Raw genomic sequence first — 57671 nt, forward strand, 5'->3', positions numbered from 1 at the left:
CCAGGAGCACGGTCCTGGCCCAGGGGCGTCTCCCGGAGCCGGCTCCCAGGTTCGGTTTCGTCCTGGGTGCGGACGAACTCCCCCACCTCTGAATGGTCCTCTTGACCAAGGCCGGAAATCACCGGAACGGTCCATCCAGAGGGGTTCCTCCGTGTACGAGAACGCACCGCACAGCCGCGTCCAACGTTCCCGCCGGGGCGGCCGGCACCGGGCGGTGGCGGTCGTGACCGCCGTGGCCGCCGGTGTCATGGCGGCCGGGGCGCTGGCACCGACCGCGGCATTCGCGGGCGGCAGGCCGGACGGCGTCCAGCAGAGCCTGAACGCGCTGGTGAAGGACGACGGCCTGCCCGCCGCACTGGCCTCCGTGAAGGGCCGTGACGGCCGCACCCGCACGTACACCGCGGGCGTCGGCGACGTCGCCACCGGGGCCAAGCCCCCCGTCGACGGGCAGGTACGGATCGGCAGCAACACCAAGACCTTCACTGCCGTCGTCGTCCTCCAACTCGTCGCCGAAGGAAAGATCGGCCTCGACGAGCCCGTCGAGACCTACCTGCCGGGGCTGCTGCGCGGCGACGGCATCGACGGACGCCACATCACCGTCCACCAACTGCTCCAGCACACCAGCGGCCTGCCCGAGTACGTGGACAAGGACTCCATCCTCACCAGCCCGAACCGGTACTACGAACCGCGCGAGCTCCTCGACGCGGCTCTGGCCCGAAAAGCCCACTTCGCCCCGGGTACGCGCTGGGAGTACAGCAACACCAACTACCTGCTGGCCGGCCTGATCATCCAGAAGGTCACCGGGCGACCGCTCGGCGAGGAGGTCAACCGGCGCGTCGTCGACCGCATCGGTCTGCGCCACACCTACTTCCCCACCCCCGGCGACACCACCATCCACGAGGCCCACCCCAAGGGCTACAACCGGGAAGCCGACGGCTCGCTCCGCGACTACACGGAGCTGGACCCGTCCTGGGGTTGGGCGGCAGGCGCCGTCGTCTCCACCCCCGGCGACATCACCCGCTTCTACACAGCGCTGCTCGGCGGCCGGCTCCTACCCCCGGCGCAGCTCGCCCAGATGCGCACCACCGTCCCCGCCGACGAGGTGGCTCCCGGCGTCCGCTACGGGCTGGGCCTGGTGAGCCATCCGCTGTCGTGCGGCGGCGTGTACTGGGGCCACGGCGGGACCATCCCGGGCTACTACACCGCCGGAGGCGCCACCGACGACGGCCGCGCCGCCGGCATCGCGGTGACCGCGATCCCGGGCGACGAGGCCGAGCAGCACGTCAAGGCCACGGTGGACGCGGCCCTGTGCCGCTGACCCCGCGGACCCTCCCCAGTCCGGCCTGAGCATCCGCGATCCGCACCGGCACCACCAACGGGTTCCGCGCGCCCCGGCACGCCTCGGCGCGCGGAACCCGCCCAGCCCGGCAATTCCCCCTTCAGCAGAGGAGTTCCTCCGTGAACGAGCACACACCGCACAGCCGCGTCCAACGTTCCCGCCGGGGCGGCCGGCACCGGGCGGTGGCGGTCGTGACCGCCGTGGCCGCCGGTGTCATGGCGGCCGGGGCGCTGGCACCGACCGCGGCATTCGCCGGCGGCAAGCCGGACAGCGTCCAGCAGAGCCTGAACGCGCTGGTGAAGGACGACGGCCTGCCCGCCGCACTGGCCTCCGTCAAGGACCGCGACGGCCGCACCCGCACCTACACCGCCGGCGTCGGCGACACCGCCACCGGGGCCAAGCCCCCCGTCGACGGACAGGTACGCGCCGGCAGCAACACCAAGACCTTCACCGCCGTCGTCGTCCTCCAACTCGTCGCCGAAGGAAAGATCGGCCTCGACGAGCCCGTCGACACCTACCTCCCCGGCCTGCTGCGCGGCGACGGCATCGACGGACGCCACATCACCGTCCGCCAGCTGCTCCAGCACACCAGCGGCCTGCCCGACTACCTGGAAGCCCCGGCCCTCTCGGACGAAACCGCCCTGCAGTTCCGCTACTTCGAGCCCCGCGACCTCCTCGACGGCGCCCTCGCCCAGAAGGCCCGCTTCCCCTCGGGAACCGGCTGGGAGTACAGCAACACCAACTACCTGGTCGCCGGACTGATCATCCAGAAGGTCACCGGACGGCCCGTCGGCGAGGAGATCACCAAGCGCGTCATCGACCGCATCGGCCTGCGCCACACCTACTTCCCCACTCCCGGCGACACCACGATCCACGAGGCCCACCCCAAGGGCTACTTCCGCAGCTCGCCGGACGCGCCCCTGGTCGACTTCACCGACATGGACTCCTCGATCGCCTGGGCGGCCGGGGCGATCGTCTCCACCAACACCGACCTCAACTCGTTCTTCACCGCACTCCTCGGCGGCCGGCTCCTGCCCCCGGCGCAGCTCGCCCAGATGCGCACCACCGTCCCCGCCGAACTCCTGGGCCCGGGTGTCCGCTACGGTCTGGGCCTGCAGAGCAAGCCGCTCTCCTGCGGCGGCCTGGCCTGGGGCCACGGTGGCACCGCCCGCGGCTACCGCTCCCGCGGCGGCGTCACCGACGACGGCCGCGCCGCCAGCATCACGGTCACCACCGTCCCGGACGAGGCCGGCGCACAGCACATGGCGGCCGCCCTGGACGCAGCCCTCTGCCGCTGACCCACCCCTCGGGCCGGCTCCCGCGCGCGGGGTCCGGGCACCGGACGGCCTCGCGGCTTGGGGCGGCTCGGGGCAACCGGCCCCGCTCCCCCGTGTGCACCGTGCGCACGGCGGCCGAGAGCTCCTCGGAAAAGCAGTCCTTGGGCAGGAACCCGGACGCGCCGGCACGCAGGGCGGCCACCACGTACTCGCCCATGTCGAACGTGCTCAGCGCGAGGACCCGACACCAGGGCAGTTCCCGGGTCATCCGGGCCGCTCCTCACCGTCGACCGGCGCCACCGGCAGGCTGGCCACCACCCGGAAGCCACCACCGTCCACACCGCCTGCCACCAGGCAGCGCGACGCGTTCCGCATTCCGATCAGACCGTACCGGTGCGGCCCGCCCTCGGTCCGGCCGCACCGCCCGCCCCCGCCAGGGCGCCCACCGGCGTGTCGGCCGGCGTGGCGGTGCCGACCAGCGTCTACATCGAGACCAAGGGCGCCGGCCCGCTCTCCCCCGGCGCGCCGGACGGCCTCGCCCAAGGCCTCACCCGGGTCACCGGCGTCGGCCAGGTCGCCGAGCCGGTCCTGAGCAAGGACCGGCAGGCCGCCAGGATCGACCTGTTCCTCACCGCGGATTCGCAGTCCCAGCAGGCCCGTGACCTGGTCTCCGGACCGATCCGCGCCGCCGTCGACCGCGACCTGCGGTTCGTCTTCCCCGTGGCCGCCGCACTCATCGGGGTGTTCGTCCTCCTCCTGCTGCTGCACCTCGACTTCGCGGCCACCCCCGGCGCGGCAGCCCTGCTGTTCCAACACGCGATGGGCAAGCCGGGCGTCAACTTCACCCTGCCCCTGCCCCTGTTCCTGTTCCTACCCCTGGTCGCGCTCGGCACCGACTACAACATCCTGATCAGCGACCAGATCCGGGAGAAGACGGAACACCCCGGTCCGCCCCTGGCCGCCGTCGCACGCGCCCTCCGGCACACCGCCCCGGCCATCGCGACCGCGGGCCTCGTCCTGGCCGGCTCCTTCGCCGGCCTCACCATGACCCCGCAGCCCTCGACCCACCAGATCGGCTTCGCGACCGCGTTCGGCATCCTGCTCTCCGCGTTCCTGCTGTCCATCGTCCTGGTACCCGCCGTGGCCCCGCTCCTCGGCCGCAGCCTGTCGTGGCCCCGCGCCCCGGACGCCCCACCGACCGGCCGGCCACCCAGCCGCAGGCGGACACCTTCCCCCACCCGTACGCACCGCACGACGAAACGAGTGCGAACCCGTCCTCCGCCCCCCGGGGACACCACTGACCCCAACCGCCACGGCCCCCGCTGGAACCACCGCACGCGAAGACCCTACAACCGCCGCACCGGACCTGGAGGACGGTCGAACCGCCGGTGGCCCTGGCTGTCCTGCCCCGCCGAGGTCCGTGGCGGCGCCGGGCACCTCGTTCAGGGGACCGGCCACGCGAATCCGCCCCGGGCCGCTCCGGAGGCGGTTACGGTGCCGCCCATGCCCTCCCCCCATACTGACCCCGGGCCAGATCCTGCGCGCCGCCGCACTCGAAGCCGCTGGAACGGCGACGACGGCGCCGTGGCTCGGGACGCGCCCGGCGAACAGCCCCTACCGGCGCTGATCGCCCAGTACGGCGCCCTCATCCTGGACAACACCCTGCTGGCCGCCACCGGCATCCGCACCCTGCCAGCAACCGAACAGCAGGACACCAACGAGGAGTTCAACACAACCCTTGACGGCCACCCGACCGAACTGACCACCGCACCGCCCTGCCTGAAGGACCCGGGTCCACACACCCATCGGCAGCGCCGTGGCACTGTGGCGCGGTGCCCCGGAGAACGCGGCTGGCCGGCACCGGATCGAATGGGCCGTCAACGAGGACATCCTCCGGGACCGCAACACGCGGCTGGCCGAGCTCGCCGAACCGCGGATACGCGAGGAGGCCGACCGGGTCGTCCCGCGAGGACGACTCCAGCCCCGGGAGCTCCACCCAGTCGAACTGGATCTCCTCGCCAGCCGCAACCTCAAGGCCCTGCTCGCCGTGCACCTGAACATCGACGCCCTGATCGGACTGCCCAAGGTCCCCCGGGCTGGCAGGTCGACGCCCTCGTGCAGGCGCGAACGCGCGGCCGCCGCACCGGATTGCGGCGGCCCTCCGCCCGACGGCTGCGGTCCCTGGCTGGTCCCCAGCAAGATCACAAAACGGCGGCGCCGCAGCTGCCCACCACCTGCCACACCATCAACAAAAAGGCCGCTGACCTGGGATTTCTCCCGGCCAACGGCCTTCCGACATCACTGTCGGGACGACAGGATTTGAACCTGCGACCCCTTGACCCCCAGTCAAGGGGTTCAACTATTGTCGACAGCCGAGACCTCAAGGTCTCGGCTTCTTTGATGCTCAACTATCCTGAGGTGCACGTGAGTTGGAGACTCTCAGCGGAAGTGATGCCACGGGCCGCTGACGGTGGCCCAGTGTTTACTTTGCGCACAAGCGTCCGTTTTCGACCATCAGCGTTCATGAGCGCTCATCGGGTGTGGTCCCAAAATGGTCCCCAGGCTGTCCGCTCCGCCGCCGCTACTGCCGGTGACCGAGATCTGTCGGCCCTTCAGCAAGCACCACCGTGCGATCCCAACAGCCGCTGTATCTACGGCGCTGGCCGGCTCGCGGGGCCGGCTCCTGCGGGCGGATCACGGTCGCTTACCCACCAACTACGGATCGTGATCTTCCGGGCGGTGTGTCGTCTTGAGCGTGTCCTCGCCTTCCGGCTCTGAGTGCTTCGCGCACCGCCCAACGCGCTCTGCCGCCACACCCGACACAGCAGCCACTCTTGCCCCAGATTCACCAGGCAGTCCGGGAGAAGGGGAAGCTCATGGGACAGCGTGCGCAGCGGGGCAGGGTGTACCGGCGGTGCGGGTGCCGGGACGAGGGCGGGCGGCAGTTGGGTGCGTGGTGTGAGCGGTTGCTGGAGGAGGCGGAGCACGGGTCGTGGACGTACTGCGTCGATCTGGCACCGGAGGACGGCCGGCGTCGTACCCGGCGTCGTGGCGGGTTCGCGACCGAGGCTGGGGCGGCGCAGGAGTTGGCGGCGGTGCTGGAGGGTGAGCTGAGCGGGGCGTACGAGGAGCGTCGCACGACCGTGGCGGAGTACCTGCGGGAGTGGCTGGCGGCGCGGAAGGAGGAGCTCACGGTCAACACCTACGCCGGCTACAAGGCGTACGTGGAGCGGGACCTGATCCCTGCGTTCGGGCGGTGCCGGCTGCTGGACCTGCGGCCGAAGCAGATCGAGGACTGGATGGCCGCGCAGCGCAAGGCCGGTCGGGGCCGGGTCGCGCTGTACCGGGTGGTCTCGACGCTGCGCAACGCGCTGAACCACGCGGTGCGGTCGTGGCGGCTGAAGTTCAACCCGGCCGAGCACTGCGTGCCGCCCAAGCCCCGCGCCGAGGAGCGGACCTGCTGGACCCCGGCGCAGGCTGCGGCGTTCCTGCGGCACAACGCCGAGCAGTACGCCGACCAGCTGGCCGACCTGTTCGAGGTCCTGCTCGGTACCGGCATGCGCCGCGGTGAGGTTCTTGCCCTGCACTGGTCGGACGTCCACCTCATGGACCGCAAGCTGTTCGTCCGCTGGACCCTGTCCGCCGTGGACAACGGCGACCTCCACTTCAACCAGCCCAAGACCGAGGCCAGCCGCGCCTGGATCAGCCTCTCCCCCAGAGTCATGACCGCCCTCCACCGCCAGGCCGCCCTCCAAATGTCCGCCCACCCCAAGGGGCAGCTGGAGGGCCTCGTCTTCGCCCACGCGGACGGATCGCCCCTGCGGCCCCAGTGGGTCCTCGACCAGCTCCGCAACCGCACCGCCGAACTCGACCTCCCGAAGATCGGGCTGCACGACCTGCGGCACACCGCGGCCAGCATCATGATCGCCGAAGGCATCCCCATCGCCATCGTGTCCAAGACCCTGCGCCACGCCACCCTCGCGACCACGATCAACCTCTACGGCCACCTCTTCAAGGACTCCGCCGACCAAGCCGTCAACGCCCTCGCCCGAGCCCTCGACCAAGCCCAGGGGGGGCGGCTCCGAGCCGTCCCCCCTGGCGACGACGACCTGCCACTTGCCGCATAGCCGCCCGGTCGGTCGCCCGACCTGCCGTGCCGGGCCGAAAGTGCCCAGTCGGCCTTCCTACCCGGTTGTCGCGGACCGCGGGCGGAGGCACACAAGGTGCCTCCGCCCGCCGTCCGGCGCGGGCTCGGCCGTTCAGCGGCGGAAGCCGCGGTGGGGGTCACGGGCCTCGACGTTCCCGAACGGTTCGAACCAGGCCTGCGCGCGCAGGTCCCCCACACCGAGCTGCCGGTTGGCGTCGCCGTCGGGATCCTCAATGCCGTCGAAGCGGGAGCTGTAGAGCATGAGGACGTCGCCCGATGGCTGGAGGAGTTGCGATCCTCGGCCGCCCCGGAGGGCGACCGCCACTCCGGTGGGCGGGGATCTCGGTGACCAGCACGGTGTTGCGATCCTCGGCCGCCGCCCCGGAGGGCGACCGCCACGGCCAACCTCGGCAACGACCTGGGCGTGACGGCGGCTGTTGCGATCCTCGGCCGCCCCGGAGGGCGACCGCCACGACTGGTAGCCGGCGTACAGCGGCGGGTTGGTCAAGTTGCGATCCTCGGCCGCCCCGGAGGGCGACCGCCACGCTGGCCTACAAGGCCGTGACCTCCCTAATTAGGGAGTTGCGATCCTCGGCCGCCCCGGAGGGCGACCGCCACCCGAGCCTCCTCCGGCCACCACTTCGGAGCGTTAACCGTTGCGATCCTCGGCCGCCCCGGAGGGCGACCGCCACACGGGGCCTCAACGTCCCACTCGGTCACGGTGTCGAGGTTGCGATCCTCGGCCGCCCCGGAGGGCGACCGCCACACCGCAACCCCTCTGGAGGCGCGGAGGACGATCTGCGGTTGCGATCCTCGGCCGCCCCGGAGGGCGACCGCCACGGCTCCGGCTCGGTCATGTCCCACTCGCCGTCTGCGTTGCGATCCTCGGCCGCCCCGGAGGGCGACCGCCACCGGGCCGGACCGGCGCCGACACGTTGTGGCAGAACATGTTGCGATCCTCGGCCGCCCCGGAGGGCGACCGCCACCCGAGAAGGCGCGTCAGGCCGCCGACGCCGCCAAGTTCGATCCTCGGCCGCCCCGGAGGGCGACCGCCACGCCAGGATCAGCATGATCAGCTCAGACATGGGAGAGCTGTTGCGATCCTCGGCCGCCCCGGAGGGCGACCGCCACCCCACAGCGGCAGCACCATCATGTCCCCGGTCATGGCGTTGCGATCCTCGGCCGCCCCGGAGGGCGACCGCCACTCCTTGAAGTCGCCGCGCATGGCGATGGTGAGGAGGTTGCGATCCTCGGCCGCCCCGGAGGGCGACCGCCACCTGGTCCACCTCTGGTACGTCGGCGCCTGGCCCGGCGAGTTGCGATCCTCGGCCGCCCCGGAGGGCGACCGCCACGGCACTTGACCAGGTCAGGACCCTACCTGTGTGACGAGTATTTGCGCGCCGTTTGCCAGCAGATCCACTCAAACCAGACATCTGGCTTCGGTGCGGCCCGCGTGGCACGTGTGAACTCCGGGTTCCGAAGCCTTCCGTCACAGAACCAGGTCGTCACGATGGGGCTGTACCTGAGCGACTCCTAGAGTCTGTACGTCGTTGAAGCCGTTGTGTGGAAGCCGGTAGATCCGGATGCTGTCGGTGTCTGCGTCGATGGTCTTGTTGATGTCGTTCAGGAGGTGCAGGAGATCGATGTCGGTGGCGACGATTTCGAAGACCGACTTCTGGACGCGTAGGCCGTGTCCTTCGCAGAGTTTGGCGACTTTTCGGAGTCGGCGGCGTCCTTCTGGTGTCGTGGTGTCGACGTCGTAGGTGAGGAGGAGGTCCATCAGGCGGCCGTCCAGGGCAGGTACCCGGGCAGGTCGCCGCGGATGTGGCGGGCGAGGATGCGGCACTGAACGACCGGAAGGAGTGCGGCGGGAACTGCTCGTCCTGCGATCGGGTGTTCCCAGGTCTGGGTCTTCCAGTCCTGCCAGGCGGAGAGCACGGTCTTGCGGCCGTCCTCGGTGAGGTTGACGGCGCCGCCGGCGAGGTGGTCGAAGTGGTGGGCTTTGAGTTCGCGGCGGTTGAGAAGGGTGAGTGCGAAGCGGTCCGCCAGGACGGGCCGGAACTCCTCCATGAGGTCGAGCGCCAGGGCCGGCTTCGCGGGCCGCAGGCCGTGGAGGAAGCCGATGTACGGGTCGAGTCCTACCTGTTCGATCGCACCGTGGACGAGGTTGCGCAGCAGTCCGTAGGTGAAGGACAGCAGGGCATTGACCGGGTCGGTGGGTGGGCGCCGGTTGCGGTGTGTGAAGGCGGGGATGCCGTCGGCGGGTCGGTGCACGTCGCGCAGTGCGCTGAAGTAGGTGCGGGCGGCGTTGCCCTCGATGCCCATCAGGGTGTCCGGGGAGGCGGCGTTCTTGGTCTCGGGCAGTGCCTCGGCGAGTTTGGCGGCTGCTTCGCGGATGCGGGCCTGTGGGGTCTGCTGCGCGTCGCGGGCGGCGCGCAGCAGGATCCAGCGGCTGTTGCGGATCTTCCCGGCGACGGTGTTGCGGGCGATGTCGAGCCGCAGGTGCGGATCTGCGTGGGTGCAGTGCTGCTGGTGGCGTAGGAGGACGTTGCCGCGAACAGGCCCTTCGAGGCGTGCCTGGAACCGGCCGCCTCGGGTCATCCAGGTGACGGGCCGTCCGTCCTGTGCGCAGCGGGTGAGGAGTTCGGTGGAGAGGTTGATGTGGCCGTAGAGGACGATGGCGTCGAGTCGGCGTAGGGGGAGGGTCTTGCGGCCTGGTGTGTCGGGGAGGTGGATGCGTAGGGAGTCTTGGTCGAGGCGGAGGTCGGTGCCTTGTGTTTGGACGTAGAGGGTGTTGAGGAGTTCGGTGGTCATGGGTGTGTGGGTTCTTCGTCGGGGGTGGTGTAGAGGGTGGTGAGGGCGTGCTGGTAGCGGTGGGTGTTGGTGAGGACGGTGGGGATGCAGTTGGTGGCCATGGAGCAGCGTCGGCAGCGGTTGTCGGTTGCGGGGGTGGTAGTTGGCGGGTGGTGAGGAGGGTGCGGATGGCGTGGGTGGTGGTGATGACGCGTTGGTGGAGTTCGGGGGTGATGGTGATGGTGTGGCGTCGGCGGTCGGTGGCGGAGTAGATGGCGGCGTGGGGTACGGGTTGTTGGAACATGTGTTGGAGGCAGATGGCTTGGGCGGCGGCTTGGACGTCGGCGGGGCCGCCGGGGTGGTAGCGGCCTGATTTGTGTTCGATGGGCAGGATGGTGCCGTTGTTGTGGAGTTCGACGGTGTCGCAGGTTCCGGTGAGGCCGTGTTCGTCGTGCCAGACGGGTAGGGCGTGGAGGGTGCGGATGGTGTTGCGGCCGCGGTTGCCTGGGGTGTCGACGCGTTGGTGGAGGAGGGTTCCTCGGGTGGTGGCGGCGTCGTCGGTGAAGGCGTCTTCGAGGACGATGAGGGCGCACTGGCGGGGGCAGTAGGTGTAGTGCTCCAGCCAGGAGATGGCGACTTGGGGTTGGTCGCCGTCTCCTGGCTTTGGTTGGGGGTGGTTCATCCGATGAGGCGGGTGAGGGTGATGCCGGCGTCGGTGAGGCCGGTGTCGTCGATGTCGATGGGGCCGTAGTCGGTGATGTTGCGGGCTGTGGCGTCGTGGAGCTGCTTGATGCGGATGCGGTCGAAGAGGGTGTGGGAGGGCTGGCGACCGAAGGCGTCGTCGTGGGTGAAGACGTAGAGGCCGCGCAGGGCGAGGCCGCCGCGGGCGGCGGCGCGGTCGTGTTCGAACATGATCTGGAAGGCGCGCCAGAACATGTCGAGGTCGTTGGCGGTGACGCCGGTGCGGGCGGCGAGCGGGGCGCTGAAGTGGCCGCTTCCGCGGTAGAGGGCGTAGGGGACGATGTGCTTGGTGCCCATCTCGGTCTCCTTGCCCTTCTTGTCGTCGGTGGGGTTGTTGAAGGCGTCGACGTCTTCCTGCTTTGTGGGGGTGACGCGGGTGATGCCGATCTCCAGGGGGGTGATCGGGTCGATGGAGCGGGAGAAGGTGAGCTGCAGGGGGCCTTGGACGCGGCCGGCGGGCTTCTTGCCGGTGCTCATGACGGCGCCGAACATGCGGATGTCGTAGAAGGTTTGGCACATCCAGGTGCGGGCGTCGGCTTGCTGGGTTTCGGTTCCGAGGGCGGTGTAGGCGCGTTCGTGCTGGCTGTTGAGGGCGACGCCGGCTTCGACGTAGATGTCGTAGCCGGGCTTGGGGTCGTGCTGGTTGAGCATGGCGACGGTGTTGCGGATCTTGCGTTTGATGGCGACGTCGGTGATGAGGCCCTGGCCGGAGACGGGGTCGGTGCGGGGGCTTCCGCCGGCGTCGGGGTCGCCGTTGGGGTTGCTGTCGGTGGCCTCGATCAGGAACACGAAGTCGTGCTTGCGGGTGGGGTCGAGGTGGGCGTCGGTCATGGTGCGGGTTCTCCTGGTGGTGTCGGTTGGATGTGGACGTTCGGGTGGGGCTGTCAGGGCGTCTGGTCGGCACCGTCGTCGGTCGCCTGGGTGGCGGCTTTCGCGGCCTTGGCGGCTGCGCGGGCCTGGTTGTCGGCGGTGCGCTGCTGCTCGTAGCCGATGACGAAGCGGGCCTGTTCGCGGGGTGACAGGTGAGTGGGAAGGTCGTCGGTGAAGGCGGCGAAGGCCTGTGACAGTCGTGCGTCCAGGGCGAGGTAGGCGGGCTTCTTGTCGCGGCGAAGGCGCTTGAGGTGGGCGTTGGCGCCGCGGCGCAGGTTCGCCAGGACCGCGGCTGGGGCGGTCATCGCGGTGCCGAAGAACTTGTCGCCGATCGTGGCCTTCACGTCGGGCAGGGCTGCCTGCTGGACGGCTTCGAGGACGGCGAACGCGCGCCCGCACAGGTAGGCGGGGTCGGTGCTGGCGGTGTCGAGTCGCGGCATGGGTCGGTCCGTTCGATTGTGGGAGCGGGCGAGGGCCAGGCGCAGCAGGGCGGTGCGCGGGGTGTCGAGGTGGTGGTCGGCGCGGATGCGCTGGAGGAGGTGTGGGAGGAGGCGTGCGGGGGGTGGGGTGCGGCGTAGGGCGGTGTGGAGGAGTTCGCGTTCGATGCCGTGGGGTGCGGTGCCTTTGACGTACTGGGTGCCGTTGTGGCGGCCGGCGGCGAGTGCGAGGTGCCACAAGGGCAGGTAGCGGGTGGTGTCGCGCCATCCGTCGTAGACGCCGTGGTCTTCGAACCAGGCTCCGAGGTTGGCTTTGACGGCGTCCAGGGGGACGTCGAGCCATTCCCGGACGACGGTGCGGGCGTTGTTCAGGCCCAGGGTGAGGACGTAGAAGTCGTTGGTGGTGATGCGGGTGGCGGTGGCCGGGTCGGGGTTGTGGTGGAGGGTGTCGATGAGGTGGGCGATGGCGGCGGGGTCGGGGCTGCTGTCGTCGATGAGTTCGATGAGGGGTTGTTCCAGGGGTTCGCGTGTCCACCACAGGAGCACGCCGTCGGGGAGGGATCGGCGGTGGCTGTCGGTGGTCAGCAGGCGGTTGAGCGTGGCCATGGCGCGGCTTCCGCACCGGTCGCACACGGGGGTGTTGACGAGCTTGATGATGCCGCCGCGGCCCTGTGCCGGTGAGTTGATGCTGACCAGCTGGGCCTCGTTGGTGCCGCCGGTCGAGGGGACGGCGCCCTTCTTCACCGGTTCGGGGATCGTCGACAGCAGTTCACCCGGCTGCCCGCAGACCAGGCACAGTTCCTGCTCGGCGTCCCCGGATCCCTTGCGCTCGCGGACGATGCGCGCCCACAACTCTCGCGCCGAGGCCCGTTCGTGCAGCCACTGGCCGTCCACCACTACGGCGACCGTGTGCCGGGCGTCCAGTTCCGGCGGAATGTCGAGCGCGGCGACTCTGTGGGTGAGGATGTCGAGCAGTTGGCGTGCCGCGGCGTCGTCGGGTGCTTCGTCGGCCCAGCGGCGCAGCAGGCCGAGGTACTCGGTGTGCCGGCGCGCGGCCTCGGCCACGTCCTTGTCGCTGGGGCCGTCCGGTTCGGTGGTGCCCCGTGCGCGTGCGAGGACGAACTCCGCGGTGTCCACCAGGAGGAACGGCGGCACCTTCGTTCCGGAGCGCTGCACGTAGGGCACTGGCTCGATCACCGCGTGGCCGCGTGACTTGGCCGGTGGCCGCCGGTCGGACAGGAACGGGCCGGCGCCGTCCGAGGTAATCACCAGCGCCCAGTCGATCTGTCGGCGCCGGTAGAACTCGGGCGGCAGGTCCGCCATCCGTGCGGCTTGTTCGGTCAACCGCTGCAACAGCACTGGCTCACTCCTCGTTGTCGGCGCGCCAGGGCGCAGACGGCATCGCGACCGCCCCGGCGGACAGTGGCTTGTCCGGCACGTCCATAACTCCGCGTTCCAGCCTCGCCCGGAACCACTGGTAGCGCTCGCCCTTGGGCGTGTAGGTGATCGAGTGCAACATCACGCCGAGTTCCTCGCTCCGCTCGGCCAGTACCGGTGCCTGCGAGGCCGGGCCGAAGGACGCGCTGAACTCCCTGCACCCCAGGAACGGCTGGGAGAAGCAGGCACCGCGGTCCACTCGGCGGCGCAGCTGCTCCCGGAACTTCTGCTCCGGCGCGCCGGCGTGCCCAGCCACGACGATCTGCGCGCGGATCCGGTACGCCACATCCGTCAGCGCCATAGTGTTCCGCTGGTCCCGGTCCTCCTCGACGTCGTAGCGGGCCCCGGGGGTCGTCTGAAGTTCCTGCAGCTTCTTCGCGGTGACGATCGACTTCACCTCGTTGCGGCGCACCTGCATCCACTGGATCGGCTTCAACACCTCGATCGCCCGGACCACATAGCGAAACTCGGGCTTCCAGTAGATCGCTTCCAGGACACCCACCGCGGCCGACGGCGTCATCACCGGATAACTGACACGCTCCGACTTCAACTCCGGCCTGGTGAAACACGCAAGAGGCCCCCACACCTCCACGATCAGGTCCGGAAACACCCACCCCTCGTTCCCGCGACGCCGCGCAACACCGCGCCTCGCCTCCACCGCAGCCTCTCTTCCAGCCATCCCGACACCCCTTCAGACATCACATATGACGCAGCATCGGGTCTTGCCTCGTCGCGGTGACGCTAGACAGCACCACCGGACGATCGACGCCCGATCGCTCCGCCAATGGCTGTGCGATCCACTTGCATGACTCCGGCCGACGCTGGCCAACAGAATGGCGCGGCCCTCCGGCGCAGTCGGTCCGAATTCAAGAAGAGATCAATTTCGATCGCAGTCGACTGATATTGATCGCGTTGTAATCCCCCGGGCCTTCCGCCAGCCGCCAGAGGTAGCCAGAGCCACCGGGACTGCCGGCCCCGAACCACTGACCGCGGCCACCCTGAGGGCGAACCACCATGACCCCGCCCGCCGAACAGGGCGGACGGGCGGCTCCCGAAGGCTCACCGCGACGAGGCTCCCGCCGACTTAGGTCGGCCGATGTTGCTTCACGAATCACTCCACCTCACACGACCGGGCGACCTATCCTGTAGCCAATGCCCCTCCATCAAGGGGCCGGTGGCGCCATCAGCCTGGCCTGACTGGCGGGGATCGTAACAATGGCTTTCGCAGGACGAGTGCCTGCCTGTTTGATGCGGATCGAGGATCATCCTCGGTCCGCATTTTTCATAATCGGCCAATAGCGGTCTATGAGCCCTTCACTCTTCCGCTTCAGGCACCATGGACTCGCCAGTGTCCTGAGAAAACCATTGAAGGAGTGACAAGATGGAGATGTTCCGCGCAGTGGCCCGCGAGCCATGGTGGGCCTGGGTGTTCGCGACCCTCGCGCTCGCCCGGCATGGCCAGGTTCAGCTGCAAATCCGGATCGGAAGGTCGCGACGGGCGATGCCCCGTCAGCTTCGGCAGGCAGCCGATTAGCCTCAAATCACCGCACCGCCAGGCAACGGCCCCCGAAGAACGACCGCAACCTCGATGAAAGTGGCTGGGGTCCCACCCTCAGGAGGCACTGTGGCCCTCGGCCGCCTCAGAAGGGGACCGCCACGCTGCTGCGGGAACTGCACGTTCGAGCCGAAGTCGGTGTTGCGATGCTCGGTCGCCCGCAAGGGCGACCGCCACCACCCTGCGGCCCCACCGTAAGGCCGCCCAACGAGGGTTGCGATCCTCGGCCGCCCCGGAGGGCGACCGCCACGCCGGAACTCTGCGCGGTCGCGGCCGTCTTGACGATGTTGCGATCCTCGGCCGCCCAGGGGGCGACCGCCACGCTGCAGTCCCTCGGTCCTGGCCGCGGTGGCTACTGGTTGCGATCCTCGGCCGCCCCGGGGGGCGACCGCCACCTCGACGGCGTCACCAAGGCCAGCGGCTACCTCCGCGTTGCGATCCTCGGCCGCCCCGGGGGCGACCGCCACTGTTGGCGGGGCGCCGGCACCCAGGCGGGGAACGGGGGTTACGATCCTCGGCCGCCCCGGGGGCGACCGCCACCCCGGCGGCAAGGACGTCAAGGTCACCGTGCCGACGTTGCGATCCTCGGCCGCCCCGGGGGGCGACCGCCACCCGCGCTTGCGGGCCCGGTGCCGGCCCATCAGCCAGTTGCGATCCTCGGCCGCCCCGGAGGGCGACCGCCACTCCACGTACTCGGATTCCTCGGCACGGTGCTGAGGTTGCGATCCTCGGCCGCCCCGGAGGGCGACCGCCACTCCACGTACTCGGATTCCTCGGCACGGTGCTGAGGTTGCGATCCTCGGCCGCCCCCGGGGGGCGACCGCCACGTCGATGGCCCAGCACATGCGCCGCGAGGCGGAGGAGTTGCGATCCTCGGCCGCCCCGGAGGGCGACCGCCACTCGGGCGCGACCTCGTCCGTACGGATGGTCAGGTCGTTGCGATCCTCGGCCGCCACGGAGGGCGACCGCCACCTGGTCCACGGTCTACGACGGCGCGGTCAGCGGACGGTTGCGATCCTCGGCCGCCCCGGAGGGCGACCGCCACGTGGTCCGGGTCGATCACCGGACGCAGGACGTCGGCGTTGCGATCCTCGGCCGCCCCGGGGGGCGACCGCCACCGGGGTCGCCTGCGTTCCAGATCGAGCAGGGCTTCACGTTGCGATCCTCGGCCGCCCCGGGGGCGACCGCCACCGCGGGGCCAGCCTGCGCGAGGAGGCAGGGATCCGCGTTGCGATCCTCGGCCGCCCCGGGGGGCGACCGCCACCTGGCCGAGTACATCCGCCAGTACGCCGTCGCCAAGTTGCGATCCTCGGCCGCCCCGGGGGGCGACCGCCACCGGCCCGTCAGGAGCTGCGTGCCGAGCGGGAGCAGGTTGCGATCCTCGGCCGCCCCGGGGGGCGACCGCCACTGGTGTGCGGGGTGCGCACCTGCCCTGACCTGGAGGTTGCGATCCTCGGCCGCCCCGGGGGGCGACCGCCACCCACGTCTGGGCCCGCACGTGGGTGACCGGACGCAGGTTGCGATCCTCGGCCGCCCCGGGGGGCGACCGCCACGTGGACCCGAACCTCGGCGCCGTCGCGCCCTGGTGGCGTTGCGATCCTCGGCCGCCCCGGGGGGCGACCGCCACGCGCGAAGGTGCTGACGGACATGCGGGACATCTACGAGTTGCGATCCTCGGCCGCCCCGGGGGGCGACCGCCACCCCGCACCTTCCTCATGCTCCTCGCGACGATCAATGAGTTGCGATCCTCGGCCGCCCCGGGGGGCGACCGCCACGCCGGCTGACCAGCGACAACCAGCGATCCGGCACAGGACGACGAAGCATCCCAGAGGCCCAGACATATCCAAACAGGACATACTGCTTCGGCGTGAAGCGCGTGTCGCCTGCATGCTCCGGGTTCCGAACCACCCTCTGCCAGCCTGCCGACGACAGTAGGGTCCGGTCATGGGAAATCTGATCGGTATGGAGGACTCAAGCAGCGATGTGACGCCACTGTGGGCACACAGCCGGAACCTATCAGGCTGGCGCCACACTCTGGAGGATCACCTGCGCGGATCCGCAGCCCTGGCACGGCAGTTCGGCGCCGCCTTCGACGCGGGCGAGCTGGCCGAGTACCTGGCCCTGGTACATGACGTCGGCAAGGGATCCTGCTCCTGGCAGCACGGTCTGCAGGTTGCCGAAGCCGACAGCCGGCGAGTCGGTATTCCCCACAAAGAGGCCGGGGCATGGCTGGCGGCGTCGCATGCCGGGCGTCCGTTCGCCGCCGTCGTGCAGGGCCACCACGGCGGTCTTCCCGGATACCAGGACCTGCAGACGCTCATCGACTCCGTGAAGGCACGAACTCACAAGGAGCAGCCGCTGATCGAGGAGGCGATCGCCCGTGTCGCCCTGGTTGTTCCGGAGATCACGCCTACCGGTCGGGTGCCGCTGCCGCGGTGGCTCATGGGCCCTTCTTCCCCGGGCGCCCTGCTTGCGCGGGATCTGCTGCTGCGGATGCTGTTCAGCTGCGTGGTGGACGCCGACTTTCTCGACACCGGCGCGCACTTCGCCGATCTGCCTGTCGTGCTCCGTGAGGACGTCGATATGGCCGCTCTGGCCGGGGTGTTCGAGGAGCGCCGCCGGCGCGCGCTCGCGGCGCGCCGGCCGTCGCCGGTCGACGATGTTCGCCGCCGCGTCTATGAACTAGCAGTGGCCCGCGCCACCGGCGGGCCCGGTATGTACGTGCTGCACGTGCCGACCGGCGGCGGGAAGACCTTCGCCTCGGCCGGGTTCGCGCTGCATCACGCGGCCGCGCATGGCCTTCGGCGGGTCGTGGTCGCCGTGCCCTACGTGAGCATCACCCAGCAGAACGCCCAGATCTACCGGGACCTCCTCGACCCCGACGATGACGCTCTCCCCTTGACCGTGCTGGAGCATCACAGCTCCGTGGACCTGGACGCCCCGGACTCCCGCCGGGCGCGCACGGCCGCCGAGAACTGGGACGCCCCGTTCGTCGTGACCACCACCGTCCAGCTCTTCGAATCGCTCTTCTCCCACAAGCCCGCCGCCATGCGCAAGCTCCACCGCCTGGCGAAATCCGTGATCGTCCTGGACGAGGTCCAGGCCCTGCCGGACCATCTGCTGGTTCCGATCCTCAGTGCCCTGCGCGGGCTCGTCGAACGCTTCGGCGCCACCGTCGTCCTCGTCTCCGCGACCCAGCCCGACTTCTGGTCCCTCGCCCAGCTCCACGGCCTTCCCCGCCGCCGACTCATCGACGACCCCTCCGGCCTGTTCACCTCACTGCGCCGCGTGACCTACGACTGGCGCCAAGGCCCCCACGTCACCTGGGAATCGATGGCCGAGGAGATCGCCCGCCGCAGCGGCCGCCAAACGCTGACCGTGGTGAACACCACCACGGACGCCGCACGCCTGCACCGCCTTCTGGAACACCAGGCGCCCGGCCCGGTGCTCCACCTCTCGACGCGGATGACGGCCGAACACCGTCGCACGACCATCGCCCTGATCCGGGACATGCTCGACGCCGACCAGGACGTCCACGTGGTCTCGACCCAGCTCATCGAGGCCGGCGTCGACCTCGACTTCCCCCGGGTCCTCCGGGCCTGGGCCCCCGCGGAATCCCTCCAGCAGGCCGCCGGCCGCTGCAACCGCGACGGCCGGCTTGCGCAGGGCACCGTCGTCGTGTTCCACATCCACGACGCCGGCCAGCCCCGCGACAACCTCTACGAGGCCGCCCTCAAAGCCACCGCGGCCCACATCGGCCCCGGCCTCGCCCAACCCGACGACCTCGACGCCCTCAACCGCTACTACCAGCTGCGCTACACCCTCCACGGCAGCACCCCCGCCACCATGGGCGGCGACATCGACGACCTGCGCACCCGCTTGGAGTTCCCCGCCGTCGACCTAGCGTTCCGGATGATCAACGACGAGTACAGCCGGCCTGTCGTCGTCGTCCGCGACGAAGCCGACCGGGACGCCATCGAGGCCGACATCGCCGCGCTGCGCTCCCCCTTCCCGAGCGGCCCCGAACCCCTGCGCCGCCTGCAACCCCACACCGCCTCGCTCCCCCGCCACGAAGCCCAGGCCGCGCTCGCCGACGGGCTCGCCGAACCCGTGATCGGCGACCTCCTGCTGTGGAACGGCGCCTACCACCCCGACCGGGGACTCGACCCGGCCGAGAAGGAGGACCGCACAGCGTTCGTCGTGTAGCCGCCGACCACCGCCACAGGGCCATCCCCATGGCCGCCCGCCCCGACGGCCGGCTGAGGTCTCACCATCGCCTACGCGGACGGATCACCCCCGCCCCCTGCGGGTCCTCGACCCGCTCCGCAAAACGCACCACCGAACTCGGCCTGCCCCGGAAGACATGTCGGCTCCCTCCGAATCCGGAGGGAGCCGACATGCCACCACAGTTGGGCACTATGCGCCGAAGGTCTCAGGCTGCCACTCGATGCAGGTGGGACGCTGTCCACCCGAGGTCAGGAACTCCTTCACCGCCTGGCGGACGAGCGGTATCGGGATCTCCGAGTGGTCGGCGAACTGGGTCATGTTCCACACGAAGTGGTACGTGGGCCTGGTCCGGGTCTCCGGCGCTCCGACCGAAGTGAAGTTCCCCTTCTGGTCCATGTACGACACGAGCCCCAGGCCAAGACTCCTGTCCGCACCGACCACGAGCTGGTGATCCGGGAACCCCGACGAATGCAGTTCCCGGTCCTGTGAGTACACCTCCGCCAGGGTGCAGCAGTCCTCCTCCCCCTCCAGGAGGTCGTCGACGAACGCATCGACGCCCTCCAGGGTGGTGATGACGACCGGCGCCTTCCCGTGGCCCCTCCGGTACCTGGCTTCGACGCCCTTCGTCAGCATTCGTTCGCCCATTTTGCTTTGTTCCTTCCGAACGCCTTGCTCGGCCGGCCGTCGCGACAAACCGGATCCGGCCAGTGCACCACCAGATCCTTGCCGGTTGTTGTCCGGGTGGCTTGCTCGACGTCCGGCCCACCGTTCAGGTTCACCAGGGTCGGTTCGGCGTAATGCAGCAGGTCGTCGTCGGCCGCTCCCCTGGCTCTCCCCGAGGCACACGCACACAGTCACACGGCCGTCATGAGACTGGGCCCCAGCGGGCGGTGCGCTGGGGCCCAGTCTCATGCGTGACGGGTCAGGGATTGACGGGCTGGGGCGGGGTCCTGAGGGCGGGAAAGCTCCAGGTCTGGGCGGGTGTGCCGTTGCAGGTGAAGGCGGCGAGTCGGCTGCCGGGGGTGGTGTCGTTGTTGGGCAGGTCGACGCAGTGGTCGGACGCCGGGTTGTAGAGGCTTCCGTCGGCCCTAGGGAGCCAGACCTGGTTCGAGGCGCCGGGGGTGCAGGTCGACAGCCCGATGCCGGCTCCGTTGGCGGTGCTGCCTCCGGTGATGTCGACGCACATGCCGCGCAGGCTGATGGTGCCGTTGCTGGAGTCGACGGTCAGGCTCTGGGCGGCGGTGTTGTTGCAGGGGACGATCTCGAGTCCCTGGCTGGTGTCGTTGTAGGGGACGTCTAGGCAGTTGTTGCTCGCAGCGTGGCGAATCGCCATGGTTGCGCTCGGCGGGTTGACGGGGGTGGCATAGACAGCGAAGTTGGTGATGCTGCCGTTGAAGCTGGCGCTCGGCTGGCCCTGGTACTGAAAACGGCCGAGGACCAGGCCGCCGCTGGGGGCGGGGCTGGTGGCCGCGTTGTGGTAGCCGCTCCCGGCGAGGGTGCCGTTGACGTAGAGGTTCACCTGGCCGGTGTCGGCGTTGTAGCTGGCGGTCAGGCGGGTCCAGGCACCGTTCTGGACCAGGGCGGCGCTGTTGCTGATGTTGGTGGAATCGTAGGGCCAGGTGTTGTCGTCGCTGTGTGCGAGGGCGAAGCGCCAGGCGCCTCCGGTGCCTTCGCTCCAGAGGATGAAGCTACTGGCGTGGGTGGTGTTCTGGCTGGCGACGATCTGACCGTTGCCGTTGGACTTCGCCCAGGTGCTGATGGTGAAGCTCTTGCGGGTGTCGACGACCGGCTTGTCGGTGGTCATGGCCGAGGTCGAGCCGTTGAAGACCGCGGCCGTCGTGCCGCGGCCGTCGACAGTGTCCGCCGCGAAGGCGAGGTCGGCGGTGGTCGTGTTGTAGGTGATGGCCGGGTCGGCGCTGAGGGCGGTGGTGTCGCCCTGGAGCTTCCACTGGGCGGCCGGGGCCTGGGTGTTGCCGCGGTAGTGGTCGGTGCCGAAGCCGGTGACCGTCTTGCCGGTGAGCGAGCCGGGCCAGGCGTGGAGCTTGCCGGAGCTGTCCAGGGCCCACAGGTCGGGCACTCCGTCGCCGGTCACGTCTCCGTCGGAGCCGACGGTCGGGAAGTCGGTGGTGGTGATGCCCGTGCCGATCTTGGAGGCGGCAGCGGGGGTGACGGAGGTGACGGTGGTGTACTCGCCGAGGCCGTCGGTGCGGGTCTGGGTGGTCAGGGCGTACTGGAGGATATCTCCGGCGGTCCGGTTGCCCGTGGTGGTGCGGGCACGTGCCCACAGGGCCGGGGGGACCGGGGTGGTGCCGGCGGGATCAACGGCGAGGGTGTTGCCCGGGACCATCAGGTCGACGGTGTCCCAGCCGCCGGTGGAGACCAGGTTGGGCGGGAGGAGGGTGTGGTTGGTGTCGGCGGGATAGTACCAGAGGTTGCCGGCCTCAACGACGAGGATGCCGGTGGCGTCCTTGACCTCACGGCTGGGGGTGCGAGTGTCCTTGGCCGAGCCGATCGGGGTGATCTGGGTGGTGTAGCGCCATTGCTCGTCCTGGTGGTAGCCCGGGCAGGACGAATCGCCGCCGACGCAGTTCGGACGGTCCAGGGCCCTCTTCAGGTTGAGGGTAAACCGGCCGGGGTCGGACTCCTTGTTGGCGTAGTAGTAGAGGAAGTTGCCGCCGTCTCGGTGCACGAACAGGTCGTCGGTGTTCTTGCCCGGGTCCAGGGATCCTCGGTGGGTGACGTGGAAGTCCTTCCACGTCCTGCCCGCCTCAGGGGCCTGGTTGGCGGGGGCGGCGGTGCCGGTGGGCGGCACGTTCGGGTTGCCGGGGTCGGTGGCGCGGCCGTGGGTGATCAGGTTGCCGGCGCTGTCGGCAACGAGGATGTCGGGGTTCGCGTCGCCGGTGGTGTCGCCGAACGCGACCGGGCCGGGGGCCCAGGGGACGTAGAAGGAGTACGACATGGTCTGCGAGGCGTTCGCGGCGTCGTCGAAGACCTGGGCGTACAGGATGTTGGTGCCCCAGTGGGGGGGCTTGGTCTTGATCTCGGTGACGTTCAGGGTGCTGCCGGCCGCGGAGCAGTTCTGTGTGTAGTTGGCGAGCTGCGGGTCGTAGCCATAGCGGACGCAGACGACGCCCGAGGCCAGCGGGCCGGAGGGGTTGGGGTCGTAGGCCGTGAAGGGGATCGAGCCTTCCTGGCCCAAGCGCAGGTTGGTGGTCTGGCCGTTGCCGGACGGCGGGAACTGGGTGTTCGGGTCGGTGAAGGTGCCGAACGCTGCGACCGGCGGGGTGGTGTCGACGGCGAAGTGGCACGTGGCCGTCTCCGGCCCGCGCAGGATGCCGTCGTCGCCCTGCGCGGCCCAGCCGTAGATGTGGCCGTCCTTGAGCGTGAAGCGGGGGACGGTGTAGGAGGCGCGGCTGCCGTTGGGGACGAAGTCGGACCAGCCGTTGCTGACGATGGGCGACCCGGTGACTGCGTCGTCCCAGATCCTGACGTACTCGGTGAGCTGGCCCTGGTTGTGGCTGCTGACGACCGAGGTCAGGTTGACCGTGGTGTCGGTCACCCAACGGAACGAGGAGACCGTCCCGTCACCGCAGGCGTCACTCTCGCCTCGGGTGACGCTGCGCGGAGCCGGCAGGGCACGAGGGTCGCCCGGCTGGAGCGGCACGTGGTCGAACTCGGTCGACAGGACCGCGTCGTAGGCGAGGCGCTTGAACGCCGTCTTGTCGCCGGTTCCCTCCCGGCCGATGAGGGCGAATGCCAGGGGTGTACCGGTGTCGGCGAGGGCGTTGCGCATCGCGCTGGTGACGTTGAAATCGATGGGGATGCCGGCCATGCAGGCGTTGTCGCCTCCGTTGCCCGGGACGTCCTTGCCGTCGAGGAATTCGAAGATGTGGTGGGTGCCCCAGGAGATGCTGCTGTCGAAGGCCCCGGCCCGGTAGGCACTCACCGGGTACGCGTTGGTGCAGGAGTGATCGGCGGACACGTGCTGCCAGACGCGCAGGTTGGCGTAGTTGATGGCGGTGTCGGGCAGGTAGCCGTTCAGGTTGAATTCGTACAGGGCCCGTTCGATGCCGTTCTTGGCTTCCCAGCCCTGGTAGCCGACGCCGGGGTGATCGAGGCCGGCTGGGCCGGTGCGGTCGAAGTTGCCGGTCGGGTATGCGGACTGGACCCAGGCGTGGTGGCTCTTGCCCCGGGCGTCGTTCGACCACGTCGGGTCGACGTAGATCGGGTAGCTGGTGTTCGGGCCGTCCAGGAGGTCCGGGCTGGGTGACAGGACGATGCTCTTGCTGCCATTCGTGCCCGTTCCGGCTACCACGGGGATGTCGGCGACCGTGGCCCCGGCTCCGGGGCCGTCCGTCGTGCTCGGTGTGTCCGATGACTGGCTGGTGACCTCGCTGACGCTGTCGCCCTCAAGCATCGAGTTCGTCGGGCTGGGTGCCGTCGCCGAGGACGGGGTGGCGAACGATGCCTTCACTGCTGTGGAGGACTGCGTCGGCGCGGCGCCCCCGGGCACCGGTGCCGCGGCCGACCACATCTGCGGCTTCGGGGCGGTGAAGACTTCCTTGCCTTCGCTGACAGCCTTCAGGCTCCCGTCCTCATTAGTGGACAGCTCCACGCCCTTGGTGCTGGTGGGGAAGGTGAGCGAGCGCACCGCCGGGTTCGAGGCGGCGGTGGGCGTGTGCAGGATCAGCACGGTGCTGTAGCCGCCGAACCGGGTCGCGGTCACCTTCAGGTCGGTGTCCGGTGCTACCGATGCGTACAGGGCGCCGTTGCCGCTCACGGCCGGGACCGGCAGGGGCCCCGGGAACGGCGACGCCACGGCAAATTGCTTGCCGTCCTTGGTCGTCATGGTCGCCAGCGTGCTGCTGCCGCCACCCGAGATGACGAGGTCCTCACTCGCCGCCGCCGGCGCGAGGCTGCCGTCAGCACGCTTGAGCAGCGTGTCGTCCAGCGCCGCCCATGATCCGTCGGCGCGCTTCACGCGCTGGGCGTCCAGGTGCCGTTCCTGGCGGAGCCTGCCGGAGGGTGTGGCGACCGTGGTGCTGAACTCGTCCGTCAGCGACGGGACGGGGACGTCCTTGCCGGTCTTCTTCGCCTCGGCGAGCGCGAGCTCGGCGGGCCGGGGATCCAGCAACTCCCCTGCGTGTTTGGCGTCCCCGGCGGTGACGGCGTCCTGCGCGGCCTGCCACGGATCGGCGGCCGAGTCGGCTGCGGCAGGAGGCGCCGCTAGGCCGGGCAGCGTGACCGTGAGCGCCAGAAGGGCCGCCAGTGACGAGAAGCGGGGTCGAGCGGGTCGCGGTCTGGCGGCACGCTCGAGCGATGGTCGACGGTCAGTCATATCCCTACCTGCAGCACCCATGGCATTTTCCCTGATCTGAACCCTCGGCGCCGGACGCGCAGAGGCCAGGCGGACGGTCTCAGCGAATCGGACGGGTCGTCAATGCTTTTCTTTCCGAAATATCCGCATTGACTGGCATAGACACCCCCATCCATCGCGGGGTGATACATGTCACGCACTGTGTTCTTGATACGAAGAGATCAACTTTCCACCCCTCCCATAGAATCCACCCGCCCTTTGCCGAGTCTTAGTTAACCCACAGTCAGCTAAAGGACGGTCGATGCAAATTCGCAGAAGAAACGGGTCACCGCCGGTAAGCAGGCGCATAGCCTGCACCGTGGTGCTGGCCCTGACCTCGTCCCTGCTGGGACCTGTCGTCTCCCAGGCCATCGCCGCGGAGCCCGACTTCTCCCGGGTGTGGTCACCGCCCAACACCCCGCTGCCGCGGACCCCGTCGGTCAGAGCCGAGGCGGCACCGAAACCGTCCGAGACCGCGCCGCGCTACCCCGTACCCGCGGCCTCGAACACCGCGCCCGCCCGGACCCCCGTCGAGCAGAAGAGCGCGACCGCGGACCTGACGGCCACGCCCTCGCGCGCCGGGACGCTCCCGGTCTGGGTCAGCTCACCCGCACAGGGCCCTGCTGGGGACGCGGTCACGGTCGTGCAGGCCGATACGAAAACCGCGGACGCCGCCCAGGTGAACGGCCTCCTGCTCTCCCTCAGCGCCGCCACGCCTGCAGTCGGCACGCCCCCCTCCGGAGACGGCGACGCGCAGAAGGCGGTGAAGGTCGCCGTCGATGTCGCGGCACTGGATTCGGCGAGCGGAACGGCTGGCGACTTCGCCTCCCGCGGCCGCCTGGTCACCATGCCGGCCTGCGCGCTGACCACACCGCAGGAGCCGTCCTGCCTGGTCCGCACCTCGGTCGCCACCACCTACGACGCCGCGTCGAAGCGCCTGGTCGCCGACCTCTCACTTCCTGCGGACCATACCGGCACGCAGACATCCCCGGCGGACGGCAGAGCGGTCAAGGCCGCACTCTCCAGCACCTCGACGACAGCCGCCGGCACCGGAGCTGTCCTTCTCGGTGCGGAAACGGGCGCTTCCGGCGGCGGAGGGACCTACCAGGCCACCAGCCTGTCGAGCTCCTCAAACTGGGCGGCGGGAAACTCCTCCGGCTCGCTCACCTACAACTACAACATCGAGGTCCCGCCGGCACTCGGCGGCGCCGCACCACTGGTCTCTCTCGGGTACAACTCGTCGTCGGTGGATGGGAAGACGTCGGCCACCAACTCCCAGGCGTCCTGGATCGGTGACGGCTGGGACTTCAACCCGGGCTTCATCGAGCGCAGTTACACCCCGTGCGACAAGGACGGCATCACCAACTCCGGCGACCTGTGCTGGGGCGGCTTCAACGCCACCCTGTCCCTCGGATCGCACGCCGGGCCGCTGGTGCGCGTATCGAACACGGCCGCCAAGTCCGACGAGGCCACCGGCGTGTGGCGGCTGAAGAACGACGACGGTACCCGAATCGAGTTCGGTGCGGATCCTGGTAGCGGCAACAGCACCTACAACGGTGCATATGCCAAGGTCACCGACATCTCCGGAACGGTGTACTACTTTGGGCTCAACCACCTGCCTGGAGGCGACAGGAGCGACCCTGCCACCCAGTCCGCCTCCACCGTGCCGGTCTACGCCCCCAACAGCGGCGACCCGTGCTACGACGCCGCCAAGGGCAAGGCCTCCTGGTGCCAGATGTGGCAGCGCCTGTCCCTCGACTACGTCGTGGACGCCCACGGGAACCTGATCACCTACACCTGGGCACCGGAGAAGAACTACTACTCCCGCGGTGCAGGCCAGAGCAACGGCAACGGAACACTGACGCCGTACACCCGGGCGAACACGCTCGCGCGCATCGACTACGGCCAGCGCCTCGCCGACCAGGTCGCGGCGAAGGGCACACTCCAGCCCGCAGCCCGGATCACCTTCACCACCGCCGAGCGCTGCCTCGCCACCGGGTCCGTCTGCGACCCGGCGAACCGCACGGTAGCGAACAAGAACAACTGGCCGGACGTACCGGTGGACCAGGAGTGCAAGGACACCGGCACGTGCACGGTTCCGAGTCCGACGTACTTCACCACCAAGCGGCTGACCTCGATCGCAACCCAGGTGCGGGTCAACAACGCCTGGCAGGACGTCGACTCCTACGACCTGAAGCACTCCTTCCTCGATCCCATGGACGTCACCAGCGACCCTAAAGACGCCCTCAGCCAGCGCGTCCTGTGGCTCGACTCCGTTCAGCGCACCGGCAAGACCGCCACGCCGAACGTCAGCACGCCCGCGGTGTCGTTCACGGCGGTCATGCTGGCGAACCGGGTCGACGGATCGGACCTCGTACCGGCACCCCCGCGGATGAATCGGCCGCGCATCCAGCAGATCCGCAACGAGACCGGCGGCGTGCTCACCGTCGACTACAACGACCGCGACTGCTCCCGCGTCAACCACGTCATGCCGACGGCCGAGGACGACAACACCCGCGCCTGCTTCCCGGTGCGCTGGACCGTGCCCGGCTCCGTCGCGGGCGCCGATCCGGTCCTCGACTGGTTCAACCACTACACCGTCCGCACGCTCGCCGAGAACGACTTCGCCACCGGCTCACCCGCGAAATCCACCAGCTACGACTACGGTCCTGCGGCCTGGCACCGTGACGACAGCCAGTTCACCGACCCCAAGGCCCGTACCTGGAACGACTTCCGCGGGTTCGCCACGGTGACGGCGACGGTCGGCAGCGGCAACGACGGCCCCAAGACCCGGACCGTCACCACCTACCGGGCGGGCATGGACGGCGACATCCGCAAGAACGGCACCCAGCGCACCGTCCCCCCTCTCACCGACGCCCTCGGCCGCAGCGTCACCGACGTCGACTGGCTCTCCGGGCAGATTCTGCAGACCGAAACAGTTGATCTGACAACCGGCAAGACGATGGTTCAGACAGTCAATAGCCCGAGCCGGGAGTCGACTACGGCGACCCAGCCCCGCGGCAGCGGGCTTCCGGATCTCGTCGCCCGCTACCCGGCCACAGTCAGCAGCACGACCAGCCGTACTCGCAAGGCCGATGGCACCTGGCGGGCCATCACTAAAACAATCACCGGCGACGAAAACCACGGCAACCGACCGATCACCTCACTCGACCAGGCCGACGGCCTGCCCGACCTGTGCACCCGCACCGCCTACGCCACCGGACCAGACCCTCAGCGCATCGATCAGATCGCCGAAACCCTGACTGTCTCCGGAGACGCTGCCTGCACCACCACTGCCACGGGGAGCAACACCGTCTCCCGGCAACGGATCTTCTACGACGGCAAGCCCTACCAACAAGCCGACGCGACGGCCGACCAAACGGCCAAGCAGGTACTCGACCGCTACGACAGCACCGGCGCACCCGTGTTCAACGCCGTCAGCGCCGCAGCGTTCGACACATACGGCAGGACCGTCTCGATCACCGACCCGAACAGCACCGACGCCCAGCACCCGAACGGTGCCACGAACACAACGTCCTACGCGGCTCCCTCAGCCGGCGAACTCCCCACCATCGTCACCGTATCCACGTCGATCCCGGGCGCTGCCAACGGCACCTGGGACACCGTCACCAGCTTCGACAGCCGGCGATCCCTACCGCTGACGGTCAAGGACGCCAACGGCAAGACGGCCACCGAGACCTACGACGCCCTCGGCCGACTGACCGCGGTCTGGTCGCCCGGCCGCACCCCGGCACTTAATCCGAACGCCAACCTGACGTTCAGCTACAACGTCTCCAACACCACCGGCGTCCCCTCGACCACCACGACGTCCACCCTCACCTTCGACAGCGATCCCCCCGTCTACGCACGGGAGATCACCCTGTCGGACGGCTTCGCCCGTCCCCGCCAGACCCAGTCCACACCGGCCGGCCCCGGCTACACCGGCCGGCTCATCACCGACACCCAGTACGACTCCCAGGGCCGGGCCTGGGCGTCCAGTGCGCCCTGGTACAACCAGGCTTCCGGCCCCTCGACGACGCTGGTCAGCGCCCCGGGCAGCGACATCCCAGCACAAACGCGCCTGACCTTCGACGGCCTCGGCCGGACGGTCGCCTCGGCGTTCTGGTCACTGGGCGTCCTGCAGAACCAGACCACCACCGCCTACCCCGACGCCGGCCGCACCGACATCGTTCCTCCACCAGGTGCCTGGCCCAGCACCATCCTGACGGACGCCCGCGGCCGCACCACCGAGGCGTGGCAGTACCGCACCACCACTGCCACCGGACAGGCCTCCGACGCCGCCGTCACCCGACGCACCTACACACCGGCAGGCCAGATCGCCGGCATGACCGACGCCGCGGGCAACACCTGGACCTACGCCTACGACCTGCGCGGGCGCCAGACCAGCGCCACTGACCCGGACACTGGAACGACGAGCCGCACGTACGACAGTGCCTCCCGCGTGTCGACTTCTACCGACGCCAAGGGCCAGGTCCTCACCTACACCTACGACCTGCTCGGACGGAAGACCGGCCTCTACCAGGGAACGGCCACCCCTGCCACCCAGCTCGCCGGGTGGACCTTCGACACGGTGATGAAGGGCAAGCCCTCCTCCTCCACCCGCTACATCGGCGGCAACAACGGCGGCGGCCAGGCCTACACCACCGCCGTCACCGGCTACGACAACGGCTACCGCCCGACGGGCACCGCCCTGACCATCCCCGGCACCGAAGCCGCTCTGGACTCCGGCACGTACACCTACACCACCGCAACCACCTACGACCAGATCACCGGCAAGCCCAAGCAGGTCACTCTGCCCGCCACCGGCGGTCTCCCCCAGGACAGACTGGCGTTCTCGTACAACGACTACGGCCAGATGTTCTCCTACGCCGGTGCCACCACGTACGACGTCCAGAGCGAGTACGACGCCTACGGCAGGCCCCTGCGCTCGACCGTGAACCCGTGGGGCAGCCAGGTCGTCGCCACCAGCGACTACGACCAGGCCACCGGCCGCGTCCGCGGCCAGTTCCTCGACAAGCAGACCTCCACCCTCGGCGCGGTCCAGCAGACCAACTACACCTACAACCCCGCCGGCGCGATCACCTCGATCACCGACATCCCCGACAACAACCCGAGCGCGACCGACCGTCAGTGCTTCACCTACGACTACCTCGGCCGCCTCATCACCGCCTGGACCGACACCGGCGGCATCACCACCCCCGACCCGCTCCAGCACAAGACCCTCGACCAGGGCGCCTGCACCAACACCACACCCACCAGCGGCGCTATCGCCCCTGCCAAGACCACCGTCGGCGCCGGCACCCCCTACTGGCAGGAGTACACCCACGACCTGACGGGCAACCGCACCTCCCTCATCCAGCACGACCAGTACGGTGACCCCGCCAAGGACGTCACCACCACCCAGCAGTTCCCGGCCCCCGGAACCGTCAACACACCGACCACCGCAGCCAACACCGGTGGCGGCACCGGCGGCGCCCACGCCCTGCTCGGCGCCACCGTCAAGACCGGCGCCACCACGACCGCCTCCGGCGCCACCCAGTACGACGCGGCCGGCAACACCACCGCCATCCGCGCCGGCGTCCCCGGCACCGGCACCTCCGCACTGACCTGGAACAGCGAAGGCAAGCTCGCCTCCTACACCGCCCCCGCCCAGATCACCGGCAACGGCGGCACGTGCATCGCCACCGCCGGCGGCAGCAACGCCACCGGCACCAACCTGCAGATCAACACCTGCAACAACAGCGGCAGCCAGCTCTACACCGTCGCCAACAGCAAGCTCGTGGTCCTCGACAAGTGCGTCCAGGCCATGGGCACCACCACGGGCTCAGCCGTCCAGCTCCAGGCCTGCGACAACTCCGCCGCACAGACCTGGAACACCCGCCCCGACGGCACCATCCACAACCCCGTGTCCAACCTCTGCCTCGCCGTCTCCGGCGACGTCACCACCATCAACACCGCCCTGGCCCTCGGCACCTGCGCGAGCACCGTCCCGGCCGGGCAGACGTGGAGCGTCCCCAACACCACCACCACCTACCTCTACGACGCCGACGGCAACCAACTCATCCGCCGAAACCCCGGCCGGAACACCATCACCCTCGGCACCGACGAACTCACCGTCAACACGGCGACCAAGAGCCAGAGCGGCATCCGCTACTACCCCATACCCGGAGGCCTCACCATCGTCCGCCAAGGCGCCGGCACCGCACCCGGAACCTTCGTCGTCCAGGCCACCGATCACCACGGCACCGGCACAACCAGCATCGACCTGGCCACCTCCGCCACCACCCGCCGCACCAGCGACCCCTTCGGCAACCCCCGCGGCAACCAGCCTCCACCCGGAACCTGGCTCGGTACCAAGGGCTACGTCGGCGGCAGCAAGGACGACACCACCAACCTCACCAACCTCGGTGCCCGCCAGTACCAACCCACCACCGGCCGCTTCATCAGTCCCGATCCCATCCTCGACCAGACCAGCCCACAACAGTGGAACGCCTACGCCTACAGCAACAACAACCCGGTCAACCTCAGCGACCCAAGCGGGCTGCGTCCACCAGGCAAGTGTGACGGCGACTGTCGCAATGTCGACGGCAGCGTCGATATCTGGGGCGGTGGCCCTGGCAACTGGGTATACGCCAATATTGCCGGACAGGTGACAGACACAGAGATCATCACCACCACCCAGTACATCAACTTCAAGGACCCCTCTCGATCCGTCATCGCCCAAGACAGGACCGCACGACCGAAGCCACCGAAGCCTGACAACCATTGCTACTACGCCATGGGATCGTGGGAAGGGCCCGGCTGCCACCGAGACGAACCCAAGGGCAACCCGAACTACCCGTCGACCTACATGAAGATCGACAGAGGCCCGCTGGAGACCTGGCAGAAGATCCTTGTCGGTGCGATCGCGATCGTCAGCCTCGCGATTGTCGCCGCTCCTGTAGCCGCCACGGCAGCCCCAACCTGCCTCGCAGCGATCATTGCCTGCAGCGCGGCCATCGCTGATGTAGCGTCGGGTGAAGCCGCCGCAGGAAGCACTGCCCTCGCTGGCGCAGGAGTCACCACAGCCGCGCGCATGCTCGCTTGCAACGGCAAATGTAGTGGCGATCTAATGAAGGGCAGCGGCCCAGTATCCGGCGTGATTGAGGTGAGTGATCGCGTCAAGTCGATCAACGCGCTCAAGAACGGCTTCTTCCCATCCGAGGCACGGGACTTCGTATTCGACCCCACTACAGGCCGGTTTGCAACCGGCGCCAACCAGGGGATTGCCGGACACGATGGCTTGCGTGGGGCAATCGGCGGAAGCCCTGACACCATCGTTGGAGGGCGAATACAGCGCGGCCCAAATGGTGAATTCCTCACTGACGAGTGGTCCGGGCATTATGGCCACCAATGGACCCCAGAAATACGATCGCAATTCGTCAATTTCATGCAGGGGAATGGCCTTGATGTGACACACACGCCATGGGGTGGGTAAATTAAATCTGAAGGAGCGGGCGGCGCGGCACGGTGCCGCGTCGCCCGCCGATTCCCCATCTCGCTACGGGAGGTACTACATGGCTCAGGAATTCCAAGCCGAGCTTGGTCGAGTCAGCAATGCGCACTGGATTTCCACAAAGCACAACGATAGAAGCTTCGAGTGGCTACCGCTGATCAAAATCAGTGACTCTGGCATCTGGCTTGGCATCGACCGAGAGAGCCAGTGGATCCTCGGGCGGACACAGGGAAACATTGTTCTCTCGAATGCAGACATGGCACTTCCTCAGCCATGGCTCACGGTCCTGGAGTTGGGCGAGACCGTTTTCTGGGAGCGCCTACGCGAGGCGGCCCATCTGCATGGACTGTCTGCGGACTACCTTGCCGCCAAGGTGCCAATCGACGACATCATTGCCCTAGGCTTGCGAACTCGAAATCAGCACTGGGCCGAACGTGCGACTCACTGGCTGACCGAAAGGCAGCCCCGCGAAGATCACATCGACCTCCTGCGCGAGACATCGACGTCGCGATGGGCGACCCAATGGACACGACAGACTGCCAGCCGGATGGTCGCGGCACTCAAGAGACAGACTCGAGGAGAGTAAGTCAGCGAATCGCGCCAAAAACTCCGAGCGTTCATCAGAGACTGGAGGGTCGAATCAGAAATTAATTCAATTCAACCTTTTGGTGTAATCAAATACGCCAAATCCCCCCCTTGGGGGTCATGGGCAAAGGGGTCACTTTATTAATTGTGGCAATTTCCCATCACCCATGCTGTAGCAGCAAATATTCCAAGGAGCCCTGCCGAATTGGTTCCGACAGGGCTCCTTGATCGCGTGACGTCTCCGGCACCACCGCCCTGACCTGGATCAGCGAAGGCAACTCGCCGCCTGCACGGATCTGCTTCGCGTTCCCGAAGGTGGGCAGCGCTGCCCTTGCCGAAAACCTCATCCGGCCTGGTCAAGCGGCATGTTGGTACTCGTGGAGTAGGCCGCCGAGTCGGTCGCGCCTTCGTATGTCGAGGTGGGCGATCTGCTCTGGGTTGTCGATCGGTGCGGGAAGGGCGCGGAGGGGCCGGGCGTTCGCGATGCCCTGGTGCGGCCGGTGCTGGTTGTAGAACCTCTCGAACTCGCGTAGAGCCTGCATGAGGTGGCGCTGGTCCCAGATCAGGGTGCGATCCAGCAGTTCTCGCCGGCAGGTCTGCACCCACCTTTCCATGATGGAGTTCATTCTCGGGATCCGGACGCCGCTGAGCACGACCTCGATGCCCGCGTCCTGCAGGACGGCGTCGAAGAGGTCGGGGAACTTCCCGTCCCGGTCCCGGATCATGTAGCGGACCCGGCAGCCGGCGTCCTCGAGGTCCATGACCAGGTTCTTCGCCGTCTGCGTCACCCAGGACGTGGTTGGATGCGCGGTCGCGCCCAGGACCCGGATCCGCCGGTTGGCGTGCTCGATCACCGCGAAGACGTACAAGCGTGCCCCGGACAGGGGGATCGTCTCGAAGAAGTCACACGCCAGGAGGGCGTCGGCCTGGGAGCGCAGGAAGTTGGCCCAGGTGGTGGAGGTGCGCTCGGGTGACGGCGGGATGCCGACCTCCTTGAGGATCTCCCAAACCGTGGATGCGGCCACCTTGACGCCGAGGACGAGCAGTTCACCGTGTAGGCGGCGGTACCCCCATCCCGGATTCTCTGCGGCCAGGCGCAGAACCAAGGCGCGGACCGAGCGCAGGGTACGCGGTCGGCCGCCGCGCTTCGGACGGGACCGGGCAGCGTGACGGCGGGCGACCAGGTCGCGGTGCCATCGAAGAATGGTGTCCGGCCGTACCAGCAAGCGCATCCGGCGCAGCGCGTGCGTCGGCATCCGGTGCAGCAGAGCTCCCAGAAAGGCCCGGTCCACCGCGTGGAACCGTATGCGCTGCCCGCTCAGCTGCCGCTCCAGTACGGTGATCTGATGGCGCAGCGCGAGGATCTCCACGTCCTTCTCGCGGTCGCTCATCGGCAGCAGTCGCAGAATCGCGAGCGCGTTCGTCACACCCAGATAGGCCAGTCGCAGCAGCACGGCTGATCATCATGCCGGAGTAATCGCCAATCTCGCCAGAGCGCCGACTCGGCAACGCGGTCGACCTCCGGTGAATCACCTCTCACCGACTCTCACCAGGGCGGATGAGGTTCTCGGCAAGGGCACGTCTCCAAGACCCTGCGCCACTCCACCCTGGCCACCACCATCAACCTCTACGGCCACCTCTTCAAGGACTCCGCCAATCAGGCCGTCAATGCCCTCGCCCGAGCCCTCGACCAGGCCGAACCGAACCGGCTCCGAGCCCTCCCCCGCGGCGACGACGACCTGCCGCTCGCCGCATAGCGGTAGCCGCGGACGGCGCCCGCTGGTCCGGTGCAGCAGCACCGGACCAGCGCCCCCGGGAGGGCAGCTGCCCTCCCGCGCCACCCTCGAATACTGGAGACTGCATAATGCCGACCGCCGCCACATCAGAGACCGTGCGCACCAAAACGGAGGAGCCCAGCGTCCTTCTCCCGGAGAACGACTGTCCCGGCGGTGGCATCGAGCACGCAGCTCTCAAGGCCGGCATCCTCGCCGACCCCGAGGACGGCGGCCCGTGTGTCTGGATCGACCTCGGCGATACCGGCATGAACAGCAGCTACCTGCGCGATGCCGACCGCGTTCGGAAGTTCGCCTCGGATCTCCGTATCTTCGCCACCGAAGTCGACACCATCGCAGCCGAACTCGCCAAACTCCAGGCGTAGGCAAGCAGGCCAGCATCGCCAGGACGCCTTGGGGCGGCAGTCGGTCGAGGGTGGGTGCAGGGCTAGCCAGCTTGGGCGGGCCGGGCTCGGAGCAGCAGCTTCCGGACGATCTGGTGCCACCGGCGAGAGTCCTCGCTGTAGGAGCGGTCGTCGTCGGCGGGGTCCCATTTCTCGAGTTCCAGGAGCTGCTCCACCAGCTGGCCGAGGCGGCCCGGATCGTACCCGCCCCAGTCGGGGTTCAGCTGCCGCGCGATGTCGTGGAGCCGGTGGGCGGCACGGTAGTGGGCGAGCTGGGTGTCCGTCAGGCGACGAATCGCATAGCCGCCACATTTGCTGCACCAGTCGAACTTCGTGTCACCGAGCAGGTCGGCGATGGTGAGCAGGTCGTCATCTGCGATGACACCGCGTTCGCGGACATGGGAGCAGAACGGCGAGTGCCCCTTGCCCTGGTAGCGGGGGTCGGCGTTGACCGCGTAGACCTCGGCCTGCGCGAGGACCCCCAACGGGATACCGCTCCCGCTGCGCCTCCAGGTGCTGTCGTCGGGTGCTTCGAACGGTTCGAGGTCCAAGTCCTGGCTGTGGGCCAGGAGTCCGTGCCACACCGCGCTGGGAAGGCTGCGCGAACGCCCGGCCCGGTCATTTCCGGAGTCCAGACTGCGCAGGTCGGGCACGCCGCGGGCCACCGCGAGCAGCCTCAGGTTGGACTCCCGCGCCCAGGGTTTGTCGCCGAAGACGAGCCAGGCGGCGTGCTCGGCGCCGACGGCCAGGCCCAGCCGCTCGCCGAACAGCGGATCGTCGGCCTCGCGCATCCGTTCCCGCCACATGGCGGAGGGCTCCTGGGGCGGATGGCCGATCGCCTGGGACCAGGGCTCGATCAGTGCCGCGGGCAGGTCGGCGGAGCTGGCGACGAGGACGCCTTGCCAGCCACGGGCCGCACGCCGCTCCAGTTCCTTGAAGGGCAGGACCTCCGTTCCGGCGTCAGTGGAGAACACGGTGTACAGCTGGTCCTCGGCGCGGGGCGCGGTGCTGAGCAGCCGCAGGTGCTCCGCGGTGAGGGGGCGGCGCCGGTGCACCGGGCTGTCGTCGAACACCCCCGGGCCCAGGGCACTCGCTTCGTCGGCAGCCGTCGGGGCGCCGGGAGGCTCGGGCGCGCACCGCACGAGCGCGGTGCGGGCCAGGAGTTGGTCGACGACCAGCTGGGGTGCGCGGAGAGTGAGCCTGCGCTGGCCCCAGTCGGCGCTGGTCAGGAAGGTGAGCAGGACGCCGATCGTCCAGTTGTCGAGGCCGCCCAGCAGCGTCCGCTCTCCCTGCTGTGAATAGGGGTTCTCATCCCGGGGTTCCTGCAGGTGTGCGGTCAGCGTCATCATCACGCCCGGGTCCGAGATATGGGCGACCCGGCGTGCCTCCTCCTCCCAGGAAGCCAGCAGCCGGCCTGCCGCACGGCAGGCTTCGCCGTACCCCTTGCGCCGTGAATTAATTCCCCCGATGGCCTGATACGTGACCAGGTGGTCGCCCGGCAGTCCCCATGCGTCCGCCGCTGTCCCCTGCCAGCGCGACCACATCGATCGCAGCCGGCCGGCGATCTCCTTGCGGTCGCCGATGGCGCTGAACGCATCGTCATCCGTGGGGAGTTCCGGCATTTCCAGGCTCGCGGCCGCTGCTGCTTCCACCAGTGCGGCCGCATCGACGAACAGTCCCGCTCGTTCGCGCAGCGCCTGGAGGTACTCCTCCTTCAGTGCCACCTTCGGCCGAGCCCAGTCGGCGAGCCAGGGAAACCTCGCGACGACGCTCTCGGCAAGGTGAAGGCTGTCCGCGGCGTCACGCCACCTGGACAGGACCAGATCCCGGAGGCGCTCCGCGTCGTCGCGGGCATTGCTGTCCTCGTCGTAGGTCTCGTCCTCCTCGGAAGCCGGTTCGGCGCGCAGAACCTCCGCGGCGCCTTCTGCTTCCTCCTGCGTCACCTCGTCGTCCGGATCCGCCTCCGTGTACTCCTGCAGTTGGGAGAGCAGCCCGTGGTAGCCGCCGAGCGCGCGCAGGAAGAGTCCGACGCCGCTGTCCGGACGGTTCCAGTCCCCGTGATGTGCGCAGGCGGAGCACATCCGGGCGATGGTCGCGGCGTTCAGCGGCGCTTCGGAGGCCGCCGCTCCGTCCGCGCGAAGCCGGGGGCATCGCAGGTGTGCGTGCAGCTTGGAGGCTTTGCCCTTCGCCGCGAAGACAGGGACGAGGTGGCCGTCGAACGGGCCGAGCGGAACGTCAGCAGTCAGCACAGAGTCGCGCACGTAACTCCCCTATCAGTCTCGACCGGTGAGCATATCCGGGAGCACGGACACCGGCCCCGCGAGCGCGTGTTCCGGGCGAACCGCACCACAACGGAGCGCGTCCGTGGTACCCCGGCACGCTCGCTCCGAAGAGAAGCCAATCCAGCGTCGCGCGTCGTCCGGCTCCTGCTCCTCGTCGCCGCGAGATCGACGGGCTCGGTAGGCCGTAGAGCGGCGACCGCCTTCGACCTCCTGCTGCTCCTCAATCCCATCGGGATCGGGAGCAGCCGCTGCAGGCCGACCGGGATGAGACTCATGGACGGATCTACGCTCTGCCCGATCCGGTCTTGTGGGACCAGCCTCTGCACGAGGCTGTGCCAACGGGTAGTCGCCATGCCCTGGTGCCAACAGGGGCACCAATAAGTTATTCGAACAAAAAGGCGATAAGAAATTCCGAACGAAACTCATACGAGCAGATTGACGATGCGGCATGCTTGGACGATTCTGCAGGCCTGCACGAGTTTCGAGCATGTCTGCGTCAATCAAGGGCGAGGGGTGCCTGCTTGCTTACCGGTATCTCGATCCGCAACTTCCGGGCATTTCGCAGCTTCGAGCTCGGGTTCGATCCCACGGTGAACATCCTCGTGGGCGACAACGACGCTGGTAAGTCAACGATCCTGGAAGCCATCGGGCTCGCTCTGACCGGTCGACTCCGAGGCCGGGTCTTCTCGCAGGAACTGTCGCCCTTCCTGTTCCACCAGGGGGCAGTGAAGGACTACCTCCACGCGCTCCGGAACGGCGCCGTCGATGCCCGGCCACCGGAGATCATCATCGACCTCTTCCTCGCGGACACACCCGAGTCCGCAGCGCTCCGAGGCACGAACAACCTGCGCAAGGCTGACCATGCCGGGGTCCGCATCCGGGCCTACCTGAACCCCGACTTCGCCCCGGAGTACGAGGAGTTCATCAAGGACCCCAGCCAAGTGCAACTGATTCCCACCGAGTACTACCGGGTGGACTGGCTGGGGTTCTCAGGAAACGGCATCACCTTCCGCAGCGTGCCGGCCACCGCGTCCTTGATCGATGCTTCGAACATCCAACTCCAGAGCGGCGTCGACTACTACCTCAACCGCATCATCAGCCAGAACCTGGAAGCCGGTCAGCGGGTCGGCCTCACCCGGGCGTACCGCAACCTGCAGCAGGAGTTCACCAACGACGACGCGATCCGCAAGATCAACGAGGAGCTGCGGGGCGCTCCGCGGGAGGTCAGCGATCGGGAGCTGACTCTCGGCATCGACCTGTCGCACAGGGCCAGTTGGGAGAACAGTCTGGTCCCGCACCTGGACGAATTGCCGTTCCAGTACGTGGGCAAGGGCGAGCAGAGCACACTGAAGATCCTGCTCGCACTCAACAAACAGGTCACTGACGCCCACATCCTGCTCGTCGAGGAGCCGGAGAACCACCTGTCCTTCCCGAACCTCGGCAGGCTGGTGAAGAAGATCGGCGACAAGTGCGCCGGCAAGCAGGTCTTCATCACGACCCACAGCTCGTTCGTCCTGAACAAACTGGGCCTGGACAACCTGGTCCTACTGACGGCCGACGGCGGGTTCCGGCTCGACCAGCTGTCCTCAGACACCCGGGACTACTTCAGGAAGCTCTCCGGCTACGACACCCTGCGCGTGGTCCTCGCCCGCCGGTCGATCCTGGTGGAGGGGCCGTCCGACGAATTGGTGGTCCAGCGCGCCTACCTGGACCGGCACGGCTGCCTGCCGAGCGAGGACGGCGTCGACGTCATCAACATCCGGGGTCTGTCGTTCAAGCGGTTCCTGGACATCGCCACGCTCCTACCCCGGAACCAGGTGGCGGTGGTGACCGACAACGACGGCAAGGACGCGGCCGCCGTGCGGGGGAAGTACGCCGCGTACACGAGCAAACCGAACATCAAGATCTGTGTCGGCGAGGACAAGGCTTTCAAGACATTGGAACCGCAACTCCTCAACGCCAACAACCTCGTCCTGCTGAACCGAGTGCTCGGGACGACCTTCAGCAGCTCGCAGGAGCTGCTGGACTACATGAAGAACAAGAAGACGACGGTGGCCCTGGCCATCTTCGACGGCGAAACCATCACCATGCCGGAGTACATCCGTGACGCCGTCGCCTGACAACCTCGCAGTGATCGCGGCCGCCGGATCGCGCAAGACCCAGCAGATCGTGGACAGCGTCCTGGCAGACCGGACGAAGCGCGTCCTGGTGACGACATACACCACCGAGAACCTGGGCCAGATCACCGAGCGACTCAGCACCGCGGCAGGCACTCTGCCCGTCCACGTCACCGCAATGGGCTGGTTCACCTTCCTGCTCAACGAGTGCGCCCGGCCCTACCAGGCAGCCGTCCTCGACGAAGTGGGACTGATCCGCGGACTGGACTTCGTGGCGGCCCGCCCCAGGTACGCACCGCGGGCCAAAGCGCAGCAGTTCTACATGGACCGCCACCACGACATGTTCCGTGACGGCCTTTCGGACTTCGCCGTCCGAGCGAACACCGCCACCCGCGGCAAGGTCGTAGCACGCCTCGCGGCCATGTTCGATCACATCTACATCGACGAGATCCAGGACCTTGTCGGCCACGACCTCGAACTACTGGACCTGCTGTTCCGGTCGCCTATCGGCATCACCCTGGTGGGCGACCCCCGGCAGTTCACCTATGCGACCAACAACTCGGCCAAGAACAGGGCGTACAAGGGCGGCGGCATAGTCGATTGGCTGAGGAAACGGGCCGACTACTGCACCCTGGAGACACGCTCCGAGAGCTACCGCTGCAACCAGCTGATCTGCGACTTCGCCGACGGCCTGTTCCCCGAGCTCGAACCGACGGTCTCAAAGAACACCGAGACCACCGACCACGACGGGGTCTTCGAGATCAAGCCCCACGAAGTACACGAGTATGCCCGCCGGTACTCACCGACGGTACTGCGCTACGACAAGCGCGCCAACACGCTCGGGCTGGCCGCGATGAACATCGGGTTGTCGAAGGGAAGCACCTTCGAACGCATCCTGCTCTTCCCTACCAAGCCCATGATCAAATACTTGCGGACTCGCAACCCTGCTGAAGCCGGCAGCCGCGAGAAGCTGTACGTGGCGGTCACCCGGGCGAAACATAGTGTCGCCTTCGTGGTGCCCTGACTGTAGGGCCAGGCAACCGGCATTGTCGCGCCCTGGGACTCCGCACACGCCGCCCGGGCACCTTCGAGCGCGCATCACCCGCCCCCACATGGAGGTGGCCGGCGAACTCGCCGCCGTCGGCTACCCGGCTGAGCGGGCCTCCAAGGAGATACCGTCGCGCTCAGGACGGCGACCATCAGCCCGGTTCCGCCTTCATGATCCGAGAAGTTAACACGCCTACAAACGGTATCGGGCCTGGGAGCGGCGCCCGCCGCGCGGGCCTCTGCCTCGACAGGCCCGCGCGGTTCCGAAAAGCAGGGGTTCGGATCAGGCAGGTCCGCTGCACCGCCGGCAGTCCCGTTCCGGGAGCACGCGCAGGGCGAGGACGGATCCGTCCGGGTGGATGGAGACGGGGCCGTCCGAGTCGTCGTCCCAGGTCGCGGTCGGCCACGAGGAACGGCGGGCGTGGGCCTCCTCGCGATAGTGGGCGAGGCGGCGCTCGACGAGGTGCTCGAAAAGGTCCTCGGCCACGCCCGAGAAGGCCTCCACCCGGGTGCGGTTGAGGCGCAGGACGTGGTCGGTGCCGACGAACGGGATGCCAAGGAGTTCGTGGTCCGCGTCTTGGACGCTTCCGATCGCGGCGTGCGAGATGCCTTCGTACCGCTTGCGGCCCTGCCGGCCGGTGAGGTACGGAACCGTGGCAGCCGCGTCGCCGGCGAAGGCTGTCAGGCCCGCCGCTCCGGTGCGGGCGAGGGCGTGCTGGAACCAGGCGAAGTGGTCCGCTTCGATGTGGAAGCCCGGAACGGAGTCCGGGGTCTGGCCGTCCACGGCGGGTGACTGGATCCCGGGGAAGATGTTGTCCTGGTCGAGTTCCTTGTCCAGGTCGCGGGCTTCGCCGGCCGAGTGGGTGAGTGTGCTGCTGTTGCCGGACCCGCCCCGGGGACCGCCCTGGGAACGTCCCCCCTGCCGCTCTCCGGGATCCGCGGCGACTCACGACAGCCGCGGCCGGTCCTACCCTGGAGGACCTGACAGAAAATCCGACGTCCCGTCCGGTTCCCGCCGGAACCCCGACGTGGGTCAGCGGGTGCGCTCGTAGTGGCGGCGTGCCTTCTCGCGGTTGCCGCAGACCGCCATCGAACACCAGCGGGCCCGGTTGGCGCGGCTGCGGTCGAGCAGGAACAGCCGGCACTCGCCGTTCGCGCAGGGACGCAGCCGGCCGGGCATCCGCTCCTCGGTGGCGGCCCAGGCTAGGACTGCCTCCACGGCCAGCCGGGCGTGCGAAGGAGTCTTGACGGTCCACTGGAGGCCGTCCGAAGTGATCTCCGGAATCTGGTGGACCCCTTCGAGCAGCGGGGCCAGCGCGGTGTGCGGGCGCCGCCCGCACACGACGTCCTGCAGGACGTCCCGCGTCTCGCGCAGCAGCGCGAGTTCCACGGAGCTGCCATCGCCGCCGTGCTCCCGCGCCCAGCGCCTGCCTGCGGCCGGGTCGCCGAGGGCGTCCCGCTCCTCGCCCTCGACCAGCGGCCTGCTGTTGAGCAGGTCCAGTAGCGCGTCCATCGGATGCCATCCTCCTTCTAACCGGATCAAGTCATTTGACAGGTTAGCCCACCTGGCGCTTGCATGATGAACACCTAACCGGATCAAATGAACAAAGGGGTTACACATGCACTCGGTGCACCATCGGACCGCCACCGTCGACGGGCACGAGATCTTCTACCGCGAAGCCGGTCCCGCCGACGCCCCCGCAATCTTGCTGCTGCACGGCTACCCGACCAGCTCGTTCATGTTCCGCGAGCTCATCCCGCTGCTGGCCGACCGCTACCACGTCATCGCCCCGGACCACCTCGGCTTCGGCCACTCGGACGCCCCTTCCGCCGAGGAGTTCACCTACACCTTCGACGCCCTCGCCGCACTCACCTCCGGACTGCTCGACCAGCTGGGCGTGGACCGCTACGCCCTCTACGTCCAGGACTACGGCGCCCCCATCGGCTGGCGCCTCGCGCTCGCGCATCCCGAACGGATCACCGCCGTCGTCACCCAGAACGGCAACGGCTACGAGGACGGGTTCGTCGACTCGTTCTGGAATGACCTCTGGGCCTACGGGGCGAACCCCGGCCCCGACACCGAACCCGCCGTCCGCGCCGCGCTCGGCATCGACGCCATCCGCTGGCAGTACGTGCACGGCGTGCCCGACCCGAGCCTGGTCAGCCCGGACACCTGGGAGCACGACGCCGCCCTCGTCTCCCGCGAGGGCAACGACGAGATACAGCTGGCACTGTTCCGCGACTACCGGAACAACCGGCCCCTCTACCCGCCGCTGCACGAGTTCCTGCGCACCAGCGGCGTCCCGGTGCTCGCCGTGTGGGGCCGCAACGACGAGATCTTCGGCCCGGCCGGCGCACAGGCCTTCACCCGCGACGCCAAGGACGCGGAGGTGCACCTGATCGACGGCGGCCACTTCCTCCTGGAGAGCCACCTGGACGTCGTCGCCGGCTACCTGCGCGGCTTCCTCGGGCGAGTACTGGGATAAGAAGCCGTTGTCCTGCCGAGAGCGATGGATACGTTTTCGATGGAAGTGCAAGCGAGCGTCCCGCCGTTCACTGACCCGGCTCGATGTCGGCGACACCGGTCGAGTCGATGTTCTCCTCCACCCAGGTCCGCAGAAGGTTCAGCGGGATGGCGGCGCTCTTCCCGAGGGCGGTGAGCTCGTACACGACGTGAAGGGGGACCTCCGGGTAGACGGTGCGGTCGACCAGGCCGAAGTCCTCCAAGCGGCGCAGGGTCTGGGTCAGCGTCTTGGGACTGACGCCCTGGAGCCGGCGATGCAGCGCGCCGAAACGCTGGGGACCTTCCTCCAGCGCGCCGACGGCCAGCGTGGTCCACTTGTTGGCCAGCAGATCCAGGAACGCCCGGCAGGGACACTGCGCGGCGTAGACGTCGTGGTGCTTGTGTCGGCCCGTCGGGCAGTCCAAGGGCATGGGAGCGCTCCTCATCTGCATGCTTCCCGAATGGAAGTAGATCCTCTTGCGGGTAACTACGCCCCCGGACCTAGCTTCATTCCCGTCAACACGGAGGCCGCCAGAATGCCTCCGCACCAGGTGATGAGAGGGAACGCCCCATGGTTAAGCAGAACATGACAATGCGCGCGGTGGTTCAGGACGCCTTCGGCGGCCCGGAAGTGCTTCGGGTCCAGGAGGTGCCCCCCCCCCGAGGCGCTGCCCACGGAGGTGCTGGTGCGGGTGCACGCCGCCGGTATCAACCCGGTGGACTGGAAGACCCGCGGCGGGGCGGGCATGGCGGGCGTGCTGGGTGATCCGCCGTTCACCCTGGGCTGGGACGTGTCCGGGGTGGTGGAGGAGGTCGGCTTCGGCGTGACCACGCTGAAAGTCGGCGACGAGGTGTACGGCATGCCGTGGTTCCCGCGCGTCGCCAACGCCTACTCCGAGTACGTGACCGCGCCGGCCCGGCAGTTCGCCCGCAAGCCCGCCACCCTCGACCACGTGCACGCCGCCGCCGTGCCGCTGGCGGCGCTGACCGCCTGGCAAGCCGTCGTCGACACCGCCGACGTGCACGCCGGCCAGCGCGTCCTGGTCACCGCCGCTGCCGGCGGGGTCGGCCACTTCGCGGTCCAGTTTGCTCGCCACCTGGGCGCCCACGTGATCGCCACCGCCAGCGCCGCCCGCCACCCCTGGCTCAAGGGAATCGGCGCGAACGAGAGCATCGACTACACCACCACGCGCTTCGAGGACGCCATCAAGGACGTCGACGTCGTCATCGACCTGGTGGGCGACGCCCACGACAGCACCAGCACCCGGTCGCTGAAGGTGCTGCGTCCCGGCGGCCTGCTGGTCGCGATCCCGGCCGGCGTCTCCCCGGAGCTTGCGCAGGCCGCCGAGGCGGCCGGGGTGCGGGTCACCCCGTTCCTGGTTGAGCCGGACGGTGCGGCACTGACGGCGATCGCCGGGCTACTCGACGCCGGTGAGGTCGCCGTCGAGGTGGAGGAGACCTTTCCGCTGGAGCAGGCCGGCTCGGCTCATGCTCGCGGCGAGGCCGGCCGCACCCGCGGCAAGCTCGTCCTGACCGTCACAAACTGACCATCCCAGCAAGCCCTCTGGAGTAAAGCGATGTACTACGAGCTCCGCTGTTACCAGGCTCAGCCGGGCCGCCGCGAGGAGTGGGTGCGCTACATGGAGGACGTGGTCATCCCGTTCCAGGCCTCGCTGGGCATGGATGTGACCGCCTCCTTCATCGATGACCAGAACGAGGACGGCTACGTCTGGATTCGTCGGTTCGAGGACGAGGCCCGGAGCGAGGCCCTGTGCGCGGCGGTCTACGACAGCGACCGCTGGAAGAACGAGATCGGCCCGATCGTCGACGGGCTTCTGATCCCCGAGAAGACCGTCGTCACCCGCGTCACCCCCACACCGGCCTCACCGCTGCGGTGACCCGGCCCCGGTCGCTGCAGCGTCACCAACGACGCCCAGTCCCCGAGGCCGCCGCCGGCGCGCTCATCGCGGCGGCGCACACGGGGATCGGTTTCCCGGCCGCCGTCGCCATCACCGACACGGGCGGACACCTGAAGGCGTTCGACCGCACCGACGGCGCGCCCTTCCACACCGCTGATGTCGCCCTCGGCAAGGCATGGACCGCGGCCTCCTTCCAGACCCCCACCCACGCGTGGAACGACTACCTGACCAAACCACGGATCGCGCCACTGGCCGGCCGCCCGCGCCTGATCGCAGTCGGCAGCTGCCCGATCACCGAGGACGGCCGGTTCCGTGCCCGGGCGGCGGACGGCACGTGGGACCGGGTGCACGACTCACTTCGCGGCAGGGTTCGGACGGCGGCCGTGCTCGACTCGTAGTCGGCTCGCAGCCACCAAGGCGGCCAGGCGATCGGCTTCGACGCGGGCAAGCGCGGCGGGGCCGGAAGCGGCACCTGCTCGTAGAAACCTGCGGGCTCGTACTGCGGGCGGTCGTGTGGAGATCTTGGCGTCACCGTTCGATCCATAGAGCGAAGGATATTTACCATGAACGATGGTGAGATGACCGGCGCCCAAGCGCTTGTGCGCAGCCTGCTCGACAGCGGCGTGGAGGTGTGTTTCGCCAACCCGGGGACGTCGGAGATGCACTTTGTGGCCGCGCTTGACGCCTTCCCGCAGATGCGCGCCGTGCTGTGCCTCTTCGAGGGCGTCGCCACCGGCGCTGCCGATGGGTACGGCCGGATGACCGGCCGACCGGCGGCCACCCTGCTGCACTTGGGGCCGGGGCTCGCCAACGGGATCGCGAACCTGCACAACGCCCGCCGGGCCGGCACCCGGGTGGTCAACATCGTCGGCGACCACGCCACTGGCCACAAGCAGCTCGATTCACCGCTGGACTCGGACATCGACTCCCTGGCCGGTACCGTCTCGAGTTGGCTGCGTCGATCCGCCTCGGCGGCCGAGGTCGGTGCGGATGCCGTAGCCGCGGCGGCAGCGACGCTCACTCCCCATGGCACGGACCCCGATTCAACGGACTGGACCGGGACCTCAGGGGCGATCGCCACTCTGGTGGTACCGGCCGACGTGTCCTGGTCCGCCGGCGGCCATCCCGGTCCGCCGCTGCCGGCCGCCCGTGCCGCCGCCGTATCGGATGAGGCGATCGCCTCGGTTGCCCAGGCATTGAAGTCGGCCGAACCCGTCGTGATCCTGCTCGACGGACCAGCGCTCGCCGAACCCGCAGTGCGCGCGGCCAGCCGGATCGAGCGGGCCACCGGCGCGCGGGTGTTCTGCCCCACGTGGCCTTCTCGACTGCGTTCGGGAGCAGGGATCCCCCAACTGCGGCGACTGGGCTACCGCGAGGAGGATGTGGCGGCGCAACTGCGCGGAACCCGGCACCTGGTGCTGGCCGGGTCGCGAGAACCCGTCACCTCCTTCGGCTATCCGGGCCGGAACGGACGGCTGACCCCCTCCGGTGCCAGAGTGCATAGTCTGGCCGGTCCGGGCGAAGACGTGGCGGCCGCGCTGGCCCGTCTCGCCGAACTGGTCGCCGAAGGCGCGCAGCCGGTCCTCGCAACGCCACATCCATCGGTGATATCGGCCGGGCTGCTGACCGTAGACAACTGGGCCCACGTAGTCGGTGCCCTGCTGCCGGAAGAGGCGATCGTCTGCGACGAATCAATAACCTCCGGCATGGCCACCCTGCCCGCCGCCCTCGCGGGAGCACCGGCCCACGATTATCTCGGCCTGACCGGCCTGTCCATCGGGCAGGGGCTGCCGCTCGCCGCCGGAGCCGCCATCGCCTGCCCGCAGCGACCGGTCATCTGCCTGGAAGCCGATGGCAGCGCGATGTACACCCTCTCCGCACTCTGGACCCATGCCCGCGAGCAACTAGACATCACAACGGTCGTGTTGAACAACCGCTCGTACGCGATTCTGCGCGCCGAACTGAAGCGGGTGGGCGCGTCTGCCACAGGCACCGCAAGGCAACTGATCGATCTGTCCCAACCCGACCTCGACTTCGTGGCACTGGCCGCCGGAATGGGAGTACCCGCGACCCGGGCCACTACTACGCAGGAGCTCGGCGCGCAGTTTCGCAATTCATTGTCCGAGCCCGGACCACACCTGATCGAGGCGGTACTCCAACCACGGTGACGAGCATCTTCGAAAGTCGCCCACCACCGGACCGACAGCCCGGAGTGGACAGTGGTCACGAACATGGTCATGAGCCGCCAACTCGCCCGGCGAGCACGCTGAACATCCCCGCACGCTTCTCTGCGAGCCAGCCCCGCGCGGCCAGACTCGCGGCCCCTGCCCACGCCGTTCAGGACGGCCCTCGGGCGGACCTCGAATCCCGGGGCTCGCCGGCTCGACTGCCGAAATGCTCGCCATCGGCCCGAGATCGAGCACTGCACCACTTCGCCACACCGCCGCAGAAACGGGGGACCCGAATATGCAGGATTCCATCTCGGTCACACTCAGATCGCAATGGGCGGTGCCGGGCGGGCTGGACGCGGATGCGGTCCGCCTGTACCGGTGGGTGGTGCGAGTCGGGCGGCTGAGCGATATCCCCCAGGCCGCGTCGCAACTGAACCTGACCGACCACGAGGTGGTGCGCCACGTCGAGGACCTGGTCATGCTGCACCTGCTGCGCCCCCTCCCCGGGTCCGACGATGGCGTCCTGGTACCGCTCAGTCCCGAGGCGGCCGCCACGGGGCTGGTCACCCCGCACACGACCCGGCTTCGCCACCAGCTCACCGAGGCCGAGCGGCTGTGCAGCCAGCTGACCTCGCTCGCACCGCTGTACGCCCAGGATCGCCTCCAGCAGCAGGCGATCACCCAGCTGACCGTCGAGGAGCGGCTGGACACCGTCATGGCGCTGATCGAGCACTGGAGCGCGCACTGCAAGCACGAGGTGCTCACCTGCCAGCCCTGTGGTGGGCGCGCCCAGGACCTGATGGACAGAGCGGTCGCCCGCGACCTGACGATCCCCGGCCGCGGTGTGCGCCAACGCACCCTCTACCAGCACACCGCGCGCGCCGACGCGCAGACGCAGGAGTACGTCCGCCGGATCGCGGAGGCCGGCGGCCAGGTCCGTACGCTCCCCCAGCTCTTCGGAAAGATGGTCGCCTTCGACCGCACCATCGTCTTCATACCCTGCGCGGACATCCCCACCGGAGCGGTCGTCGTCCGGGAACCCTCCACTGTCGCGTTCCTATGCCGGGCGTTCGACAACGCCTGGTCCCTGGCGAGCCCCTACACTCCGGTCCGTCGTGGCGCCGGCATGCCGGACGAGGTCAAGGACGCCATCGTCAAGCTGCTTGCCGACGGCATGAAGGACGAGGTGATCGCCCGCAGGCTGGGCATGTCGCTGCGGACCTGCCGCAAGCACATCGCCGAGATCATGGACCGGGCCGGCGCCGTCAGCCGCTTCCAACTCGGCTACCTGCTGAGCGACCACCAGGACGTCGCCCGAGCCCCTTAGGCTGAGCAATCGCCCGGAATCAATTCTCTCCAGGATTTCCGGGGCAGTTCCGATAAACCTCCCGGCGGTGGCTAGACTGACCGCACCGCGCCCTTTTTCGGCGCACCTTGAAACCGTGACAGGGAGGGACGCGAGTGAGCGCTCCACTGAATCTGCCGTCGCTTGAAGAGGAGGTCATCGGCCGGTGGCAGCGGGACAGAATTCCCGCCGCATTCGCCGCTCGCAACCCCAAGGGAAAGCCCTGGGTGACCTTTGAGGGGCCACCGACTGTGAACGGCGCACCCGCCCTTCACCACGTGTGGACCAGTACCTACAAGGACGTCTACGGGCGCTTCCAGATCATGCGCGGTCGGCGGGTGGAGCGCAAGGGCGGCTGGGACTGCCAGGGCCTCCCGGTGGAGATCGCGGTAGAACGCGCACTCGGCCTGAAGAACAAGCGGGACATCGAGCGCTACGGCATCGGTGAATTCGTCGAAAAATGCCGGGAACTGGTCGAGAAGAACATCTCCTCATTCGAGGAAGTTTTCTCCCGGATCGGCTACTGGGCCGACTACGAAAACGCGTACCGGACCATGGATGATTCTTTCCTGGAGTCGGTCTGGTGGCAGATCAAGCAGATGTGGCGGCAGGACCTGCTGTTCGAGGGCCAGAAGGTGGTGCCCTACTGCGTGCGCTGCGCGACCGGGCTCTCCTCGCACGAACTCGGCCAGCCGGGCGTGTACCGGGATGTCACCCACGACTCGCTCTTCGTGGGCATGCCGCTCGACGACGGCGAGGAGCAGCTCGCGGTCTGGACCACGACGCCGTGGACGCTGCCGGCCAACGTGGCCGTCGCGGTCGACCCGCAGGCGAGCTACGGACGCTTCCGGCTGGCCGACGGCCGGACGGTGATCGCCGGCGTGGCGCAGGCGGAACGGGCGCTGCCCGGAGCCGAGCTGCTGGCCGAGTTCCCCGGCAGCGAGTTGGTCGGCTGCGGCTACCGGCGCCCCTACCCCGAGGTGGAGCTGACCGGCGGCCGCGGCGGCGTGGTGATCGCCTGGAACGAGGTGGCCGGCGACGTCGGCACCGGCCTGGTGCACATCGCCCCTGCCTTCGGCGAGGAGGACAACGCGCTCGGAGTGCGCGAGGGCCTGGCCGTGCTGAGCCCGATCGACGGCAACGGCGAGTTCCAGGTCGGGCCGTTCGCGGGCCGTTCGGTGCAGGACGTCTCGGCCGATGTGGCCGCCGACCTCGCGGACAAGGGCCTGCTCCTGCGCACCCTGCCCTACCAGCACCAGTACCCGCACTGCTGGCGGTGCGGCTCCGAACTGATCTACTGGGCGAAGCCGAACTGGTTCATCCGCACCTCGTCCCGCCGCGCCGAGCTGATGGCCCAGAACGAGTCGGTGACCTGGCATCCGGGCCACCTCAAGGACGGCCGGTTCGGGAACTGGCTGAAGGAGAATGTGGACTGGGCGATGTCCCGGGACCGCTTCTGGGGCACCCCGGTGCCGATCTGGCGCTGCTCCGAGGGCCACGCCACCTGCGTCGGCTCGCGCGCCGAGCTCACCGAGCTCACCGGTCACGACCAGTCCGAGCTCAGCCTGCACCGCCCGGCAATCGACGAGGTGTCCTTCCCCTGTCCCGAGTGCGGTGAACGGGCCACCCGGGTCACCGCAGTGTGCGACGTATGGCTGGACTCGGGCTGCGTGCCGGCCGCGCAGTGGGGCTACCCGGCGGTCGAAACCGAGAGCTTCGAACGGAACTTCCCGGCCGACTTCGTCTGCGAGGCGATAGACCAGACCCGCGGCTGGTTCTACTCGCTGCTGGCCGCCAACACCACGGTCTTCGGTACCAGTCCGTACCGGACGGTGGTCTGCCTGGGACACCTGGTGGACGACGACGGCCGCAAGATGTCCAAGTCGATCGGCAACGTGATCGACCCGCTGGCGCTGCTTCCGGAGTACGGCGCCGACGGCATCCGCTGGTACCTGCTGTCGGCGGGTACGCCCTGGGGGGCGCGGCGGATCTCCTTCGAGGCGATCGAGCAGCGGATCCGGCGCGACCTGGACACCCTGTGGAACGTAGTCTCCTTCCACGCCCGCTACGCCGAGTTGGAGGGCTTCACCCGCACCGAGGGTTTCGTCAGCGAGCACCTGATGGACCGCTGGGTCGCCTCCCGGCTGCTGGGGCTGACCCGGGACGTCACCGCCGACATGGAGGGCTACGCAGCCCACCTCGCGGTCAAGCGGATCGGCGAGTTCATCGACGAACTGTCCAACTGGTACGTGCGGCGCAGCCGCCGCCGCTTCTGGGAGGGCGACCAAGCGGCGCTGGAGACCCTCGCCCAGGTGCTGGAGACGCTGGCCGTGCTACTCGCACCGTTCTGCCCGCACCTGGCGGAGGCGGTCCACCACCAGCTGCGCGGGCCCGAGGGCGGATCGGTGCACCTGGCTGACTGGCCCGTCGAGGCAGACCGGCAGGTGGACGAGGCGCTGGAGTCGCAGATGGCCGAGGCACGACAGGTCAGTTCGCTGGCACGCGCGGCCCGGCGCGACTTCGGCATCGCCGGCCGTCAGCCGCTGCGCACCGCGGTGCTCGCTGGGGTGCACGACTGGTCGGAGGCGATCACCGAGATCGCCCTGGACGAGCTGAACGTCCGCCGGCTGCTGGTCGGCGAGTCCTCCGAACTGCCGATCAGCCACCGGCTGAAGGCCAATTGGAAGGCCCTCGGACCGCGCCACCGCGGTCTTGTCTCCGAGATCGCCCGCGCGATCGGCGAGCTCACCGACCCCGAGGCGGTCGCCGCGCTGCGCGCCGGCCGTTCGATCGAGCTGTCGGTCGCCGGCGCCACGGTCACCGTCGCGCCGGACGAGGTCACCGTCGAGGAGGTGCTGCTCGGCGGGTGGCAGCTGGCCGCCGACAACGGGATCACCGTCGCCATGGAGACCACGATCGACGAGGAGCTGGCCCGCGAGGGTCGGCAGCGCACCGTCGTGCGGCACATCCAGGTGGCCCGGCGCGCGGCCGGTCTGGAGATCCAGGACCGGATCCGGCTCTGGCTGGACCGGGAACTGCTGGCCGGATCCGAGCTGGTGGCCCGTGAGGTGCTGGCCGAGCTGGTCGAGCCCCTGGACCTGGCACCGAGCGCCGAGTCCGGCGCGGTCCACGGCGAGGGCTTCGTCTTCCATGCGGTCTGAGGCCGCGCCCGCTCCCACCGAGACGAGAGGAATCCCCATGACAGAGCTCCCCCACCTGCTCCTGGTCGTCGGAATCGGCGGCCCGAGTCCCAAGCTGCTGGCGCCCGCGCTGGCCGGGTCGGCCCGGATCACCTGGCTCTTCGACCGCCGTGACCTCACCAAGCCGGAGCGGGACACCGCGGTGATGGGCGGGGTCGGGCGGCCGGTCCCGGTCGGCTCCGAGGAGGAACTGCTCGCGGCCGCCCTGGCAGTGCACGCCAAGGACCCGGCGGACGGGCTGCTGACCTTCTCCGAGAGCTCGCTGCGGATCACCGCCCGGATCGGGCAGCGGCTCGGCCTGCCGTTCAACTCACCGGCCGCCGCCGAGCGGCTGACCAACAAATACCTCCAGCGGCAGGCCCTGTCGGCCGCAGGGGTGCCCTGCCCGCGGTTCCACCCGGTACGCGAGGAGGGCGAGTTGGCGACGGCTGCGGCGGCGGTCGACTTCCCGGCGGTGCTCAAGCCGGTGCGCGGCGGCGGCAGCGCGCTCACCACCGCGGTCGACTCACCCGAGGAGCTGCGGGCGGCCTGGGCGGTGGCGGCCGAGCTGCTGGCCGCACTGAACGCGGAGGACCGCACCCACCGTCTGCTGGCCGACGTGGACCGGCCGCACATGGTGCTGGAGGAGCGGCTGCGGGGCAAGAGCTGGCACGGGGACGAGCGCTACGGCGACTACGTCAGCGTCGAGTCGGTGATCCAGGGCGGCGAGGTCCGGCACCTGACGGTCACCGACAAGCTGCCACTGGCGGCGGGCTTCCGGGAGAACGGCCAGCTCCACCCTTCGGTGCTGCCCGCCGACCGGCTGGCGGAGCTGACCGCAATGACCGAGGCCGCGCTGGCGGCCCTGGAGGTCACCGAGGGCATCACCCACACCGAGCTGAAGCTGACCGCAGACGGCCCGCGCGTGATCGAGGTGAACGGCCGGGCGGCGGGCGGGCTGTGGGTCACCCTGCAGCACGCCGCCGGGTACGACCTGATCGGGCAGGCGGCCCGGGCGGCGCTGCGGCTCGGCGAGGTCGGGCTGCCGGAGTTCACCGGCCACGCCGCGATGTTCTCGCCCTGTCTGGCACCCGAGCTGGCCGACCGTCCGGTGCGGGTGCGGCTGGCGGAGTCCTTCGAGCAGCGGCCGGGGGTGCACAGCGTGCACGGGCTGCACGAGGGCAGCTTCGACCTCTCGCTCGGCGGCGGCCACGCGCTGCTCGCCTACGTCAGCGGTCCCGGGGCGGAGGCCGTCCACGAGCACTGGGCGGCGCTGCGGGCGGCGATGAGCGTGACCCCATACCAGGCGGCTCCGTAACGGCCCCTCCTTCGCGGCGAAAAGGGGGCGGGACCCGCTGGGTCCCGCCCTCTGGCCGCTGCCGCCGGCGGGTTCACCGCGGCCCCCACCGGTCGGACCAGGCCACCGCCTCCGCGAGCAGCGCGGGGGAACTGGCCGCCACCAGGTGGCGGCGGGCGAAGACGCCGGTGCCGAAGCGGCCCGGTGCGCTGCGGCGGCAGGCCAGGGCGGCGCCGGCCGCCTCGGCGATCAGCATTCCGGCGGCGTGGTCCCAGGAATCGGTGCCGCTGCGGGTCAGGTCGAGCGAGAGGTGGAAGTCGCCGCGGGCCACCGCGCACAGGTCCAGCGCGCTGGCGCCCAGGTCCCGACTGGTGACGGCGGGCACCGGGGTGCCGGGGTAGCCGGAGTAGAGCGCCCGGGCCTCGGCCAGCGTGTGCACCGGGTCGACCCTGGTCGGACCGCCCTCCGTCCAGGCGCCCACCCCGCGGATCGCACGGGTGGTCTGGCCGGTCGCCAGATTGCGCACCACCGCGGCTGCGGGTGTCCCGTCGGTCAGCAGACAGGCGCTGAAGGCGTACCAGGGCACCCCGAGACGGAAGTTGCGCGAACCGTCCAGCGGGTCGATCAGCACCGCGTACCGGCCGGGCCGGGCGGGTACGGTGCGGCCGCTCTCCTCGCTGTAGACGGCCAGGCCCTGGTCGCTCAGGTGGGCCACCACCGCATCGTCGATCGCATGGTCGGCCGCGACGTCGTCCCGGCTGCGGCGCAGCCCGGGCGCCTCGATCACCCACTGCGCCAGCTCGGCGGCCGCGAGGAGCAGGCGCAGCCCCTCCTCGGCACCCTCCTCGGCGCTGCGCTCCGTGCTGTCGGCGGTTCTCTCCATGGACTCGGTCACCCGGTCCTCCGTTCGGCTCGGTCGATCAGGGTGTGCAGGCGCCGCAGCGGGCCGCCAGTGGGACCTGCGGCCCGCTGGGCCCAGGTGAGGTCGCTCATCGCCCGCACCAGCCGGTAGGTGGCGACCGCGGACCGGGCGGCGGGCCGGGCCGAGCTCTCATAGCCGGTCAACAGGCCCCCGGTCCAGGATGGGTGGTTGAGGGTCAGCACCCCGAGGTCCCACAGCGGATCGGCCGCGCGCAGGTCGGCGAAGTCGATGAAGCGGACCCTGCCGCCATGCCGGCGGACGTGCTCGGCCTTGAGGTCTCCGTGCACCGTCACCGCCAGGCGCGGGGCGAGGTCGGCGAGCCGGGCGCGGATCAGCGCGGCGCCGGCCGGCCTCAGGTCGCCGGACCGGGTCAACCGGGCCAGCTGCTCCCCTGCGAAATCGTGGAACCACCCTGGCCAGTCGCCGCCCGGTCGCTCGGGCAACGCGGTGTGCAGCGCGCGCAGCGCGGTGCCGACCGCGGCCGGCCGGAGCGGGCCGTCTGCGGGAACCTCCTCCAATTGGAGGAAGGCGATGCCGTCCGGACAGCGGCCCCGGCGCAGCACGGCGGGAGCCGCGTCGGAGGCGGGGCCGTCCGCCAGGTGGGCCAGCACCGCCCACTCCCGCTCGCTGCGGGCTGGCCGGTCGTCGAACTTGAGCACCGAGGGCCGTGGCTCGCCGAGCACCCTGACCACCCAGCGTCCGGGCCGGTCCTGCAGCACGGCCCAGCGGTCGTGCCCGGTGACGTGCCGGACCAGGGCCGCCAGGTGACGGGAGGCGGGCACTCAGATCACGTAGCCGAACCGGGCGCCCGCCCGCCGCACCCGCTCGTCCGCGAAGCAAGCGGCGAGTTCGCCCTCGTACCAGGTGCGCCATTCGCCGACCAGGCCGCTGCGCATGATCCGGGCGCCGGAGTCGGCGACGTCGTCCTCGTGGCGGCGCATGGCCTCGAAGCTGCTGCGCTCGACGGCCCGGGCGAGCACCGCGGGTTCCGGATCGACGCCGAAGTCGGCCAGCAGTCGCCGCATCACGGCGATCGGGTCGGTTTTCAGCTCCTCGAAGCGCAACATCCTTGCGTCCAAGCCGTGTTCGGCCCAACTCAGGTTGAAGTGCGCCCAGTCCAGCGGGGGTACCAGCCCGCTGCGGGCCGGCCGGCGCAAGAACTCCGTGAAACTGCCGTGCTCCCCGTTCTCCGAGAAGCCCAGCCGCCAGCGGTAGTAGGAGTGCACCGCGTCGCGCGGGTCCCGGACCAGCAGCACCACGCCGGCCGGACGGAGGCCGGCGAAGGCCTCGGGGTACAGGTGGGTCTTGACGAACTGCGGCTGCCCGCAGTCCACTTCGCGTCCACTGGCCCGGTCCAGCCGGTGGGCGGCGGCCAGCCGGCTGCGGTAGTCGAGCCGCTCGGGTGCCGCGGTGACCTGCCGGTCGGTGTGCAGTACCTCGGTGTACGGGTCCAGGTAGCCGATCCCGGCCTCGGTCAGGATGTTGCCGACCAGCGCGGCCCCCGAACCGGGGTAGCCGGCGACCACGACGCTCCGGGGCCCCAGTCGGGCGAGGTTGCGGGTGTGCAGGTCCATCGGGTCGAAGGTGGGGGTGGTGCTCACAGGTTGCGCTCCGTCCACCCGGCCAGCCGACCCATCGCGTCCTCCAGCACCGGTTCGGGCAGGCAGGGGCTCAGCCGCACCAGCCCCGGGCCGCCGGCCAGGCAGAGCAGCCCCGGGTAGACCGAGACGCCGATCTCGCTCACCAGTCGGCGGTAGGTGCGGTAGCTGGGCTCGTCGCCGATCCGCGCCAGCAGGTTGATCGAGTACTCCGGCACCACGACCGGCACGCCCATCCGGGTCAGCGCGTCCACCACCAGCTCGCGGCAGCGGGTGACCTGCGCGGACATCAGGTCGGCGGCCGTCAGGTAGTCGGCGAAGCCGGCCTCCAGGGCCGAGCGGCTGAGCTGGTAGTCCACGGAGAGCCGGCCGACCAGGTCTGCCGAGTCCAGCGAGCCCTCCAGCCGGGCGGCCTCGAACAGCCCGAGCATCTCCAGCAGCAGGTAGAACAGCGAGGGCGGGCCGCCGTAGGTGGTCGAGGCGTGCACGTAGAACTCGTCGATGAACTCGGGCGCGGCGACCAGCCAGCCGGCCTTCAGTCCGGGGGCGCCCCAACGCTTGGAGATGCTGCGGAAGGAGATCACGTTGGACGCCAGCCGGGCCGGGGTGAGCGGGACGCCGGGGCCGAAGGCGTCGTGGCACTCGTCCAGGATGATCATGCAGTCGGCCGGGGCGGCCGCGATCAGCTCGGCGAGTTGCTCCTCCGGGACCCGCAGGCCCGAGGGGTTGGTGACGGTCTGCAGCAGGATCAGCCGGGCGCCGGCCCGGGCGCGTTCGACCAGCGCGCCGATGTCGGTGTGGCCGGACCCCCGCTCGGCCTGCTGGGCCACCGGTGTGTCGACGAACTCCACCGCCATCTTGCGGGCCAGCGCCGCCACCAGCGGCGGGTAGTTGGGGACGGCGCAGAGCGCGGCACGGTCATCGCCCGGTCGGTCGCCGGCCAGCAGGTCCACGATGGAAGCCAGTGCGGCGGTGCCGCCCAGCGTCACCGCCACCCGTTCCGGGCCGATGGGTACCAGACCGCCGGACCGGGCGGTCTCCAGGGCGGCCAGTGCCTCGCGCGCCGAGGTGCGGCCGAGCGAGTCGGAGTACCCGTACCAGTTGCGGTCCAGGGCGAAGCGGACGCAGTTCTTCAGTGACTCCGGCAGGCCGAAGACGGTCTCGTCGTAGGAGCCGCTGGAGAGCATGATCGGGTCCTGGTCGGCCCAGTGGCCGTACAGGTCGTCCCGGAAGTAGAAGTCGAAGATCGACTTGACCAGCTTGGGTGCGGCGGGCGCGGTACGCAGGTCGGCCGGGGTGGCCCGGCGGACCCGGGCCGCGCCGGCCCACGTCGTCAGCTCGGCCGTACGGCTGCCGAGCGGCGCCGGGCCGGCCTCTGCGCGGCCGACGAACAGCCGCAGCGCCTCCTCGGCGTCGTGCGGGTCCCGCGCGCACTCCAGCGGGTCGCGCAGCTCGGCCAAGGCCTCGGTGGTGAAGTACCGCAGGTGCTCCGGAGCGGGGCCGGCGGGACGCTCGGTGAGCAGCGCCGGGGCACCGGGGCTGCCGGGTTCGGGCAGGGCGGCGGGCAGACGGTCGAAGAGTCCGGCCGCCGCGGGGCGGGGTGTCCAGGGCCGTGTTTTCACGACAGCGGGCCTCTTTCCAAAACGGGTCGGTTCTGTGGGTCGGTTCCGTGGTTGGGCGGGTGCTCAGCGGGAGCGGGAGGTGATCCGCAGCCGCTGCAGGTGGCGACCGGTGGCGACGGCGGTGCTGCGGGTCCGGCCGTGGAAGACCCGGTGGTTGTCCAGCAGGACCAGCAGGCCGACCCGCCAGGGCACCGAGCGGGCGTGCGCGCTCTGGTAAACCGCGGCGCACAGGTCGTCGACGGCCGCCGTGACCTCCGCAGCCGGCTCCGCGCCGGTGTGGTCGAGGGCCAGCGGGGCGGTGCCCGGGTCCCGGAAGGAGAAGACCACCCGGCCCCCCTCGCGCCGGGCCAGCGAGTGGGCGGCGCCGCGGTAGCGCAGCCGTCCGAGCAGCTCGACCCGCTCGGGGCCGAGCCGGTCGGCCACCGCGTCGGCCGGTACCACGACGGTCTGGCCGTCGGCCGGCGCGTGGGCGGCGGCGAGGCACTGGAAGAGCAGGTGGCGCGGCTGTTCGGCGGGCGGGCGGGCGCTGCTCTCGGTGTGCATCAGCAGCGAGCCTGCCGCGAACGGCTGGACGTCCACGTCGGTGGTCGCGGGGAGTTCGGTGACCAGGTTGAGGATCCGCCCGGCGGTCACCCGGCTCTGCACGGCCGGCGCCGACTCCACCATCGGCTCCCCCAGTTCCGCGCCCAGCGCGCAGAACTCGGCCGGTGACAGCGGCCGCGGCAGGACGGCCAGCGCCACCCCGGTCTCGGCGGCGGCCGCGGCCAGTACGGCCGGGTCCGGGGCGAGCAGCGGTGCAGCGGGGGCGGGGTGGAGGGTGCCGGGCTCCAGTACGGCCCGGCGCAGCGGCGCCAGGCGGTCCTGGTCGAGCGGGACCAGCAGGGCGGTCATGCGAGGACTCCGTTCACGAGGACTCCGTTCAGGGGCGGGGAGGCGGCCGGCGCGTCCAGCGCGGCCAGCACCTCCCGCCCGAGCAGCAGGTCGGACGGGTGATCGAACTCGAACCAGGGCTGGTCGGTCGGCACTCCGGTCACCGGCAGCCGGCCGTCCCGCACGATCCGGCCCAGCAGGTCGGTCAGGTGCGCCACCGGAGGGTCCTGGCCGCGCAGCCGGGCCGCGTGCGACCAGCCTTCGGGGGTGAACCGCAGCAGCCCCAAGTACTGGCCCTGGACCTGGTCCAGGTGCTCCGGGCGGCCGCCGATCTCCAGTACCA

Annotated in this window: 36 protein-coding genes, 6 pseudogenes and 2 CRISPR repeat arrays (1 of these 44 only partly in view); of the genes and pseudogenes, 20 read left to right on the forward strand and 22 right to left on the reverse strand. The window is 69.5% G+C overall.

Features of this window, described 5'->3' with window-relative positions:
* Nucleotides 1–247: 247 nt before the first annotated feature.
* Both ACFVUY_RS27055 and ACFVUY_RS27060 read left to right on the forward strand, forming a co-directional pair.
* Nucleotides 248–1318 carry a serine hydrolase domain-containing protein gene (locus ACFVUY_RS27055; RefSeq protein ID WP_387734313.1) on the forward strand — a complete coding sequence of 357 codons (1071 nt, stop codon included), beginning with the start codon at nt 248–250 and terminating at the stop codon, nt 1316–1318.
* Nucleotides 1319–1458: 140 nt separating this feature from the next.
* The gene (locus tag ACFVUY_RS27060) at nt 1459–2637 is read left to right on the forward strand and encodes a serine hydrolase domain-containing protein (protein ID WP_387734092.1); all 1179 of its coding nucleotides are present in this window, start codon (nt 1459–1461) and stop codon (nt 2635–2637) included.
* Between the two features lie 67 nt (nt 2638–2704).
* On the opposite strand, the pseudogene ACFVUY_RS27065 reads toward ACFVUY_RS27060, so the two are convergent.
* Nucleotides 2705–2887, reverse strand: a pseudogene (locus ACFVUY_RS27065) (DNA-binding response regulator); the annotation flags it as partial.
* The gene (locus ACFVUY_RS27070) at nt 2881–3384 is read right to left on the reverse strand and encodes a hypothetical protein (RefSeq protein ID WP_387734326.1); all 504 of its coding nucleotides are present in this window, start codon (nt 3382–3384) and stop codon (nt 2881–2883) included. The pseudogene ACFVUY_RS27065 and the gene ACFVUY_RS27070, both read right to left, overlap by 7 nt.
* Between ACFVUY_RS27070 and ACFVUY_RS27075 the strand changes: the two are divergent.
* From ACFVUY_RS27075 to ACFVUY_RS27085, 3 genes and pseudogenes are all read left to right on the forward strand, one after another.
* Nucleotides 3358–3840 (forward strand): annotated as a pseudogene (locus ACFVUY_RS27075) (MMPL family transporter); the annotation flags it as partial. The gene ACFVUY_RS27070 and the pseudogene ACFVUY_RS27075 sit on opposite strands and share 27 nt — an antisense overlap.
* A 592-nt stretch (nt 3841–4432) precedes the next feature.
* Nucleotides 4433–4939 (forward strand): hypothetical protein, encoded by a 507-nt coding sequence (locus ACFVUY_RS27080; RefSeq protein WP_387734329.1) that lies wholly within the window; start codon nt 4433–4435, stop codon nt 4937–4939.
* Between the two features lie 643 nt (nt 4940–5582).
* Nucleotides 5583–6743 carry a tyrosine-type recombinase/integrase gene (locus tag ACFVUY_RS27085; RefSeq protein WP_387734095.1) on the forward strand — a complete coding sequence of 387 codons (1161 nt, stop codon included), beginning with the start codon at nt 5583–5585 and terminating at the stop codon, nt 6741–6743.
* Nucleotides 6744–6875: 132 nt separating this feature from the next.
* Here the strand turns inward: ACFVUY_RS27085 and ACFVUY_RS27090 are convergent, their stop codons facing one another.
* The 7 genes and pseudogenes from ACFVUY_RS27090 to cas5c form a co-directional block, all read right to left on the reverse strand.
* Nucleotides 6876–7025 (reverse strand): hypothetical protein, encoded by a 150-nt coding sequence (locus ACFVUY_RS27090; RefSeq protein ID WP_387734097.1) that lies wholly within the window; start codon nt 7023–7025, stop codon nt 6876–6878.
* Between the two features lie 26 nt (nt 7026–7051).
* A CRISPR array of direct repeats spans nt 7052–8115; the repeat unit is 37 nt; unit sequence GTTGCGATCCTCGGCCGCCCCGGAGGGCGACCGCCAC.
* Between the two features lie 137 nt (nt 8116–8252).
* Nucleotides 8253–8543 (reverse strand): CRISPR-associated endonuclease Cas2, encoded by a 291-nt coding sequence (gene cas2 / locus ACFVUY_RS27095; protein WP_387687925.1) that lies wholly within the window; start codon nt 8541–8543, stop codon nt 8253–8255.
* A complete protein-coding gene (gene cas1c, locus ACFVUY_RS27100) occupies nt 8543–9577 on the reverse strand; it encodes a type I-C CRISPR-associated endonuclease Cas1c (RefSeq protein ID WP_380358932.1) in 1035 nt (344 codons plus the stop codon). Before cas1c ends, cas2 begins: the two co-directional genes overlap by 1 nt.
* 184 nt (nt 9578–9761) lie before the next feature.
* Nucleotides 9762–10238 (reverse strand): annotated as a pseudogene (locus ACFVUY_RS27105) (Dna2/Cas4 domain-containing protein); the annotation flags it as partial.
* The gene (cas7c, locus tag ACFVUY_RS27110) at nt 10235–11128 is read right to left on the reverse strand and encodes a type I-C CRISPR-associated protein Cas7/Csd2 (RefSeq protein ID WP_380358936.1); all 894 of its coding nucleotides are present in this window, start codon (nt 11126–11128) and stop codon (nt 10235–10237) included. The gene cas7c and the pseudogene ACFVUY_RS27105, both read right to left, overlap by 4 nt.
* A gap of 53 nt (nt 11129–11181) precedes the next feature.
* On the reverse strand, nt 11182–12963 hold the full coding sequence (cas8c, locus tag ACFVUY_RS27115; protein WP_387734100.1) for a type I-C CRISPR-associated protein Cas8c/Csd1: 1782 nt from the start codon (nt 12961–12963) through the stop codon (nt 11182–11184).
* Between the two features lie 4 nt (nt 12964–12967).
* Nucleotides 12968–13651, reverse strand: a complete 684-nt coding sequence (cas5c, locus tag ACFVUY_RS27120) for a type I-C CRISPR-associated protein Cas5c (RefSeq protein ID WP_387734103.1) — start codon at nt 13649–13651, stop codon at nt 12968–12970.
* Between the two features lie 1011 nt (nt 13652–14662).
* Nucleotides 14663–16371: direct repeats of the CRISPR family, unit length 37 nt; unit sequence GTTGCGATCCTCGGCCGCCCCGGGGGGCGACCGCCAC.
* A gap of 169 nt (nt 16372–16540) precedes the next feature.
* Here cas5c and cas3 point away from each other — a divergent pair.
* Nucleotides 16541–18802 (forward strand): CRISPR-associated helicase Cas3', encoded by a 2262-nt coding sequence (gene cas3, locus ACFVUY_RS27125; RefSeq protein WP_387734106.1) that lies wholly within the window; start codon nt 16541–16543, stop codon nt 18800–18802.
* Between the two features lie 210 nt (nt 18803–19012).
* On the opposite strand, the gene ACFVUY_RS27130 is transcribed toward cas3, so the two are convergent.
* On the reverse strand, nt 19013–19468 hold the full coding sequence (locus tag ACFVUY_RS27130; protein ID WP_387734109.1) for an Imm1 family immunity protein: 456 nt from the start codon (nt 19466–19468) through the stop codon (nt 19013–19015).
* 277 nt (nt 19469–19745) lie between these two features.
* Nucleotides 19746–23957 (reverse strand): ricin-type beta-trefoil lectin domain protein, encoded by a 4212-nt coding sequence (locus ACFVUY_RS27135; RefSeq protein WP_387734111.1) that lies wholly within the window; start codon nt 23955–23957, stop codon nt 19746–19748.
* Nucleotides 23958–24501: 544 nt separating this feature from the next.
* Between ACFVUY_RS27135 and ACFVUY_RS27140 the strand changes: the two genes are divergently transcribed.
* Together ACFVUY_RS27140 and ACFVUY_RS27145 are read left to right on the forward strand one after the other, a co-directional pair.
* Nucleotides 24502–31677: a polymorphic toxin type 43 domain-containing protein gene (locus ACFVUY_RS27140; RefSeq protein ID WP_387734113.1), complete on the forward strand. Its 7176-nt coding sequence runs from the start codon at nt 24502–24504 to the stop codon at nt 31675–31677.
* A gap of 79 nt (nt 31678–31756) precedes the next feature.
* Nucleotides 31757–32281, forward strand: coding sequence for a hypothetical protein (locus tag ACFVUY_RS27145; RefSeq protein ID WP_387734115.1), 525 nt, complete (start codon nt 31757–31759; stop codon nt 32279–32281).
* A gap of 355 nt (nt 32282–32636) precedes the next feature.
* On the opposite strand, the gene ACFVUY_RS27150 is transcribed toward ACFVUY_RS27145, so the two are convergent.
* Nucleotides 32637–33734, reverse strand: coding sequence for an integrase core domain-containing protein (locus ACFVUY_RS27150; RefSeq protein ID WP_387734117.1), 1098 nt, complete (start codon nt 33732–33734; stop codon nt 32637–32639).
* A 410-nt stretch (nt 33735–34144) separates the two neighbouring features.
* Between ACFVUY_RS27150 and ACFVUY_RS27155 the strand changes: the two genes are divergently transcribed.
* Nucleotides 34145–34438: a hypothetical protein gene (locus tag ACFVUY_RS27155; RefSeq protein WP_387734119.1), complete on the forward strand. Its 294-nt coding sequence runs from the start codon at nt 34145–34147 to the stop codon at nt 34436–34438.
* Between the two features lie 62 nt (nt 34439–34500).
* Here ACFVUY_RS27155 and ACFVUY_RS27160 read toward each other — a convergent pair whose 3' ends face one another.
* Nucleotides 34501–36717 (reverse strand): hypothetical protein, encoded by a 2217-nt coding sequence (locus ACFVUY_RS27160; protein WP_387734122.1) that lies wholly within the window; start codon nt 36715–36717, stop codon nt 34501–34503.
* Nucleotides 36718–37259: 542 nt separating this feature from the next.
* Here ACFVUY_RS27160 and ACFVUY_RS27165 point away from each other — a divergent pair.
* Both ACFVUY_RS27165 and ACFVUY_RS27170 read left to right on the forward strand, forming a co-directional pair.
* Nucleotides 37260–38858 (forward strand): ATP-dependent endonuclease, encoded by a 1599-nt coding sequence (locus ACFVUY_RS27165; protein ID WP_387734124.1) that lies wholly within the window; start codon nt 37260–37262, stop codon nt 38856–38858.
* On the forward strand, nt 38842–39879 hold the full coding sequence (locus tag ACFVUY_RS27170) for a UvrD-helicase domain-containing protein (protein ID WP_387734126.1): 1038 nt from the start codon (nt 38842–38844) through the stop codon (nt 39877–39879). Before ACFVUY_RS27165 ends, ACFVUY_RS27170 begins: the two co-directional genes overlap by 17 nt.
* A 306-nt stretch (nt 39880–40185) precedes the next feature.
* Here ACFVUY_RS27170 and ACFVUY_RS27175 read toward each other — a convergent pair whose 3' ends face one another.
* Together ACFVUY_RS27175 and ACFVUY_RS27180 are read right to left on the reverse strand one after the other, a co-directional pair.
* A complete protein-coding gene (locus tag ACFVUY_RS27175) occupies nt 40186–40686 on the reverse strand; it encodes a hypothetical protein (RefSeq protein ID WP_387734128.1) in 501 nt (166 codons plus the stop codon).
* A 249-nt stretch (nt 40687–40935) separates the two neighbouring features.
* Complete coding sequence (locus ACFVUY_RS27180) at nt 40936–41415, reverse strand: CGNR zinc finger domain-containing protein (RefSeq protein WP_387734130.1); 480 nt, start codon at nt 41413–41415, stop codon at nt 40936–40938.
* Nucleotides 41416–41521: 106 nt separating this feature from the next.
* Between ACFVUY_RS27180 and ACFVUY_RS27185 the strand changes: the two genes are divergently transcribed.
* The gene (locus ACFVUY_RS27185) at nt 41522–42388 is read left to right on the forward strand and encodes an alpha/beta fold hydrolase (protein WP_387734133.1); all 867 of its coding nucleotides are present in this window, start codon (nt 41522–41524) and stop codon (nt 42386–42388) included.
* Between the two features lie 67 nt (nt 42389–42455).
* Here the strand turns inward: ACFVUY_RS27185 and ACFVUY_RS27190 are convergent, their stop codons facing one another.
* The gene (locus ACFVUY_RS27190) at nt 42456–42836 is read right to left on the reverse strand and encodes a winged helix-turn-helix transcriptional regulator (protein ID WP_387734135.1); all 381 of its coding nucleotides are present in this window, start codon (nt 42834–42836) and stop codon (nt 42456–42458) included.
* A 161-nt stretch (nt 42837–42997) separates the two neighbouring features.
* Here ACFVUY_RS27190 and ACFVUY_RS27195 point away from each other — a divergent pair.
* The 8 genes and pseudogenes from ACFVUY_RS27195 (at nt 42998) to ACFVUY_RS27230 (ending at nt 52337) form a co-directional block, all read left to right on the forward strand.
* A pseudogene (locus tag ACFVUY_RS27195) lies at nt 42998–43952 on the forward strand (NADP-dependent oxidoreductase).
* Between the two features lie 30 nt (nt 43953–43982).
* Complete coding sequence (locus ACFVUY_RS27200) at nt 43983–44303, forward strand: NIPSNAP family protein (RefSeq protein ID WP_387734137.1); 321 nt, start codon at nt 43983–43985, stop codon at nt 44301–44303.
* Nucleotides 44300–44620 (forward strand): annotated as a pseudogene (locus tag ACFVUY_RS27205) (heme-binding protein); the annotation flags it as partial. The gene ACFVUY_RS27200 and the pseudogene ACFVUY_RS27205, both read left to right, overlap by 4 nt.
* A 12-nt stretch (nt 44621–44632) precedes the next feature.
* Nucleotides 44633–44838: pseudogene (locus tag ACFVUY_RS27210) on the forward strand (IS5/IS1182 family transposase); the annotation flags it as partial.
* A gap of 49 nt (nt 44839–44887) precedes the next feature.
* Nucleotides 44888–46492 carry an acetolactate synthase large subunit gene (locus ACFVUY_RS27215; RefSeq protein WP_387734139.1) on the forward strand — a complete coding sequence of 535 codons (1605 nt, stop codon included), beginning with the start codon at nt 44888–44890 and terminating at the stop codon, nt 46490–46492.
* 298 nt (nt 46493–46790) lie between these two features.
* Nucleotides 46791–47822 (forward strand): hypothetical protein, encoded by a 1032-nt coding sequence (locus ACFVUY_RS27220; RefSeq protein WP_387734141.1) that lies wholly within the window; start codon nt 46791–46793, stop codon nt 47820–47822.
* A 134-nt stretch (nt 47823–47956) separates the two neighbouring features.
* Nucleotides 47957–51001, forward strand: coding sequence for an isoleucine--tRNA ligase (gene ileS / locus ACFVUY_RS27225; protein WP_387734143.1), 3045 nt, complete (start codon nt 47957–47959; stop codon nt 50999–51001).
* Nucleotides 51002–51038: 37 nt separating this feature from the next.
* Nucleotides 51039–52337 carry an acetyl-CoA carboxylase biotin carboxylase subunit family protein gene (locus tag ACFVUY_RS27230; RefSeq protein WP_387734145.1) on the forward strand — a complete coding sequence of 433 codons (1299 nt, stop codon included), beginning with the start codon at nt 51039–51041 and terminating at the stop codon, nt 52335–52337.
* Between the two features lie 73 nt (nt 52338–52410).
* Here ACFVUY_RS27230 and ACFVUY_RS27235 read toward each other — a convergent pair whose 3' ends face one another.
* The 6 genes from ACFVUY_RS27235 to ACFVUY_RS27260 all read right to left on the reverse strand — a co-directional run.
* Nucleotides 52411–53211, reverse strand: coding sequence for an inositol monophosphatase family protein (locus ACFVUY_RS27235; protein WP_387734147.1), 801 nt, complete (start codon nt 53209–53211; stop codon nt 52411–52413).
* Entirely contained in the window at nt 53208–54020 is an 813-nt protein-coding gene (locus ACFVUY_RS27240; RefSeq protein WP_387734149.1) for a phosphotransferase family protein, read from the reverse strand. The genes ACFVUY_RS27235 and ACFVUY_RS27240 overlap by 4 nt, the downstream gene beginning before the upstream one ends.
* Entirely contained in the window at nt 54021–54839 is an 819-nt protein-coding gene (locus ACFVUY_RS27245; protein ID WP_387734151.1) for a sulfotransferase domain-containing protein, read from the reverse strand.
* Complete coding sequence (locus ACFVUY_RS27250) at nt 54836–56458, reverse strand: pyridoxal phosphate-dependent aminotransferase (protein WP_387734153.1); 1623 nt, start codon at nt 56456–56458, stop codon at nt 54836–54838. The genes ACFVUY_RS27245 and ACFVUY_RS27250 overlap by 4 nt, the downstream gene beginning before the upstream one ends.
* A 63-nt stretch (nt 56459–56521) precedes the next feature.
* Nucleotides 56522–57349, reverse strand: a complete 828-nt coding sequence (locus ACFVUY_RS27255) for a TauD/TfdA family dioxygenase (protein WP_387734156.1) — start codon at nt 57347–57349, stop codon at nt 56522–56524.
* Nucleotides 57346–57671 carry the 3' portion of an NTP transferase domain-containing protein gene (locus ACFVUY_RS27260; protein ID WP_387734159.1) on the reverse strand. 463 nt of this gene lie beyond the right edge of the window, so only the last 326 of its 789 coding nucleotides appear in the window; its start codon lies off the right edge, out of view — the gene reads right to left on this strand; the stop codon is at nt 57346–57348. The genes ACFVUY_RS27255 and ACFVUY_RS27260 overlap by 4 nt, the downstream gene beginning before the upstream one ends.

It is taken from the genome of Kitasatospora sp. NPDC058063, assembly GCF_042885395.1.
In the GTDB taxonomy this organism is placed as follows: domain Bacteria; phylum Actinomycetota; class Actinomycetes; order Streptomycetales; family Streptomycetaceae; genus Kitasatospora; species Kitasatospora lactacystinica.

Coding starts and splice junctions, on each gene's coding strand:
- cas1c (WP_380358932.1), bottom strand. CDS start 9,577: ATGACCACCGAACTCCTCAACACCCTCTACGTCCAAACACAAGGCACC.
- cas2 (WP_387687925.1), bottom strand. CDS start 8,543: ATGGACCTCCTCCTCACCTACGACGTCGACACCACGACACCAGAAGGA.
- ACFVUY_RS27130 (WP_387734109.1), bottom strand. CDS start 19,468: ATGGGCGAACGAATGCTGACGAAGGGCGTCGAAGCCAGGTACCGGAGG.
- ACFVUY_RS27055 (WP_387734313.1), top strand. CDS start 248: ATGGCGGCCGGGGCGCTGGCACCGACCGCGGCATTCGCGGGCGGCAGG.
- ACFVUY_RS27190 (WP_387734135.1), bottom strand. CDS start 42,836: ATGCCCTTGGACTGCCCGACGGGCCGACACAAGCACCACGACGTCTAC.
- ACFVUY_RS27200 (WP_387734137.1), top strand. CDS start 43,983: ATGTACTACGAGCTCCGCTGTTACCAGGCTCAGCCGGGCCGCCGCGAG.
- ACFVUY_RS27230 (WP_387734145.1), top strand. CDS start 51,039: ATGACAGAGCTCCCCCACCTGCTCCTGGTCGTCGGAATCGGCGGCCCG.
- cas3 (WP_387734106.1), top strand. CDS start 16,541: ATGGGAAATCTGATCGGTATGGAGGACTCAAGCAGCGATGTGACGCCA.
- ACFVUY_RS27155 (WP_387734119.1), top strand. CDS start 34,145: ATGCCGACCGCCGCCACATCAGAGACCGTGCGCACCAAAACGGAGGAG.
- ACFVUY_RS27215 (WP_387734139.1), top strand. CDS start 44,888: ATGAACGATGGTGAGATGACCGGCGCCCAAGCGCTTGTGCGCAGCCTG.
- ACFVUY_RS27255 (WP_387734156.1), bottom strand. CDS start 57,349: ATGACCGCCCTGCTGGTCCCGCTCGACCAGGACCGCCTGGCGCCGCTG.
- ACFVUY_RS27145 (WP_387734115.1), top strand. CDS start 31,757: ATGGCTCAGGAATTCCAAGCCGAGCTTGGTCGAGTCAGCAATGCGCAC.
- ACFVUY_RS27180 (WP_387734130.1), bottom strand. CDS start 41,415: ATGGACGCGCTACTGGACCTGCTCAACAGCAGGCCGCTGGTCGAGGGC.
- ACFVUY_RS27185 (WP_387734133.1), top strand. CDS start 41,522: ATGCACTCGGTGCACCATCGGACCGCCACCGTCGACGGGCACGAGATC.
- cas7c (WP_380358936.1), bottom strand. CDS start 11,128: ATGACCGACGCCCACCTCGACCCCACCCGCAAGCACGACTTCGTGTTC.
- ACFVUY_RS27090 (WP_387734097.1), bottom strand. CDS start 7,025: ATGCTCTACAGCTCCCGCTTCGACGGCATTGAGGATCCCGACGGCGAC.
- ACFVUY_RS27220 (WP_387734141.1), top strand. CDS start 46,791: ATGCAGGATTCCATCTCGGTCACACTCAGATCGCAATGGGCGGTGCCG.